This window comes from Frankia sp. AgPm24 (assembly GCF_023243055.1).
In the GTDB taxonomy this organism is placed as follows: Bacteria; Actinomycetota; Actinomycetes; order Frankiales; family Frankiaceae; genus Frankia; species Frankia umida.
This window is the reverse complement of sequence record NZ_JALKFW010000216.1, coordinates 1-57,671: the sequence shown is the minus strand read 5'-3', so window position 1 is coordinate 57,671 and position 57,671 is coordinate 1. Positions and strand designations below refer to the sequence as shown.

47 protein-coding genes and 2 pseudogenes (1 of these 49 running past the window's edge) are annotated in these 57,671 nt (G+C 71.2%); 24 read left to right on the top strand and 25 right to left on the bottom strand.

Annotated elements, in window-relative coordinates:
• A protein-coding gene (locus MXD61_RS28595) for a DUF6113 family protein (RefSeq protein WP_308222844.1) crosses the window boundary here: on the top strand, nt 1-150 show its final stretch. It extends 477 nt beyond the left edge of the window; only the last 150 of its 627 coding nucleotides appear in the window; its start codon lies beyond the left edge, outside the window; its stop codon occupies nt 148-150.
• 148 nt (nt 151-298) lie between these two features.
• Nucleotides 299-871 (top strand): flavin reductase family protein, encoded by a 573-nt coding sequence (locus MXD61_RS24830; protein WP_248815836.1) that lies wholly within the window; start codon nt 299-301, stop codon nt 869-871.
• Nucleotides 872-909: 38 nt separating this feature from the next.
• Here MXD61_RS24830 and MXD61_RS24825 read toward each other — a convergent pair whose 3' ends face one another.
• Nucleotides 910-1,935: a transglutaminase-like domain-containing protein gene (locus MXD61_RS24825; protein ID WP_248815830.1), complete on the bottom strand. Its 1,026-nt coding sequence runs from the start codon at nt 1,933-1,935 to the stop codon at nt 910-912.
• Nucleotides 1,936-2,427: 492 nt separating this feature from the next.
• On the opposite strand from MXD61_RS24825, the gene fdxA reads away from it, so the two are divergent.
• The 4 genes from fdxA (at nt 2,428) to dapE (ending at nt 6,803) form a co-directional block, all read left to right on the top strand.
• Nucleotides 2,428-2,751, top strand: a complete 324-nt coding sequence (gene fdxA, locus MXD61_RS24820) for a ferredoxin (protein WP_163548667.1) — start codon at nt 2,428-2,430, stop codon at nt 2,749-2,751.
• A 59-nt stretch (nt 2,752-2,810) separates the two neighbouring features.
• A complete protein-coding gene (gene dapC, locus MXD61_RS24815) occupies nt 2,811-4,616 on the top strand; it encodes a succinyldiaminopimelate transaminase (protein ID WP_248815829.1) in 1,806 nt (601 codons plus the stop codon).
• A gap of 84 nt (nt 4,617-4,700) precedes the next feature.
• Nucleotides 4,701-5,576, top strand: a complete 876-nt coding sequence (locus tag MXD61_RS24810; RefSeq protein WP_248815828.1) for a 2,3,4,5-tetrahydropyridine-2,6-dicarboxylate N-succinyltransferase — start codon at nt 4,701-4,703, stop codon at nt 5,574-5,576.
• Between the two features lie 141 nt (nt 5,577-5,717).
• Nucleotides 5,718-6,803: a succinyl-diaminopimelate desuccinylase gene (gene dapE / locus MXD61_RS24805; RefSeq protein WP_248815827.1), complete on the top strand. Its 1,086-nt coding sequence runs from the start codon at nt 5,718-5,720 to the stop codon at nt 6,801-6,803.
• A 28-nt stretch (nt 6,804-6,831) separates the two neighbouring features.
• Here dapE and MXD61_RS24800 read toward each other — a convergent pair whose 3' ends face one another.
• The 4 genes from MXD61_RS24800 to MXD61_RS24785 are packed head-to-tail and all read right to left on the bottom strand — an operon-like array spanning nt 6,832 to nt 12,534.
• Nucleotides 6,832-8,088, bottom strand: a complete 1,257-nt coding sequence (locus MXD61_RS24800) for a glycosyltransferase family 4 protein (protein ID WP_248815826.1) — start codon at nt 8,086-8,088, stop codon at nt 6,832-6,834.
• Between the two features lie 32 nt (nt 8,089-8,120).
• Entirely contained in the window at nt 8,121-9,497 is a 1,377-nt protein-coding gene (locus MXD61_RS24795) for a hypothetical protein (protein WP_248815825.1), read from the bottom strand.
• 32 nt (nt 9,498-9,529) lie between these two features.
• Nucleotides 9,530-10,576 (bottom strand): endonuclease/exonuclease/phosphatase family protein, encoded by a 1,047-nt coding sequence (locus MXD61_RS24790; protein ID WP_248815824.1) that lies wholly within the window; start codon nt 10,574-10,576, stop codon nt 9,530-9,532.
• 5 nt (nt 10,577-10,581) lie between these two features.
• Nucleotides 10,582-12,534, bottom strand: a complete 1,953-nt coding sequence (locus MXD61_RS24785; RefSeq protein ID WP_248815823.1) for a lipopolysaccharide biosynthesis protein — start codon at nt 12,532-12,534, stop codon at nt 10,582-10,584.
• 1,288 nt (nt 12,535-13,822) lie between these two features.
• Here MXD61_RS24785 and MXD61_RS24780 point away from each other — a divergent pair.
• The 6 genes from MXD61_RS24780 to MXD61_RS24755 all read left to right on the top strand — a co-directional run bounded on the left by MXD61_RS24780 (nt 13,823) and on the right by MXD61_RS24755 (nt 21,255).
• Entirely contained in the window at nt 13,823-14,716 is an 894-nt protein-coding gene (locus MXD61_RS24780) for a glycosyltransferase family 2 protein (protein WP_248815822.1), read from the top strand.
• Between the two features lie 112 nt (nt 14,717-14,828).
• Complete coding sequence (locus MXD61_RS24775) at nt 14,829-17,459, top strand: DUF2206 domain-containing protein (RefSeq protein WP_248815821.1); 2,631 nt, start codon at nt 14,829-14,831, stop codon at nt 17,457-17,459.
• 20 nt (nt 17,460-17,479) lie between these two features.
• Complete coding sequence (locus tag MXD61_RS24770) at nt 17,480-18,664, top strand: glycosyltransferase family 4 protein (protein ID WP_248815820.1); 1,185 nt, start codon at nt 17,480-17,482, stop codon at nt 18,662-18,664.
• Nucleotides 18,661-19,377: a polysaccharide deacetylase family protein gene (locus MXD61_RS24765; protein WP_248815819.1), complete on the top strand. Its 717-nt coding sequence runs from the start codon at nt 18,661-18,663 to the stop codon at nt 19,375-19,377. The genes MXD61_RS24770 and MXD61_RS24765 overlap by 4 nt, the downstream gene beginning before the upstream one ends.
• The gene (locus MXD61_RS24760) at nt 19,374-19,895 is read left to right on the top strand and encodes a hypothetical protein (protein WP_248815818.1); all 522 of its coding nucleotides are present in this window, start codon (nt 19,374-19,376) and stop codon (nt 19,893-19,895) included. Before MXD61_RS24765 ends, MXD61_RS24760 begins: the two co-directional genes overlap by 4 nt.
• 94 nt (nt 19,896-19,989) lie before the next feature.
• Nucleotides 19,990-21,255 carry a glycosyltransferase family 4 protein gene (locus MXD61_RS24755; RefSeq protein ID WP_248815817.1) on the top strand — a complete coding sequence of 422 codons (1,266 nt, stop codon included), beginning with the start codon at nt 19,990-19,992 and terminating at the stop codon, nt 21,253-21,255.
• Here the strand turns inward: MXD61_RS24755 and MXD61_RS24750 are convergent.
• The 14 genes and pseudogenes from MXD61_RS24750 to MXD61_RS24685 form a co-directional block, all read right to left on the bottom strand.
• On the bottom strand, nt 21,239-22,561 hold the full coding sequence (locus MXD61_RS24750) for a cellulase family glycosylhydrolase (RefSeq protein WP_248815816.1): 1,323 nt from the start codon (nt 22,559-22,561) through the stop codon (nt 21,239-21,241). The two genes, MXD61_RS24755 and MXD61_RS24750, sit on opposite strands and share 17 nt — an antisense overlap.
• A gap of 170 nt (nt 22,562-22,731) precedes the next feature.
• A complete protein-coding gene (locus MXD61_RS24745) occupies nt 22,732-24,147 on the bottom strand; it encodes a dihydrolipoamide acetyltransferase family protein (RefSeq protein WP_248815815.1) in 1,416 nt (471 codons plus the stop codon).
• A gap of 122 nt (nt 24,148-24,269) precedes the next feature.
• Nucleotides 24,270-25,298: pseudogene (locus MXD61_RS24740) on the bottom strand (alpha-ketoacid dehydrogenase subunit beta); the annotation flags it as partial.
• A complete protein-coding gene (locus MXD61_RS24735) occupies nt 25,295-26,473 on the bottom strand; it encodes a thiamine pyrophosphate-dependent enzyme (RefSeq protein ID WP_374629525.1) in 1,179 nt (392 codons plus the stop codon). The gene MXD61_RS24735 and the pseudogene MXD61_RS24740, both read right to left, overlap by 4 nt.
• Nucleotides 26,474-26,495: 22 nt before the next feature.
• Nucleotides 26,496-27,674, bottom strand: a complete 1,179-nt coding sequence (locus MXD61_RS24730) for a prephenate dehydrogenase/arogenate dehydrogenase family protein (protein ID WP_248815812.1) — start codon at nt 27,672-27,674, stop codon at nt 26,496-26,498.
• Between the two features lie 478 nt (nt 27,675-28,152).
• Nucleotides 28,153-28,302: pseudogene (locus tag MXD61_RS29030) on the bottom strand (DapH/DapD/GlmU-related protein); the annotation flags it as partial.
• Between the two features lie 437 nt (nt 28,303-28,739).
• Nucleotides 28,740-29,819, bottom strand: a complete 1,080-nt coding sequence (locus tag MXD61_RS24720) for a glycosyltransferase family 2 protein (protein WP_248815811.1) — start codon at nt 29,817-29,819, stop codon at nt 28,740-28,742.
• Between the two features lie 75 nt (nt 29,820-29,894).
• Nucleotides 29,895-31,451: a lipopolysaccharide biosynthesis protein gene (locus tag MXD61_RS24715; protein WP_248815810.1), complete on the bottom strand. Its 1,557-nt coding sequence runs from the start codon at nt 31,449-31,451 to the stop codon at nt 29,895-29,897.
• Nucleotides 31,448-32,542, bottom strand: a complete 1,095-nt coding sequence (locus tag MXD61_RS24710) for a glycosyltransferase family 4 protein (RefSeq protein ID WP_248815809.1) — start codon at nt 32,540-32,542, stop codon at nt 31,448-31,450. The genes MXD61_RS24715 and MXD61_RS24710 overlap by 4 nt, the downstream gene beginning before the upstream one ends.
• A 92-nt stretch (nt 32,543-32,634) precedes the next feature.
• The gene (locus tag MXD61_RS24705; protein WP_248815808.1) at nt 32,635-33,300 is read right to left on the bottom strand and encodes a hypothetical protein; all 666 of its coding nucleotides are present in this window, start codon (nt 33,298-33,300) and stop codon (nt 32,635-32,637) included.
• Nucleotides 33,301-33,361: 61 nt separating this feature from the next.
• Nucleotides 33,362-35,584, bottom strand: a complete 2,223-nt coding sequence (locus MXD61_RS24700) for a hypothetical protein (protein WP_248815807.1) — start codon at nt 35,582-35,584, stop codon at nt 33,362-33,364.
• A gap of 4 nt (nt 35,585-35,588) precedes the next feature.
• Nucleotides 35,589-36,809, bottom strand: coding sequence for a glycosyltransferase family 4 protein (locus MXD61_RS24695; RefSeq protein WP_248815806.1), 1,221 nt, complete (start codon nt 36,807-36,809; stop codon nt 35,589-35,591).
• Between the two features lie 27 nt (nt 36,810-36,836).
• On the bottom strand, nt 36,837-37,715 hold the full coding sequence (locus MXD61_RS24690) for a glycosyltransferase family 2 protein (RefSeq protein ID WP_248815835.1): 879 nt from the start codon (nt 37,713-37,715) through the stop codon (nt 36,837-36,839).
• 672 nt (nt 37,716-38,387) lie between these two features.
• Nucleotides 38,388-39,014 (bottom strand): DapH/DapD/GlmU-related protein, encoded by a 627-nt coding sequence (locus tag MXD61_RS24685; protein ID WP_248815805.1) that lies wholly within the window; start codon nt 39,012-39,014, stop codon nt 38,388-38,390.
• Between the two features lie 773 nt (nt 39,015-39,787).
• Here MXD61_RS24685 and MXD61_RS24680 point away from each other — a divergent pair.
• Nucleotides 39,788-41,245 (top strand): carboxylesterase/lipase family protein, encoded by a 1,458-nt coding sequence (locus MXD61_RS24680; protein ID WP_248815804.1) that lies wholly within the window; start codon nt 39,788-39,790, stop codon nt 41,243-41,245.
• A gap of 707 nt (nt 41,246-41,952) precedes the next feature.
• On the opposite strand, the gene MXD61_RS28590 is transcribed toward MXD61_RS24680, so the two are convergent.
• Nucleotides 41,953-42,279 (bottom strand): hypothetical protein, encoded by a 327-nt coding sequence (locus MXD61_RS28590; protein ID WP_308222843.1) that lies wholly within the window; start codon nt 42,277-42,279, stop codon nt 41,953-41,955.
• Between the two features lie 13 nt (nt 42,280-42,292).
• On the opposite strand from MXD61_RS28590, the gene MXD61_RS28585 reads away from it, so the two are divergent.
• The gene (locus MXD61_RS28585; protein WP_248815834.1) at nt 42,293-43,069 is read left to right on the top strand and encodes a family 16 glycosylhydrolase; all 777 of its coding nucleotides are present in this window, start codon (nt 42,293-42,295) and stop codon (nt 43,067-43,069) included.
• Nucleotides 43,070-43,119: 50 nt separating this feature from the next.
• On the opposite strand, the gene MXD61_RS24665 is transcribed toward MXD61_RS28585, so the two are convergent.
• Nucleotides 43,120-44,562 (bottom strand): 4-hydroxyphenylacetate 3-hydroxylase family protein, encoded by a 1,443-nt coding sequence (locus MXD61_RS24665; RefSeq protein WP_251080555.1) that lies wholly within the window; start codon nt 44,560-44,562, stop codon nt 43,120-43,122.
• 286 nt (nt 44,563-44,848) lie between these two features.
• Here MXD61_RS24665 and MXD61_RS24660 point away from each other — a divergent pair, with 286 nt between their 5' ends.
• From MXD61_RS24660 to MXD61_RS24640, 5 genes are all read left to right on the top strand, one after another.
• A complete protein-coding gene (locus tag MXD61_RS24660; RefSeq protein ID WP_248815802.1) occupies nt 44,849-45,571 on the top strand; it encodes a response regulator transcription factor in 723 nt (240 codons plus the stop codon).
• Complete coding sequence (locus MXD61_RS24655) at nt 45,568-47,079, top strand: HAMP domain-containing sensor histidine kinase (protein WP_248815801.1); 1,512 nt, start codon at nt 45,568-45,570, stop codon at nt 47,077-47,079. The genes MXD61_RS24660 and MXD61_RS24655 overlap by 4 nt, the downstream gene beginning before the upstream one ends.
• 94 nt (nt 47,080-47,173) lie before the next feature.
• Entirely contained in the window at nt 47,174-47,896 is a 723-nt protein-coding gene (locus MXD61_RS24650) for an O-methyltransferase (protein WP_248815800.1), read from the top strand.
• Between the two features lie 63 nt (nt 47,897-47,959).
• The gene (locus MXD61_RS24645) at nt 47,960-48,853 is read left to right on the top strand and encodes a TIGR00730 family Rossman fold protein (protein ID WP_248815799.1); all 894 of its coding nucleotides are present in this window, start codon (nt 47,960-47,962) and stop codon (nt 48,851-48,853) included.
• Nucleotides 48,850-49,452, top strand: a complete 603-nt coding sequence (locus tag MXD61_RS24640) for a TIGR00730 family Rossman fold protein (protein ID WP_248815798.1) — start codon at nt 48,850-48,852, stop codon at nt 49,450-49,452. The genes MXD61_RS24645 and MXD61_RS24640 overlap by 4 nt, the downstream gene beginning before the upstream one ends.
• A gap of 71 nt (nt 49,453-49,523) precedes the next feature.
• Here the strand turns inward: MXD61_RS24640 and folP are convergent, their stop codons facing one another.
• Complete coding sequence (gene folP, locus MXD61_RS24635) at nt 49,524-50,414, bottom strand: dihydropteroate synthase (RefSeq protein WP_248815797.1); 891 nt, start codon at nt 50,412-50,414, stop codon at nt 49,524-49,526.
• Nucleotides 50,415-50,444: 30 nt separating this feature from the next.
• Here folP and MXD61_RS24630 point away from each other — a divergent pair, with 30 nt between their 5' ends.
• From MXD61_RS24630 to MXD61_RS24620, 3 genes are all read left to right on the top strand, one after another.
• Nucleotides 50,445-51,089: a DivIVA domain-containing protein gene (locus tag MXD61_RS24630; protein ID WP_248815796.1), complete on the top strand. Its 645-nt coding sequence runs from the start codon at nt 50,445-50,447 to the stop codon at nt 51,087-51,089.
• Nucleotides 51,090-51,273: 184 nt separating this feature from the next.
• On the top strand, nt 51,274-51,441 hold the full coding sequence (locus MXD61_RS24625) for a DUF3117 domain-containing protein (protein WP_248815795.1): 168 nt from the start codon (nt 51,274-51,276) through the stop codon (nt 51,439-51,441).
• 158 nt (nt 51,442-51,599) lie between these two features.
• Nucleotides 51,600-53,408 carry a M17 family metallopeptidase gene (locus MXD61_RS24620; protein WP_248815794.1) on the top strand — a complete coding sequence of 603 codons (1,809 nt, stop codon included), beginning with the start codon at nt 51,600-51,602 and terminating at the stop codon, nt 53,406-53,408.
• On the opposite strand, the gene MXD61_RS24615 is transcribed toward MXD61_RS24620, so the two are convergent.
• From MXD61_RS24615 to MXD61_RS24605, 3 genes are all read right to left on the bottom strand, one after another.
• Entirely contained in the window at nt 53,376-53,786 is a 411-nt protein-coding gene (locus tag MXD61_RS24615) for a hypothetical protein (RefSeq protein ID WP_248815793.1), read from the bottom strand. The two genes, MXD61_RS24620 and MXD61_RS24615, sit on opposite strands and share 33 nt — an antisense overlap.
• Before the next feature lie 63 nt (nt 53,787-53,849).
• Complete coding sequence (locus MXD61_RS24610) at nt 53,850-55,445, bottom strand: hypothetical protein (RefSeq protein WP_248815792.1); 1,596 nt, start codon at nt 55,443-55,445, stop codon at nt 53,850-53,852.
• 164 nt (nt 55,446-55,609) lie between these two features.
• Nucleotides 55,610-56,272, bottom strand: coding sequence for an O-methyltransferase (locus tag MXD61_RS24605; RefSeq protein ID WP_248815791.1), 663 nt, complete (start codon nt 56,270-56,272; stop codon nt 55,610-55,612).
• 179 nt (nt 56,273-56,451) lie between these two features.
• Between MXD61_RS24605 and sigE the strand changes: the two genes are divergently transcribed.
• Nucleotides 56,452-57,261: an RNA polymerase sigma factor SigE gene (gene sigE / locus MXD61_RS24600; RefSeq protein WP_248815790.1), complete on the top strand. Its 810-nt coding sequence runs from the start codon at nt 56,452-56,454 to the stop codon at nt 57,259-57,261.
• A partial coding sequence (locus MXD61_RS24595; RefSeq protein WP_248815789.1) for an anti-sigma factor occupies nt 57,258-57,671 on the top strand: 414 nt, incomplete at its 3' end. The genes sigE and MXD61_RS24595, both read left to right, overlap by 4 nt.

Genomic DNA, 57,671 nt, shown 5'->3' with positions numbered 1-57,671 from the left:
CTGGCGAGCACGCGGCCCGAGGGTGATCTGATGCTGCGGGCCACTGCCAGCGCGTACGCGTTCCTGCTGCTGGGTGGGCTGTGCCCGGTGGTGGTGACGGTCCTCGGCCGGGCCCGGCGCGGCCTGACGGCGCTGCCGCCGCTCCGCTGAGGCCGGCCCCGACGGGGCGGCACGCCGCGGGGTGGCCAGCGGTGTTGTCGGCGGGTGGATGGGGCCGAAGTGTGCCGGGTTGTCACGGGTCCTGCCGTCCGGGCGATGGGAGTGGCTGGACGGCGGTAGCGTGGGTCGGGTGGGCAGTCTGCCGCAGGAGACCCGCAACGGTTCGTTCGCCGTCCAGGCGTCTCTGGAAGCGGGTGAGTTCCGTCGGGCGGTCGCGCGGTTCGCGACGGGGGTGACCGTCCTGACGACCCGAAGCGGCGAGCGCCATCTGGGTATGACGGCGAACTCGTTCGTCTCCGTCTCGCTGGAGCCGCTGCTGGTGCTGGCCAGTATCCGCCGGGACGCGCATTTTCACGCCCCGCTGCTGGCCGCCGGTGTCTGGGGGGTGTCGGTGCTCGCCGCGGACATGGCCGAGGTGTCCCGGCACTTCGCGCGACGCGCGGCCGACCGTGAGCGTGATCAGGGCGGTGGCGACAACGGGCTGGGTGGATGGGCGCACACCGTCGGCCCGCACACCGGGGTGGCGCTGCTCGAGGGCGCCCTGTCGGTCTTCGAATGCCGCACGGTCGCCACCCATCCCGGTGGTGACCACACGCTGGTGATCGGCGAGGTCGTCCACCTCGAACAGCGGCGCGACGATGCCGCGCCCCTGGTCTTCTACCAGGGCGGCTACCTCACCCCGGCCGCACCCGCCCCCCGCGACGCCACCTGAGCCGCGCCACGACCCCCACAGGGCGCGCGAACGGGCCGCTAGTTCAGGCGGGCACGCGCGGTGACGGCGGCCTGCCGGGCCGCGGCGGCGGCGGTCGGTTCGACCTCGGCGACAGTGTCGGCGAACGAGGTCAGGTCCCGCGCGCCGCCGAGGAAGTCACCGAGCCGGATGCGCAGTTCGCCGCGTTCCCGGCGCAGGCTGGCCGGATGGTGGGGGAGCAGCAGGGACAGTTCGACCGCCCACAGTCTGGTCCGGGGCGCGTCGGTGCGGGCCGCCAGCACGCGGATGTTGCCCAGGATGCGGGTGAGGACGTCGGCCGGGTCCATCGGGGCGAGATGTGACCGGTTGAACGCGGTGCCGGCGGCGCGGACCTTCGCCGCCGCGTCGTGGATGGTCAGCAGCCGTCCGGCGTCGAAGGGGTCGACGAGGACGAAGTCCTGCGGGGAACCGACCGCGACGACGACATGCCCGGGCAGACCCACCGGGTAGGCGGCGATGCCGAGGCGGTGGGCGACCTCGAGCCAGACCACCGACAGCAGGATCGGCAGCCCGCGGCGGCGGCGCAGCACGTCGGGCAGCAGCGAGGAACGCAGATCGTCGTAGTCGTCCGCGGAACCGGCGAACCCGGCATCCAGGCCGAGGGCCTCGTGTAACGCCTCGGCGGCGATCCGCGGCTCGAGCCACCCGAATCCGCCCGCCGAGCCCGCGCCGACGGGGCGTCCGTGGTCGACGCGGGGAAAGGGGCGGGCCGGGGTAGCCCGAGCGGTGAACAGCGGACGGGCCCGGGCGGCGAGCCGGTCCAACGCCGTCAGGGTGCTGGACGGATCGACCAGGCCGGCGGCGGCGTCGTTCGCTGCGGCGCCGGGCTCGGCAGCCGGCTCGGGGGCGGCTGCGGCGCCGGTCTCGGCCCTGGGCGCGGCGGCGGCACCGGCGGCGGTACCGGCACTGGCCTCGGCGTCGGCGTCGGCCTCGAGAGCGAGCAGATGGCAGGCCACGGCGAGGTCGAGGGGCTCACGGCGAACCACCTCGGCGAACTGGCCGCGGCTGTGACTGCGGCTGCTCACCGGCCCCGCGCCCCCTCGTCGGGCGCCGCGGGGGTGGCGGCGGGGGGAACCGACTGTGTCATGCCAGAAATTGTCGCCTCTGCGACCGGCAGGGTTCGGACGATGGTGCCAGAATTTGGCGGGTCCGTGTTCGTCCGAGTATCGCTGGCAGGCTCGCCCATCGGCGTTCCGGCCACGTCCCGTGACCGCCGCGTGGGGGGTCGGGCGGGGATAACGCGTGCCGCTACGAGGTCATCCTCGGTAATCTGAACAGCAGCACCTTCCGCCGTTTCGACCGTCAGTACGCGCGACGACCATGACCGAAGCGTCCCGAGAACATCACTGAGAGGTATGGGCCCGGGGATGCGCCGCCGGATCATGACTCGCGCGCCGATGTCGGCCCGAGTGATGCGGACGACATACACCACCAGCGCACGCCCTTGCTGTCGACACGGAACTGTCCATGTCGATACTAGGGACTCAGTCGCCCGTGAGCCCGAGGAGGAACATCCGGTGACCTACGTCATCGCGGAACCCTGTGTCGACGTCAAGGACAGGGCTTGCATCGAAGAGTGCCCGGTCGACTGCATCTACGAAGGCGGGCGGATGTTGTACATCCAGCCCGACGAGTGCGTCGACTGCGGGGCATGTGAGCCGGTCTGTCCGGTCGAGGCCATCTACTACGAGGACGACGTCCCCGACCAGTGGAAGGGGTTCACGGACACCAACGCGAACTTCTTCGAGGAGCTCGGGTCGCCCGGCGGCGCCTCGAAGGTCGGCGCGTTGAGCTTCGACCCGCCGGCCGTCGCCGCGCTGGCTCCCCAGGGCGAGTCCTGAGCGGCCCTGGGAGGTCGGGTAACACCTCGAGGGTCCTGAGATCACCGGCTCGTTCCCGCGTGCGGCTGCCCGACTTCCCCTGGGACCAGATCGCGTCCTTCAAGGAGAAGGCCAGCACACACCCGTACGGGCTGGTCGATCTTTCGGTCGGGACACCGGTCGACGCGACGCCGGCCGTCGTCCAACAGGCGCTGGCCGGCGCCGCGGATGCCCCCGGGTATCCGCAGACGGGGGGTACCCCGGATCTGCGGGAGGCCGCGGCGGGCTGGCTGGCCCGTCGGCTCGGCGTTCTCGTCGATCCGGGGGCGATCCTGCCCGTGCTCGGGACGAAGGAACTGGTCGCCCAGCTACCCGGTCAGCTCGGGCTCGAGCCCGGTGACCGGGTGTGGGTGCCCACGCCCGCGTACCCGACCTACGAGGTCGGGGCGTTGCTCGCCCGCTGCGAGCCGGTCCTGGGTCCCGCGGACGGGGTCACCCTCGTCTGGCTGAACTCACCGGGCAATCCGACCGGCCGGGTCCTCACGGTCGACGAGATGCGTGCCGTCGTGGGCTGGGCCCGCGAGCGGGGCGTGATCGTCGCCAGTGACGAGTGCTACATCGAGCTGGGCTGGGAGAGCCGGCCCGTCTCGGTGCTGCACCCGGACGTGTGTGGCGGATCACACGAGGGTCTGCTCGCGGTGCATTCACTGTCGAAACGATCCAATCTGGCGGGTTACCGGGCCGGTTTCGTCACCGGTGATCCGGAACTCGTCGACGGTCTGCTCGGGGTGCGCAAGCACGCCGGGTTCATGCTGCCGACCCCGGTGCAGGCGGCGATGGCGGCCGCCTACGCGGACGATCTGCATGTCGCCGACCAGCGAGCCCGGTACGCCAACCGGCGGGCGGTGCTCGCGGCGGCGCTGTCCGTGGCCGGTTTCACCATCGACCACAGCGAGGCCGGTCTCTACCTGTGGGCGACCCGCGGCGAGGACGCGTGGGCCACCCTGGACGCGCTGGCCGGCGTCGGCGTTCTGGTCGCTCCTGGCACGTTCTACGGCGAGGCCGGCCGCAACCATGTGCGGGTCGCGCTCACCGCGCCCGACTCGCAGGTCGCGACCGTGCCCGAGCGGATGGCGATGATCCCCCCGGTCGCGCATCCGCAGCCCGCGAACCCCCAGCCGGCCCAGGTGGCACCGGCCAACCCGGCGGCGGCCTACGGTCAGCAGCCGGCACGTCCGGCCGGACGACCCGCGGCGCCGCAGGGCTACCCGCCCGAAGGCCACGCACCCGAGGGGTACGCACCCGAGGGTTACGGTCCCGAAGGCTACGTCCGGGAGGGCTATGTGCCGGAGGGCTATCCGTCCGGGGGCTACGTGCCCGAGGGGTACGCCGAGCCGCCGAACCGGTACACCGAGGCGCAGAACCGCTATCCCGAGCCACCGGGTGCCTTCGCACCGTCCGCCAACGGCTACCGCGACCCGCGTGAGGGCTATGGCGGCCAGCGCGAGGGCCACACCGGCCAGCGTGAGGGCTATGGCGGCCAGGGTGAGGGTTACTCCGGCCAGCGGGAGGTGTACTCCGGTCCGCGTGGGGGTGGCGGCTATGCGCCGTCGCGGCCGGAATACGGCGGTGGGCACGACGAACGGTCCGGCTACCCGCCGCGCCCGGAACCCGACACCCACACCGGTGGTTATCCGATTCATCCCGGTGACCAGCAGGGCCGGCCTGGGGCGTACACCGGACGACGGGTACCGCCGCGCACCGGCCCCGGCGGATCCGCCGGTTACGAGGGCGAGGCGGATCACCGTTACGACGACGAGGCCCAGGGCCGCGACGGCGCTGGCGGCACCGACCGGCCGTGGAACGGCGAGCCCGACATCCGCTGAGCTGTCGGCCCTGGCCGGCGGCTGCGGCGTAATGTGCGACGGTCCCGCCGTCCGGGGCGGCGGGAACCTCGTAGGGTCAGGCCCGTGAGCACCTCCAACTCCTCTCCTGCCACCGCGGCCGGCTCCGCCTCGAGCGCCGCCTCCGTGATCGATCCCGTCATCGACGAGCTGTGGGAGCGCCGCGGTGACCTGACCCCCGACGACGCGGACGCGCGCAAGAGCGTCGTCGCCGCCGTCGACGCCATCGACGCCGGTGAGGCCCGGGTCGCGACCATCGCCGCCGACAACACCATCGTCGTCGACGAGCGGGCCAAGCGAGCGATCCTGCTGTCGTTCAAGGTCCTGGACATGGTCGAGTCCGCCGCCGGCGACTTCCACTACCACGACCGGATGCCGCTGAAGACCCGCTTCGACGGCGTGCGTGTGGTTCCCGGGGCAATCGTGCGCTGGGGGGCGCACATCGCGCCCGGCGCGATCCTGATGCCCAGCTACACCAACATCGGCGGGTTCGTCGGCGCCGGCACCCTGGTCGACACCTGGGCGACGGTCGGTTCCTGCGCGCAGGTCGGCGAGCGGGTGCACCTGTCCGGCGGGGTCGGCCTCGGCGGCGTGCTCGAACCGCCGAACGCCCTGCCGGTCGTCGTCGAGGACGACGCGTTCGTCGGCAGCCGCTGCATGGTCGTCGACGGCGCCCGGGTGCGTCGTGGGGCCAAGCTCGGCGCCGGGGCGATCCTCACCGCGTCCACCCACGTGTTCGACGCGACCAGCGGCGAGGAGTATCCGCGCGGCGAGATCCCCGAGCGCGCGGTCGCGGTGGGCTCGACCCGTATCCGCACCTTCCCCGCCGGCGACTTCGGGATGCCCTGCATCGTCGTGCTGCGCACCCTGGACGAGGGCGAGATCCACGACAAGCTGGCTCTCAACGAGATCCTGCGCGAACACGGCGTCGCCGGAGGCTGAGAGGGTCGCCGACGGCGAGCGTCGTCGGCGCCTGTCCGGGATGTCGTCCGCGGTCGTGGTGGACGACGGCTGGCCGAAAGGCTTCCGACGGTAGCCGAAGGTCGGATGGCCCGGACGCTGTCAGGCCGTAGGGTCGGCGGCATGGATCTGGACCTACGCGCGCCGGTCGGGGAACTCACCCGGTGCCTCGTCGACGTGCCGTCGGTCAGCGGCGACGAGGCGGCCCTCGCCGACGCCGTGCAGGCGGCCCTCGGCCGGATCGGTGGGCTGCGCGTCGAGCGGGACGGCGACGCCGTCGTCGCCCGCACATCGCTCGGCCTGCCCTCGCGGATCGTGCTCGCCGGTCATCTCGACACGGTGCCGATCGCCGACAACCTGCCGTCGCGGGTCGAGGGCGGTCGGCTCTACGGCTGCGGCACGTCCGACATGAAGGCCGGGCTGGCGATCGCCCTGCGCCTGGCGGCGACCCTGCCGCTGACCGAGCCGGGGGCGCTGCGCCACGACATCACCTGGATCTGCTACGACCATGAGGAGGTCGAGGCGGCGCGCAACGGGCTGCGCCGCCTCGCCGCACAGCACCGCGACTGGCTCGACGGTGACCTCGCGATCCTGATGGAGCCGACGTCCGGCGAGGTGGAGGCCGGCTGCCAGGGCACCCTGCGGGTCGTCGTGCGCCTGGGCGGCCGGCGCGCCCACTCGGCCCGCTCCTGGCTCGGGGACAACGCCATCCACAAGGCCGGCGCCCTGCTCCAACGGCTCGCCGCCTACGAGGCGCGCAGCGTCACCCTCGACGGCTGCACCTACCGGGAGGGCCTGTCGGCGGTGCGCGTCGACGGCGGTGTCGCCGGCAACGTCATTCCCGACGCGTGCACGGTCACGGTGAACTTCCGGTTCGCCCCCGACCGGACGCCCCAGGCCGCCGTCGAGCACGTCCGTGAGGTGCTGGCCGGATACGAGTGCGAGGTCACCGATCTCTCCGGTGGTGCCCCACCCGGCCTGGCCGCCGCCCCCGCCGCCGCCTTCGTCGCCGCCACCGGGCGCACACCCGTGGCCAAGTACGGCTGGACGGACGTCGCCCGCTTCGCCGAACTCGGCATTCCCGCCCTCAACTACGGTCCCGGCGACCCCAACCTCGCGCACACCCGCGAGGAGTACGTCGAGCTCGCCGCCATCGACGAGGGTGAACGCCTGCTGCACGGCTACCTCACCGGCGCGCTCACCGCCTGAGGCGGGCTGCCGGCTGCGGGGTGTCCGGTCAGCCGTCCGTGAGCAGGCGGCGCAGGGCGGCGACGTCGAGGTGGCCATCGTGGTCGGGGTGGACCTGGCGATAGAGCTCCAGCAGGACGGCGATGCGCCGGGTCCAGGAGAACGACTCGGCGCGTTCCCGGTTGCGGGCGCCGGCCTTGGCCCGCAGCTCCGGGTCGGCGGCCATCCGGTCGATCGCGGCGGCGAGCGCGTCCGCGTTCGGTGCGGCGAGGATGCCGGCGTCGCCGAAGGTGTCGCTGACCCCGGCGACATCGGTGGCGATGATCGGTAGTCCACCGGCCATCGCCTCCAGGACGACCAGGGGCAGACCACCCTCGATGTCCGAGGACAGGACGAACACGTCCGCCCAGCGATGCCACCGGGCGAGCGCGTCGCCGGTCTCGGGGCCCACCAGTCGGGCGTTGCGCAGACCGAGCTGGGTGACCTGGGCCTCGAGCGTCTCCCGGTCCTCGCCGTCACCGACGACGACGAGCTCGACGGGTGCCCGCACGGAGCCCAGGGCCTCGAGCAGCCGGGGCACGTTCTTCTGCCGGGTCAGCCGGCCGACGAACAGCAGCCGCAGCGGCCGGCCCGGCGTGCCGGCGATCGCGGTCGCCCCGGTCGCCCCGGTCGCCCCGGTTGGTTCGGGTGTTCTGGTTGGTTCGGGTGCCGCGTCCGGTTGGTCGGCGAAGAACTCGGGGGCCACCCCGTTGCTCATGACGAGGACCCGCTCGATCGGGATCGCGTACTCGCGGGCCATGTCGAGGGCGACCTTGTCGGACAGCGCGATCACGCAGGCCGCGCGCCGGATGGCCGGACGCAGCAGCAGAGCCTTGTACAGCGGGAGCAGAACGCCCATCCGACCGGACCTGTCCGCGTCGATGTGGAAGTGGGCCACATAGGGAAAGCGGCGCAGGGCGGCGGCGAGCAGCACGATCTCGGGCAGCAGCGCATGCCCCATGTGCAGGTGGACGACGTGGCGGTCGGAGACCGCCAGGATGCGCGGCAGGAAACCGGGTGCCAGCGGGGTGTGGGCGATCTCGACCCCACGCACCCGACGGACGCGCAGTCGACCGCGGCGCTCCCGGCGAGCCACCCCGGTCGCCCCGCAGTCCGAGGTGATCACCTGGACGTCGCAGGTCGCGGCGACGCCCTCCGCGACCGACCGCATGACGTTCTCCAGGCCGCCGAGATGCGGCGGGTAGAAGCCGCCCACCTGAACGACCGGCGGCCCGCCGCCTGACGTCGTCCCGGGTACTGCTGCCATCTCCGGCCACCTCTCCGACCCACTGGTCACCATCAGTAAGATTTCAGGTTCAGTGTGTCGTGGATGCCGGCGGCCCGCGCGTCCAGCAGCGCCAGCGGATCGTCGGTGAGCAGCCGCGCGATGCCGCGGACCGCGGCCGGGTCGAACCGGTTCGCGTCGAAGCTGATGGAGACGTTGACGGCCCCCGAGAGCCCGGTGAACGAGCAGGTGAGCCCGTCCGGACCGGAGGTCGTCACCATGCCCTGCAACCACATCCGCTCCGGTGTGACCAGCGGCTTGACGTGGGCGAGCAGCGGCAGGTCGCCGAGCGAGGTGACGGTCAGTTCGGCGCCCGCCGACAGGTCCGCCCGGGGTGCCCGGTGCGGGTGGTCCGCGCGGCCCGGGCGGTGCTGGGCCGGGACGACGCTGGTGACCAGGGCGGCGCCGATGGACGCCAGCGGACGGCCGCAGCTGATCGTACGCCGGACCTCCGTGGTGATCGACTGTGGTGAGGCGGAGTCCGCCGGGGTGAGGGTGACACAGCCCACGAAGTTGCCGACGATCGCGGCGCCGTCGGGCAGATAGCGGCGGGCGTCGAACAGCACGGTGAGCCCCGGGGCGCGGCGGGGCAGCGCGGACCGTTCCAGGGCGACGACCGCCGCCGCGTAGAGCACCCCGTTGGCGGACGCGGTCGGTGCGTTGCGGGCCCGCCACTGCCGTACCCGGTCGCTCAGATCGGTGTCCGACGTCGCGCAGACGCTGACCAGGCGGGATGCCGTGGCCGACCCCGCCCGCGGATCACCCGCGCGGTCGCGGCGATGGCGGTGGCCGTGGGGTGAGACGGTCGCACGTCGGCCGCGGCGGGAGGTCCGGTACTGGGCCAGCAGGTCACGGGTCGGCCCGACACCGGTACCGAAGGTCCTCCACAGGGCGCGCACCAGCGGGTAGCGCACCGGTGTCTCGATCAGCTCCGTGGGCAGCTCCTCGTCCTGGGCGCGGCGCAGCAGGCTCGTCCAGGTGGCCATGAACAGGCCGGCGTCGCCGACCGCGTGCGACATCTCGAGCATCGAGTACCGCTGACCCACCCAGAACCGAAACGGCAGATCCCCAAGACCCTCGGCGTGACGGTCGGCCATCCAGGCGCCGATCCGCTCCGGGTCCCGGGTCGGATCGCCGATGGTCGCCGGATCGTCGTCGAACTCACGGATCACGTCGAGCAGGTGCTGGCGCCGACCGCTGGGCGCGACGGTGAGCAGCCGCCCGTGCACCGGGTCCACCCGCCGCAGCAGACGGTTGCCCGGATCGAGCGCGGCCAGGTTCCAGACCACGCGGCGCACCGCGTCCACGGACGGCATCAGGACCGGGCCGAGGCCCATCATGGAGACCGTGCCGAGTTCAAGCCGATCGCGGGCGGGAAGTCGCGTGTGCATCTGCGCCCCTTTCTGACCCTGAGGTGGGCGAATCAGATCCGCAGATCGGCCGAGATCGGCAGATGATCGCTGCCGAACGGGCTGCCGCGGTGATAACGGGAGACGGTGATGTCGGAGGAGACCAGGATGTGGTCGATCCGGGTCGTCTCCTTCCACCAGGCGGTGGCGCTCCAGGTCGGTGACCAGCCACCGCCGGCCACATCGTGGGCGTCACGCAGTCCGCAGGCGAGCAGACGGCGAAACGGCCGATGGTCGCGGGTGGCGTTGAAGTCACCGGCGAACACCAGCGGTCGGCGCGCCTGACAGGCATCGGTGCGCAGGTCCGCGAGCTGCCGCGCCCAGCGCCGGGTGTAGGTCGCGCCCACGGGCGAGCGGGTGTGCACGACGACCAGCTCGACGTGCCGGCCGCCGCCGAGCGCGACGTCCATCCGGGCGAACGGGAAACCGGCCGAGTTCAGGTCCGGGCGGCCCGTCAACGGAAACCGGGAGAAGACCGCGTATCCGTAGGGCTCCAGGGATGGGCGTTCGACCACGTAGGGGAAGGCGCGCAGCTGCGCGAGTCCGTGCAGCCGCCCGGCGATCAGCGGCGTGTACTCCTCGAGCAGCAGCAGCCCCGGCCGTTCCCGGTCGAGCTGCCCGGCGATCCGCGCCACCTCGGTGTTCGCGCCGTTGACGTTGGCCGTCATCAGCCGCACGGATGCCGCCGTCGACGCGGAGCCGGCGCGCTGACCGGCCCCGACGAACTCGGGCACGGTCCAGGCCAGATGCGACGCGATGACCCCCACCATGGCGACCGCGACCGCACCCGTCGTGACGGCCCTCGCCGGACGGGTCGCCTCCACCGGCCCCCGCGTGTCCGACCCGCGCTGTCGGACGTATCGCAGCAGGGCCACGGCGGCCAGCGGGTAGGCCGGCAGGTACAGCAGCGGGGTGAACGCGTTGAACGCGGGAAACGGCCAGCCGATCAGGTCGTCCAGGTGGGTCAGTCGAGCGCCGGCGCACAGCAGCAGCAGGCCGGCCGCCCCCACCAGCACGGTGGTGACCAGACGGGGGCGGCTCCGGACCGCGTCGATCGTCATACCTCTTACTGAACGCGAGCATGTCCGGGCCGATGCGAGGGGGCCCGGGCAACGGGAACCGCGGCGGCGACCGCCTCGGAGACCGCGGCCGGAACCGACACGGAGGAGTGACGCCGGGCCCGCCCGGTCTGTCCGGCCCGCCCAGCCTGTCCTGCCCGCCCGGATGTCGCGGCGGGATCGACCGAGGCGGCCGAGTGTCGGCCCGAGCGGGCGCCGAACAGCACGCACACCGCGCCGAACAGCCCGGCGACGCCGCTACCGATCAGCCAGGACAGCGCGACCGCGGGCAGCCCCCGTGGCGCCAGGACGTAGGCCAGCCCGTCGATCAGCGCGGCGTACACCAGGTTCGTCACGATCAGCACGGTGAGCTGGCCCTGTAGCCGCAGCATCGCGTTCGCCCAGCTGTTCAGGCCGACGCAGACGGCGGCGAGCGCCAGTACCAGCAGGGTGCGTCCCGACTGGTGCGGGTAGTCGCTGCCGAACACGGTCAGTGCCGACGGGCCGGCGACGGCCATCACGATCGAGCTGGGCACCAAAAAGATCGCCAGCATCCGGGCCGAACGCCGACGCAGCGCGCCGAGGTCCGCGCCGTGCTGGGAACCCTCGGCCATCAGCGCGGTGGTGACCATGAACGCACCGGTGAACAGCAGGTTCGCGATCTGGAACGGGATGTAGAAGTAGCCGACGGCGGCCGACCCCAGCCGGTCCAGAATGATCAGTGGAACGACCAGGATGGGGATCAGGTCCAGCATCGCGGCGGCGTAGTTGGCGGCGGAGAAGCGCACCATCCCGCGCAGCGGACGCCCCTGGAACGAGACCCTGGGGTGATAGCCGCGCCGCCACATCAGCAGCAGGCTCACCAGCAGCGCGGCCGCGTTGGCCCCGCCGAACGAACCGAACACGCCGAACGCCCCCATACCCAGCAGCAGGAACGGCAGCACCATCTTCAGCAGACCGGTGGTGATGCCGTCCGTCCACATGGAGAAGTGGGCGTCGCGAAACGAGGTGAACGTCGCGCTGGTCATCAGGTTCAGCGAGGTCGCCGCGCACAGGGCGACGAACAGCGCCGACTGGACCGGATCGTCCCGGACGAACAGGAGCTCCCGGGCGAACCAGGGCAGCCCCAGCAGGTAGATGCTGGACACCGCCACGGCGACCAGCAGGACCAGGACGAACCCGACCCCGATCCGCCGTCGACGCAGATCGAGATCGGAGGTCGGCAGGAACCGCATGAACGACGTGTTCAGGCCGAGCATGCTGAGATAGCCGATCATGCCCGCCGCCGAGATCAGCGACGTGCCCTGACCGAGTTCCACCGGGGTGTAGATCCGGGCACAGACGATCCAGAACAGGAAGCCGAAACCGGCCGCCGCGAGGCTGCCGAGCATCAGCATCATCGAACTACGGGTCAGGTTGTCGGCGCCGCCCGGCGCCGCTACCGGCGCCGCTACCGGCTCCGGCCCGGCCGACCCGGTGGTGCCGGCCGAGCTGTCTGTGCCGGCCGCATGGTCCCTGCCAGCCGCGTGGTGTGTGCCGGGCGGTGCGTCCGGGCCGGTCGGAGCCGACCCGGGTGGCGGCATCCAGACGGGCAGCGGCAGGTCGGCTGGAGACCGGAAGCGGATGATCATGGTCTTGTCGGTCAGGCGAAGGGCCGAGGAAAGCGCCGATTCGACGCCCGGGCCACCATCCGCCTCGGTGGCCGCCACGCGGTGCCCCCGGGCTCGGGCCCGGTCCATCGGGACGTAGCGAATCCGCTGGGTGTCCTCGTTGCGAGCGGACGTGTGATCGTGCGCCGAGACATGGTCCTCAGCGGACGTGTGGTCGTGCGCCGAGGCGGGCCCGACGTCATCCGACAGTGCGCCCGACGACAGTGCGCCCGACCGCGTGCGCGACGGGTCGCGGGGTGCCGGTGGCCGGCGTAGGCGAGCGGTCATCTCCGGGTCGATGCCCTGTGTCATGGGCGTCCCCCGTCCGGCCTGAGCGCGTCGGGCACCACTGGTGGGTGGGCGAGCGGTCTGGTCACTTTCCGTCGTCCCCGTGATCCTGGCAGTGAATTCTCCCTGTGACTATGGTCTGCCGGGGAGATCTGCTCGGTCATGGCGATTGCTGCACGGCCGATACCGGGTCTGCTGGGCGGGATCGTTCTCCCGCGTGACGCCAGGGCCCGGGGACTCCGGCGTCGGCAGACGGTAGATCTCCGTGGAGCGGGGGATGTGGTGACCTGCGCGAACGGCGCTACCACTGGAACGGCGCTACCGGTGGAAGTGCGCTACCTCCACGAGTACCCCCCGACTCGCGATGCTGCGCTATCGAGAAAAGCCTAACAGATCATTCCTGACGCCGATCCGGACCAGTTCCACCGCGAATCTCATCACTGTCGCTCACGGTAGCCGTCCGGGCGCGTCGCGAATCAGTCCGCTAAATATTTGGCTAGCTATCCAATTTGTCGGGACGAGTGCTGATCATTTCGGCGTCCTTGCTCCCGTCGGTCATCCTCGTCGACATTGTCGATCAAATGAGATCAGCTGACTTGATTGCCATGGGGGTATTCCCACGGGCTACTCCGGTCGCGGGTCCGAGGTTGACGACTGGATTTGGTGACGGTCGTCATATCCATCCAATTCGATGCTTTGGGCTCCATTGTTGATCAGATTCTGCGCCGGGTAGTCGGTCGTTTTCTTTGGGTGACTCAAATATCCGAGGCTGCGACTCTGAGTTAAAAAATGAGAGCTCTTTGTGTCGATGATCGACTGATGTTATCTCTGCGCATCCATGACAGTGCTCTGGGTAGCGTCAGTGGACGCACGGAACAACAAGGCAGCAACTGTCCAGGCACTCTCATCGAACAACTGGCCTGGCGGTGGCGGCGCCCGGAAGTTGGTCGCCGGCTCCACCTTCTACCCACCCTGGCCTCGGTGTTAGCATCGCTACGGCGCCCTGATGGGGCAGCTTGGGGGAGGCAGAATGATCCAACGCTGGCTGGGCGAGTCCTGTGCCAACGTGTGTGAGGTCAACTGGAGTTGACTCAGGGCAGCTGTGAAGTCGAGACTTCTCGGCTCGCCCGGATCTCTGCCTGATTTTTTGACTGAGGCAAACGCCACCGCTGCGCCGCGCCTCGATATCCATGGATGTCACGGCCGCCTGCCGCTGACCTCGAGGTCGATTCATCGACCCAGTTCATCAATCGACGGAACTGCGCTGGCGCCTGGGTTCATCCAGGCGGGCAGCCGTCTCCCGGGGGGGAATATGCCCACTCTTTCCATCGTCATTCCCGCGCTCAACGAGGCCGAGAACCTGCCGCGCGTCGCCGCCGGTATCCCACGGGCCGCTCTGGCCGAGATCGGCTGGGAGACCGAGGTCATCCTGGTCGACAACGCCTCCACCGACGGCACCGGCCAGATCGCCCGTGATCTCGGCATGACCGTGGTGTACCAGCCGAACCGCGGCTACGGAAACGCCTACCTGGCGGGCATCCCCGCCGCCCGCGGCTCGGTCATCGCGACCGGTGACGCCGACTGCACCTACCCGTTCGAGGACCTCCCACGCCTTCTCGGCCGGCTGGTCACGGACGAGCTGGACTTCCTGAACACCGACCGGCTCAGCCAGCTGCGCCAGGGCGCCATGTCGCCGCACCACATCGGGGCCAACCTGGTGTTCACCGGGGTGACCAAGGTGCTGTTCCGGTCGCCGTTCCGCGACTCGCAGTCCGGTATGTGGCTGTTCACCCGGGACTTCTGGGACAAGGCCGGGGTGCGGTCGCCGGGGATGGCGTTCTCCCAGGAGATCAAGATGGCCGCGCACGTCGGCGGCTTCCGGGTCGCCGAGGTTCCGATCGAGTACCGCGTCCGTGGCGGCGAGAAGAAGCTGAACTCGCTGTCGGACGGCATGCGCAACATGTCCCACCTGTTCGTCCACCGGGCGAAGGTCGCCAAGGGCCAGCGGCGCGCCCGCCAGCTCGAGACCGGCGTCACCGGCCTGCGGTCGTACTCGGTGCGGGTGCCCTTCCCGCGGCGCAGCCGCCAGGAGGCCCAGCATCTGAGCGTGGTCGCCCGCACCGGTGGGCCCGCCGCGCCGGTGTTCGCGGACGCGTCCCGGTCGGAGGCGGTGCAGGAGCTCGACCGACAGTCTGCGACTGGCTGAGGTGACGGGACTGGTGAAGCCGGCCACGGTCGCGACTTCGCGTCCGGCAGGCTCAGCGGGTCCCGGTAACACAGCGGGCCCCAACAACACAGTGGGTGCGGGTGCGGCGGGAATGGCCGGTCTCGCGGGTACGGCGGGTACGGCGGGTACGGCGGGCCGATGGACTCGGCCCGCCGGGGGGTGGCTGCGCACCGAGACGGTGATCGTGGTGCTCGTCGCGGTGCTGGCGGCCGTGATCGCGTTCAGCGGCACCACGCCCTGGCCGGTGGCTCTCGCCGGGCTGGCCGCGATCCTGCTGATCCCGGGCGATCTGCTCCTGCGCGGACTCGGCCTGGCCGTGTTCGACGGCTGGCTTCGGCTGTACCTGGCCACCTGTGCCGGGTTGCTGCTGGCCACGCTGCTGGGCCTGCTGCTGAACACGGTGCTGCCGGTGGTCGGGGTGGCTCATCCGCTGGCACCGAGCCGGGTCCTGCCGGCGCTGGTGCTGCTGACGGTGGGCATGTACTGCCTGGTCGCGCGGCGGACCGGATGGCGGCTGCCCGAACTGTCCGAACTGTGGGCGCTGCCCGCCGTGCAGCGGCTGCGCCGGGTTCGCCCGGGTGGCGTGCGCGGCGGTCCCGGTCGGCGTGGGGGCGACGCCTCGACGGTGTTCCGGTTCGCCGTGCCGACCGCGCTGCCCGTCGTCGCGGCCCTGGGCGCGATCTCGCTGGACAACGGTGGGCCGAACGGCCCGACCGTCCTGATGCTGCTCGCCACCGTCCTGCTGTTCGTGTTTCTCGCGGTCCGCGCGAACGGGCTGTCCAGCAGTTACTGCCTGTACGCGGTGTTCTGCGTGGGTCTCGCCTTCGAGCTGATGACCAGCCTGCGCGGCTGGTACGCGACCGGGCACGACATCCAGCGGGAGTACTACGTCTTCCAGGTCACGCTCGGGAACTGGCGCTGGAACATCGCCGACTTCCGTGACCCGTACAACGCCTGCCTGAGCATCACGGTGCTGCCGACCATGCTCAAGGGGCTGTTGAACGTCCCCGCGGCATCGATCTTCAAGATCTACTACCAGTTCCTGTTCGCGTTGATGCCGGTGGCGGCCTGCCTGCTGGGCCGCAGGCTCGCGGACAACCGGGTGGGCGTCCTCGCCGCCGCGTACTTCGTCGCCTTCCCGACCTTCTTCTCCGACATGTCGATGCTCAACCGCCAGGAGATCGCCTTCCTGTTCCAGGGCGGCATGATCCTGCTGCTGGTGCATCGTCCGGGCGCCGCCCGACACCGGCGGGCCCTGTTTCTGGTCCTTGGCCTCGGCACGGTGCTCAGCCACTACTCGACCACGTTCCTGATGCTCGGGCAGTTCCTGCTCGCCTGGGTCTTCCTGGTGCTGTGGCGGCGGTTGGGTCGCCGGTTCGGTGAACGGGCGTGCCTGGACGCGGGGTCCGGCTGGCGTTCGACGCTGGCCCGGGCACGTGGCCGGCGGACGGGGACGCGGGGACGTCCGGTGGCGGGCACGAGTGGCCCGGCGAACGCGGCCGCCGGTGGCGGAGTCGAGCCGGCGACGGTGCGTCTGACCAGGATCGACCACGGCGCTCCCAGCGCCGCGGCTGTGAGTGGACGTGGCTGGCGGCGGGTGTTCTCCGGCTGGGAGGACAGCAGGATCCTCACGCTGTCCGCCGTCGTGCTGCTGGCGGTGTTGACCGTCTTCTGGACGGGCCCGGCGACGCACACCGCGAACAACATGACCGAGGTCGTGCGGCAGGCCGCCCAGTCGCTGGTGCACGGCGGGGACAGCGAACGCTCGTCGGACACCCGCTCGAGCATCGTCTCGGGCGGCGCGGTCGACCCGCAGGTCCAGGTCGATCAGTTCGCCCGCTACGCCTACGACAACCGGCTGCCGAACGTCACCTATTTCCCGCGTGACGTCGTCGACCGGTACCCGCTGCGCTACGCCGAGGACGAGTTCACCCCGCCGACGACGATCGGGCGCGCACTGTCCTCGGTGGGTCTTGACCCGCGGGCCCTCAACGGGGCGCTGCGTGGCGGCTCGGCGGTCGTGCTGCAACTGCTCGTGCTGCTCGGGGTGATCGCGCTGGTGCTGCGCTGGCCGATCTGGATGCGGGTGAGCCGTGAATACGCGGCCCTGTGCGCGGCCTCGCTGATCTACCTGTGTGTGCTGGTGGTGGTGCCGAGTCTGTCGGCCGAATACGGCCTGCTCCGAGCCTTCCAGCAGAGCCTGATCGTGTTGGCGCTGCCGGCGGTGCTCGGCCCGATGGTCGCCACCGGCTTCCTGCGCCGGGGACCCCGACTGGTCGCCGCCGCCGCACTGCCCGTGGTGTTCCTGATCTCCAGCACCGGGCTGTTGGCCGCGACCACCGGCTCGTACATCCCCCAGCTGCACCTGGCCAACGACGGGGACTACTACGAGAGCTTCTACCCACACGACGCCGATGTCTCGGCGCTGAAGTGGATGGCCCGCCAGGAGGCTCTCGCCAACGGCACACCGCCACCAGCATCCGGCAGTTCGGCCGAGACGCTGGCCGTGCTCGGGCAGTTCCAGCTGCCGGCGAAGAACCGGGCGGCACCGGCGCTGGTCCCGGTCAACGGCTACGTCTATCTCGACTATGCGAACCTGGCGAAGGCGCGGGCCATCGGAATGCTCGACAGCACCGCCGTCCGCTACCGCTATCCCATTGCCTTTCTCGATTCGAACAAGAATCTTGTCTATGACGCGGGCGAGGCGGCGGTCTACCGGTGATCCCCCTTGAAAGGAAATCCGTGAGGAAGCTGTTCGGCTCGCGTCGTCCACTGTTCGGTGACAGTGAGACGCAACGGATCGTTTTTGTCTACGACGCCGTGTACCCCTGGGTCAAAGGTGGTGCGGAGCGCCGTTACCACGCACTCGCGAAGGAGCTCGCCGCCCGCGGGCACGACGTGCACTGGTACGGCATGCAGTACTGGTCCGGCCCGTCCACCACGCGTATCGACGGCATCGCGTTCCACGGTGTCTGCAAGGCACGACCGCTCTACACCGAATCCGGGCGCCGGTCGATCTCGCAGGCGCTGATCTTCGGTGTCTCCTGCCTGCGCATGATTCTTTCCGGCGGGTTGTCCGGGGCCCAGATCGTCGACTGCTGTGGGTTCCCGTTCTTCTCGCTGTTCAGCGTCTGGCTGGTCACCCGGCTGCGTGGCCAGTCGATGGTGGTCACCTGCCACGAGGTGTGGGGCGACCAGTACTGGACCGAGTACCTGGGTGCCGCGGGACGCGTCGGCGCCCTCGTCGAGCGGACCGCGTTGCGCCTGCCCAGGCAGATCATCGCCGTCTCCGCGGACACCCGCGACCGGCTGTCCGCGGAGATCGGGGTGTCCGCCGACGTCACGGTGGTACCCAACGGGGTGGATCTCGCGGTGATCGACCGGATCGTCGCCGCCGAGCAGCTGACGGACGTGCTCTACGTCGGCCGGCTCTGCGACTTCAAGAACGTCGACCTGCTGCTGGAATCGCTCGCCGTCCTCGTGCGGACGCGTCCCGACGTGCGCTGCGACATCGTCGGCGACGGCCCGGACCGGGAGCGGCTGGAATTCCGCGCGGCTGAACTGGGCCTCGCCGACAACGTTCGTTTCTGGGGTTTTCTGACCGAGGCCGACGAGGTGTACGCCCGGATGAAGGCGGCCACCGTCCTGGTGCTGCCCTCCACCCGGGAGGGTTTCGGAATGGTCGTTCTCGAGGCCAATGCGGCCGGTCTTCCGGTGGTGGTCGCGGACTATCCCGCCAATGCGGCGAAAAGTCTGATAACCGGACGCAACGGGGTCGTGTCCAAGCCGGACCCCGAAGCGTTCGCCGAGGCACTCGGCGATTTTCTCGGCGACGCCGCCGGGCGGTTTCACGACGACTGCCGGTCGGTCGCTCTCGACCACGACTGGGCCGGACTCACCACGCGTTGGAAGGCGGCGCTCGCATGACCGGACTGACCGTGACGACCAGCTGGGACGACGGCCATCGACACGACACCCTGGTGGCCGACATGCTGCGCCAGCACGGGCTGGCCGGCACGTTCTACATCGCCCCTGACAACGTGGAGATCGCCCCGGCGGACCGGCTGTCCGCGACCGCCGTGCGGGATCTTTCCGCCGATTTCGAGATCGGTTCGCACACCCTGTCCCATCCGGTGCTGACCCGGGTGCCGCGCCCGCGTGCCCAGCGGGAGATCACCGATTCGAAGAAGGTCATCGAGGACCTCGTCGGAAAACCGGTCACCACCTTCTGCTATCCGCGTGGGATGTACGCCCCGGAACACGTCGACATGGTCGCCCGGGCCGGCTACACCTACGCCCGCACGGTACGGACCCTGGCGACGGGCATCGCGGACAACCCGCTGGAGGCGCCGACCTCGCTGGAGACGGGGCGTTTCGCCCGCCAGCGGATGGTCGTCGACGTCGTCCGGGCGGCCCGCGTGGTGGGTTCCACCTCGCTGGTGCGTAGCGGGCGCTGGGACGACATCGCGATCGCGCTGTTCGACCGTTGCCGGGCGACCGGCGGCGTCTACCACCTGTGGGGCCATTCCTGGGTCGTGTCGGACCGCGCCGAGTGGGCGAGACTCGACCGCGTGCTGGCACACATCGGCGGCCGTCCCGAGGTCACCTACGCCGTCAACGGCGCGCTGGGCCGCGGATGACCTCGGCCCAGACCACCCCGATCCCGCGGCCGGGTTCCCGGCCGGGCCCACAGTCGCGGAACCCGGGGTCGGGGACCCGGTACCTGGGGGCCGGGCTGGTCGTCGTGTTCGTCGTGTCCGCGCTGGTGCTGTGGGCTGCCGGGGTGCTGTCGCTGCCGGGGGCGGCCCAGGTCTCGCAACGCCAGTCCGAGACCACGGCGCAGCTGTACTTCGACAGCCCCGCCGGCCTGCCGACCGCCTACCGCCCCGGGGCCCCGCTCGCCTTCACCTGGACCCTGGGCAACCAGACGGACTCCGGCCGCGGCTACCCGTTCACGGTCACCGCCGAGCGCGGTGGGGCGAGCACCGTGCTCGAGCGGGGCGTGCTCACCCTCGCCGCCGGTCAGCACGCGGCCCACACCTCGACGGTCGCCCTGCCCGCGGGTGGTCCCACGCTGATCGTCGTGCGGATCGACGGCATGGCCAACCGGATCTTCTTCCATACCGCCGAGCGGGCCGCGGCCGAAGCCGCTCACTGATCGCCGGCCCGTCCCGCTCCGGCCGGTCCTGTTCCGTGTCGTCCTGTTCCGTGTCGTCCTGTCACGTCCGCCGGAGCTCGAAGGAGTGTTCCCCGTGAAGATCCTGCATGTCACCAAGCGTTATCCGAACGCGACCGGTGGGGACGCCTTCGTGGTCAGCGGGCTGGAACGCGAGCAGCGGGCCGCCGGCCATGACGTCGTCATCCTGACCTCCCGCAACGCCGAGATCAGCGACGCCCCGCATGTGATCAAGTTCGGGGCGGCGCTGACCGCCCAGGAGATCGACGTCCTCAACGCCCGTCGGGTGCTGACGATGGCGGCGCTCGCGGTGCGCGCCCCCGCCCTGCTGCGCCGCGTCCGGCCGGACGTCATCCACGTGCACACCGTCGACCTCGGGGTCGCGCTCAGCCTGGCCGCGCGGATGCTGCGGATACCGACCGTGATCACGCTGCATGGGACGACGGTGGGCAAGGCGACGGCGCCGAAGGCCAAGCGGCTACTCGAAAGCGCCCTGCTGGTCGCGGGCCGGTACCGGCGGGTCATCTCGATGGACCCGTCCTCGTTCCCGGCCCTGCGGTCGCTGCGTCTGGGGCGCCGGCTGGCCTACGTGCCCAACGGGATCGACGTGACGGACCTCGCGGTCCACGAGGAACCGACTCCGGTGGCCGCTGCGGCTGCGGCTGCGGCCAGGACGGTGCTGTTCGTGGGACGGCTGGAGCCGATCAAGGGGCTTGTCTACCTGCTGTCCGCGTTCGCCACGGTCGTGCGCCAGGTTCCCGACGCCCGACTGGAACTGGTGGGCGACGGTGCGCAGCGCGAGGACCTGGCGGCGCTGGCCCAGGAGCTCGGCATCGCCGAATCGGTGCACTTCGTGGGCCGCCGGGACCGGGCGCAGCTCTCCCGCGGCTACCGGGAGGCGGCGGTGTTCGTGCTGCCGTCCCTGCACGAGGGTTTCCCGCTGGTGCTGCTCGAGGCCTGGGCGTATGGTGCGCCTGTGGTGACCACTCGGGTCGGCGCGATGGCGGATGTCTGCGTGTCCGGTGTCGACTCGCTCGTCGTGTCGCCCGCGGACGTCGGCGAGCTGGCGACGGCGATCAGTCAGGTGCTGCGCGACCCGGGGGTGGCCGAGAAGATCGCAGCCGGTGGTCAGGCCCGGATGGCGGCGGAGGGCGAGTTCACCCCGTCCGCCGTCGCCGCGGGGGTGGCGCAGGTCTACGAGCTGGCCCTCGCCGAGCGCCGGCCCGCCTGGGCCGGTGCGGACGGCACCGGGGGCGGGGCCGGCACGGTCCAGCGCAGCCGGCCTGGTCCAGTGGAGCCAGCGCGGGCCAGCGGGGCCAGCGGGGTCAGCGGGCGGCGGTGAACCCCGACTTCAGGACGTCGTAGGCCGGTTTGGTCGCACCATCCGAGCGGATGACACCGTAATGGTGCTCGGCGTCGTTCGGGTTCGTCCCGAGATCGTTGAAGTTGTACCAGAAGAAGCCGCGGATCCAGGAGGTGCGCGCGACCAGGTCGAGCGCGTTCGCCGCGGACTCGCGCTGGAAGTCCTCGTCGACGTGGTCGGGATGTTCGGCGTACCGGCGGTTGGCCAGGGTCGCCTGCGCCCCCGGTCCGCTGGTGGGCGCACCGAACTCGGTGATCCACACCGGCTTGGCCGAGTCGCCGTGGGCGACCATCGTCGCCCGCAGCAGCGTCATCTGCGACCATCCGCTCCACAGCTGGGCGATGTCCGAGGGCAGCGCGGGGAACGCGTAGGGATGCATCGCGACGCCGTCGAACGCGCTGGCGCCGGCCACGTCGTACACCCGCCGCAGGAACTCCTCCGGCGCGACCTGGCCGGCGCCGGTCTGGGCCGGCCCGAGGCCACCGACGAGAACCTGCGCGGTGGGGTCACCGGCGTGGATCGCGGCGCTGGTCTGGCGCAGCAGCGTGGCATAGGCGTTCGGATCCGGGTTCGGCGCCCAGCCGACCGCCAGGTTCGGCTCGTTCCAGATCTCCCACACCTTCACTCCGAGCGGGGAGTAGCGGGCCACCGCGGCGGCCGCGAACCGGGTGAAGTCGGCGACCTGAGCCGGCGGGCAGTCGATGTTGGTGCAGCCGCTCACCCGAGCCCAGGCGGGTGCCGCGTCGAGGATCGGCAGCAGCCCGAGGCCATGGTCGCGAGCCGTCTGAACCACCCGGTCGAAGGTGTCCCAGCTCCAGTTCTGCGGCCCCTGCGGCTGGACGGTCAACCAGGCCGCGTCGAAGCGGACCCAGGTCGCGCCGGTCGCGGCGATCGCGGCCAGCCGGGCGTCCAACGCCGCCGGGCTGAGGTCGCTGACATCACCGGCGGAGAAACCGTAGACGCGCCTGCCGGCGGTGGTCGACGAGGTCGCGGCGGGCGCGGCGGCCGCGGTGGTGCCCGTCGCGGCCGGTGACCCGGTGCTGGTCGGCGCGGACGCCGAACCCGTGGGCACGCTCGGTGTCTGTCCGGCCGCCGCGGGTGTGGGTGCACCCGCGGCGGGGCCCCCGGGCGCCGCGGAGGCGCCGCCGCTGATCGCCATCGGGTCGCTGACCGGCCGCTTGGGATCGGCGGTGCCGACCGGAACCGGGCTGCTGCTTCCGGACGCGGTCTGCGCGCCGTTCATGCACGCGCTCAGGGCCGCCAGAACCGCCGCGACAATCGTCATGCACAGCGTCGAGCGGCCGAAGTGGCGCCGCGGGGTCCGTTTGCCGCACATTCTGTTTGTCCATCGCATCAGGCCTCGAGAATACGGTGCGACCTCGCTGAGCTGGCCCGGCGGGGCGAAACGCCACAAACAGGGGGTGCGGAGAACGACCGGATGGTTTCTTTCCGTCCCTACAGTTCGCCCAGCATGGTCAGGGGCGCCTCGATGCAACCCGCGAGGAAGGCGAGGAATCCCGCGACGGGGGTGCCGTCACAGGCCCGGTGATCGAAGGTCATCGTCAACTGCATGATCTTCCGGGGCAGGATCTCCCCGTCGACGACCCAGGGGCGATCGGCGATCCGTCCGATCGCCAGTTGGGCCGCCTCGGGATGGTTGATGATCGGGACGGCCCCGTCGCTGCCCAGCGCGCCGTGGTTGTTGACGGTGAAGGTGCCACCGGTCAGGTCCGCCACCCCCAGGCCGGGTTCGCGGGCCTGGTCGGTGAGCCGGCGGATCTCGCTGGTGAGCCGGACCGCGTTCGCGGCCTGCGCGTCGTGGACGACCCCGACCGTCAGACTGTCCTCGACGGCGATCGCGAAGCCGAGGTGCACCCGGGCAAACCGGATGATCTCGCCGGCCTCGGTGTCGACGTGCGCGTTCAACGCGGGGTAGCGGGCCAGTCCGGCGACGCAGAAGCGTCCGATCAGGCCCAGCACACTCACCGTCCGATCGGGCTGGGCGCTGTTCATGGCCGCCCGCGCGGCGAGCAGCGCGGTGGCGTCGACATCCCGCCAGGCGGTCGCTTCGGGGATCTCCTGGCGACTGCGCGACATCCGCGCCGCGATCACCCGACGTCGCCCCTGCAACGGGATGCGCACGACGTCCGCGTCCGCGGTGGGCGGCTCGACCTGGCGCGCCCGGGTGGATGGCGCTGGTTCCACGGGGTGCGCGGGTTCGGCCGCGGGTGCCTGCGGGCCGCGGGCGGCCAGGTCACGCTGCCACAGCGCACGGTCGACGTCGGCCCGCAGGATGATCCCACCCAGGCCGGTGGCCGAGACCGCGGCGAGGTCGAGCGCGGCCGTGCGGGCGAGGCGCCGGACGAGCGGTGAGATCACCCGAGGCGGGCCCGCCGCGTCGCGCACCTCGCCACCCGCGCCGTTGTGCGCGCCCGGGACGAGACCGATGCCCAGCGTCAGAGCCGGGGACGGTGCCTGGGTCGGGGACGGTGCCTGGGTCGGGGACGGTGCCTGGGTCGGGGGCGGGGCCGAGGTGGGGGAGCCGGTGATGGTCGGCTCGTCCTCGATCGGGCCGAAGCCGATCAGGGGACGGGTCGCCAGCGGTCGCACCGTCAACAACGGCGATCCGACCGGCAGTTCGTCTCCGGCCGCGCCATGTCGGATGTGGACCCGACCGGCGTAGGGGCTGGGGATCTCCACGCAGGCCTTGGCCGACTCCACCTCGACGATCGGCTGGTCGACGCCGATCACATCACCCTCCTGGACCAGCCAGCGGACCACCGTCGCCTCGGTGAGGCCCTCGCCCAGGTCGGGGAGATGGAACACGAGTGGTGCTCCGTCGGTGGCCGCGGCCGCGGCCGCACCGCTCATCGCGCGGTCACCGCCGCATCGGTCGCGGGACGGGCGTGGGGCAGCTCCGCCGCCGGGCGCTGGGCGGCCAGCGGCGGAGCGACGGCGACCGCGGGCGCCGCGGGCGCCGTGGTGGGTGGCGCCGCGGTGAGCCACCGGGTGTCGGGGGTGTCCTCCCACTGCAACCGGTCGAACGCCGCGAGGACGCGGGTCACATCGGGCAGGTGGTGACGTTCCAGGCGCGGTGCCGGGTACGGGACGTCGAAGCCGGTCACCCGCAGCACGGGCGCGGCCAGGGAGTGGAAGCAACGTTCCTGCACCCGGGCCACGATCTCCGCGCCGACCCCGGCGAAGCCCTGGGCCTCGTGCACGACCACGCAACGTCCGGTTCTGCGCACGCTCGCCATCACCGTCTCGTCGTCGAAGGGAACCAGGGAGCGCAGGTCGATGACCTCCACCGACCAGCCCCGTTCGACCGCGGCCGTCGCGGCTGTCATGGCCAGGGGCACGGTCGGTCCGTAGGCCACGAGGGTGACGTCCCGGCCGGGTCGACGGATCACGGCGCGTCCGATGGGCTCGGTGCGCACCGGCAGGCTGATCGTCTCCCGCGACCAGTACAGCCGCTTGGGCTCGAAGAAGATCACCGGGTCGGGGTCCTCGATGGCCGCGCGCAGCATCGAGTACATGTCCCCGACGGTCGAGGGGGTGAGCACCTTCAGCCCGGCGGTGTGGGCGTAGTACGCCTCGCTGGAATCGGAGTGGTGCTCCACGGCACCGATACCGCCGCCGTACGGAATGCGGATCACCATGGGCAGTCGGATGGCTCCGGCAGTGCGGTTGCCCATCTTCGCCACGTGACTGACGATCTGCTCGAGGGCGGGGTAGGCGAACGCGTCGAACTGCAGCTCGACCACCGGGCGCAGCCCGTACATCGCCATCCCGAGGGCGAATCCGACGATGCCGGCCTCCGCGAGCGGGGTGTCGACGCACCGATCCGGGCCGAACCGGGCCGCCAGACCGTCGGTGACCCGGAACACGCCGCCGAGCGCGCCGATGTCCTCACCGAGCAGCAGGACCCGGGGGTCTGCGGCCAGGGCGTCCCGAAGGGCCTGGTTGAGCGCCTGCGCGGCGGTGGGACCGGTCTGCCGTGGGCCGGTTTCGGAGGTGCTCATCGGCTGGTACCTCTCCCGCTGGTGACGCCCGCCGCCGGTTGCGTGGTGACGTCCAGCCGTGCGAACGCGGCCTGCTCCGCCTCGTGGCGCTGCTCGGCGAGCGTGGCCGGGGGCTGCGCGTAGACGTGGGTGAACAGATCCGCGGGGCCGCCGGCGGCCGGCTCGCCGACGCCGGCGCGCACACCGGTGGCGAGCTCCTCCGCCTGCGCGCTGATCGCGTCGTCGTCGTGGTCGTCGAGCAGCCCCGCCGTGCGCAGGTAGGTCCGAAGCCGCACGAGCGGGTCCCGCGTGCGCCAGCGGGCCGTCTCGGCCGGATCCCGGTAGCGGCTCGGGTCGTCGGCGGTGGTGTGCGCGGCCAGCCGGTAGGTGTGCGCCTCCACCAGCATCGGCCCGTCCCCGCCGCGGGCCCGTTCGACGGCGACCCGCAGCACGGCGAGCACGGCCGCCACGTCGTTGCCGTCGACCTGCTCGGCGCGCACGCCGTAACCCACACCCTTGTAGGCCAGTGCGGGGGCCGCGCTCTGGCGGGCCAGCGGAACGCTGATGGCGTAGCGGTTGTTCTGGACGAGCAGGACGACCGGAGCCCGGAAGACCGCGGCGAAGTTGAGCGCCTCGTGGAAGTCGCCCTCGCTGGTCGCGCCGTCACCGACCAACGCCAGGGCCACGGTCGGCTTGTGGTCGCGGGCGGCGGCCGCGGCCAGTCCCACCGCGTGGAGCGCCTGGGTGGCCAGCGGTGTCGTCATCGGCGCGCACCGATGGTCGTAGGGGTCGTACCCGCAGTGGACGCGGCCGCGTACGGGGGCGAGCACGTCGATCGGGTCGATGCCACGGGTCAGCAGCGCGGTGCTGTCCCGGTAGGTCGGAAACAGCCAGTCGGTGCTCGCCAGCGCCTGGGCGGCACCGACCTGGCAGGCCTCCTGCCCCTCCGAGGAGGGGAAGGCGGCGATGCGTCCCTGCAGGGCGAGTACGCACGCCTGCCGGTCGAAACGACGGCCGATCACCATCGCCCGGTAGGCGGCGAGCAGGTCCGCGGCTGGTGGCAGCGGGTAGTCGGGGTGTGCGTCCACCCGCTGGCCGTTCTCGTCGAGCAGGCGCACCGGCGCCGGGTGTGGCAGCAGCCGGTGCACCGTACTTCCATGCTCGGCCTGGGTGTGTTCGTCAGGGTGAGCGGGGATGCCGCCGTCCTGGGTCACGCGGTCAGGGATCATTGCGCCCTCCGGTCCGCACGCGTCCGCCTGTCAGGGTGTCACCGGGCTGGCGGTGACCCTGTGTGGGCGTACTGAGATCGGTGTTGACTGCTTCGGGGACGACCACGCTGTCGGCGCCCAGGGGCCGGGCCGTCGGCTGGACGGGGATGGGCACCCCCGCCGCGGTGCTCTCGGGTCCGGGGGGTTCCGCCTGCACCGGGAGCAGCCCGGTGCCGGTGGCCCGCAGGCCCTGGCCGGGCCGGGCGGACTCGAGCCGGTGCCGGCCGGTGTTTCCGAGCCGGAACAACGACTCCACGACCGGATGACCGATGGCGCTGGCCGGTGCGTCCCCGAGCGCGTCACACACCTTGACCAGGTCGGCGACGACCTCGGTGAGCAGGCCCGCGATCGGTGAGGCGTTCGCCGCGACGATGTCGGTCCACAGGTCGGCGTTGGCGCCCGCGATCCGGGTGAAGTCCATCAGCCCGGGACCGGCGAGCTTGACGACATCCTCGGAGACCAGCGCGAGCCGGGCCGCGACGGCGCTCGCGATGACGTGCGGAAGGTGGCTCAGTAAGCCCAGCGCGAGGTCGTGGGTCTGTGGGTCGAGCTGGACGATGCTCGCGCCACAGCCGACGGCCACCAGCCGGGCGTGTTCGCGGGCCAGCGTGCTGGTGGTGGGCAGCGGAGTGAGCACCCACGGCTGCCCGCGGAAGATGTCGCCGGCCGCGGCCTCCGGGCCGCTGCGTTCACCGCCGGCGACCGGATGCGCCCCGCACATGGACGTCAGGTCGGCGCCGAGACGCCGGGCGTCATCCAGCGGCTGGACCTTCACCGAGGCGGTGTCGCTGAACGTCGCGTTCGGCAGCAGGCGCTGCCAGGCGAGCAGCACCTGCCCGATCTGGCGGGGTGGCACGGCCAGCACGACGTGGTCGACCCGCGGACTCGCGGTGGTGCCCCGCGGGTCGGTGCCCGGTTCGTCGGGCGACCAGGGACGGCCCGCGCCGCGCCGGGCCGCCGTCTCCACCCGCTGGGTGTTGTGATCCGCGAGCAGGACGTCGGCGCCGCGTCGACGCAGCGCCAGACCTATCGAGGTACCGATCAGACCGGCGCCGACGACAAGGACGCGGAACCGGGCGAGCTCACACGCGGCATGTACCCCGGTGGGCCGCCCTTCCGGCGTCACCACATGCCCCCGGGTCTGAGTGGACGGCTGGAGAGGAGTGAAAACATGGCTCGCGCATCCCCCCGGGACTACTGGCAAGCAGATTCCCTGCCGCATCGGACGCGGCAGGCCATGACCGTGTTGGCGCGTGCTGGTGCCATCCTTTTTGACGCATCCGGCCGAATGATATCCAGCCGGATGTCATGTCGTTCTGCGGATGACTCGCGATCGGCTGCGGAGATTTTCGCTGCGGAGTCTTTTGCTACGGAGCTTTTTGATATCGAGCTTTTTGCTGTCGATGATCACCCCCGTCGGAGAGTGATCATGACGCCAGTTTCAGTGTAGCAGTCGGTGGATGGCCGGGTCGGTGGTTCGGGCGTAATTATTCGGCGACCTGAAAGGAAGGAGCAGGCGTCGGTACGGTAGCCGGGAAGGTGGCCACCGGACGCGCTGGTTCCGGTTCCGGCGGTATCTCCGGCGTCTTCGGGGTCTCCGGGATCTCCTTGATTATCTTTGCTGGTATGCCGCCGACGATGGTGTACGCCGGCACATCCCGGGTGACCACGGAGTTCGCTGCTATCACCGCCCCGTCGCCGATCGTCACACCCTGCAGGATGGTGGCTTTGGTGCCAACCCAGACGTTTCGTCCGATTTTAATCGGTTTGGAGACGAAGCCCCGGGTGATGAAGGGCCTTTCGTCCCGCGCTGGAATGTGATTCTCGTCGTGGATGGTGACCATTGCGCCGAAGCGCGTGTAGTCGCCGATGATGATCTTCTCGTGGGCGACAAGATGGCAGCCTCGATTGAAGAAGACGCCGTCGCCGATCTCCAGCGTGCCGATAATGTGGACTCTTTCGTCCCGGGTGAAACGAACCCCGGAGCCTATCCGGACGGTGGCCGACGCCTCCACCCGGAACTCCGAACCCGGGCCGAGGTAGAACAGTCCGGTGCGCAGGTTACGAAAGCGCAGGCGCAGGTACAGCCAGCGCAGGAGGCCGGCGATGTTGCGCGCGTTCAGCGCCGGTCGCTGGCCGGCTCCGGTGACATCCCGGCGCCGGCCCGGAATGCGGTCGAGATCGTTGTCGAAGGTCATCGCGGCGCCTCCGTGTGGTCGTCTGTGGTCGTCCCGGTCGGAAGGATCGTCCCGGTCGGAAGGGTCGCCGTGGCCCGTCCCGTGTCGGCAGGTGTCTCCGGCCGCCGCGGTGCCGGAATCCGCTGCCGGTCGCCGCGATGCCCGCGAGCACCGCGCATCCGGGCCGCGGTGAACTGCCCGGCGAGCATTCCGACCGAGGTGGCCGTGACCCCGGTGAGAATGCTTGTCGACCGGGCCAGTCCGGCCAGGTCGCCGGTGAGGGCACCGCGCAGTTCGCGGCCGGCGCCGCGAGGCAGTGTGCGCAGGACGTAGGCCCGTTCGCTGGAGGTCGCGTCGCCCGAGCCGAGCAGGGCAGCGAGCTCGGCCTTGCCCCGCCCCTCGTGCCAGCAGCGTCGCAGGAAGAAGCGCATCGTCGCGCGGTCCGCCGGCACCTGGTGGCCGACCATCGCCCGCGGCACGTGAAGCCAGTGACCGTCGGGGTGCGCGTGCCGGACGCGCAGGCAGAACTCGGTGTCCTCGGGCCGGGACCGTTCACCGAGCTTGCCGAAGCCGCCCCGGAAACCGCCGACGGCGAGAAAACGATCCCGGCGCAGGGCCATGTTCAGCCCCCACACGTTGCGCACCGGTCCGGGAACCTCGGGCATTCCGCGGTAGCTCGCCCCCACCACCCAGCCGAACTCGGCGGGAAACCACCGGGGGGCCGGGCCGGGCCAGATCGGTCGCACGCCGCCGCCCGTGCCCAGCACCGCGGGGTCGTCCAACGGCGCGCACAGGGTTGCCAGCCAGTGCGGGTCGGCCACCGCGTCGTCGTCGAGAAAGGCGATGATCGCACCGCTGGCGGCCGCGACACCGGCGTTGCGGGTCGCGGACGCGCCGCGCTGATCCCGGTTGGCCACCACCCGCACCCGCGGGAAGGCCGCGGCGGCGCGATCCTGAAGGCGTTGGTTGTGATCGATCGCGAGGATGAGTTCGACTGGCGGTGAACTCTGGCCCTGGACGGATTCAACGGCCGCCACCAGGGCGTCCCAGCGCCGTTCGGAATGCGCTGGGATCACCACGGAAACGGTGGTGTCCATGTGAGGGACCCTTTCTGGTCTGCTGTTCGGGCGGAACCGGCTCGGCGGTCGGATGGTCGGATGGTCGGCGGCGGGTCAGGGGGACAGCGGGGCCTGGCGGGCGGTGGGCCTGGGGCGGCGCAGCGATCTGAGCAGTACCGGGATCAGCGCAAGAGCCTGCAGTGTGACCGCGGCCGTCCACCCGGCCGCCAGACCGTTCAGTCCGTAGAAGGCACCGGCGGTCGCCGCGCAGCCGAGTTCGGCCGCGGTGCCGCAGGCGACGAAGATCGCCGCCCGTCGAATCCGGCCGTCGGTGCGGCACAGGGCGACGAAATGGTCCTTCGCCACCAGCGGAATGCCGGCCAGCGCCATCAGCAGGAACGGTGTGTAGGCCCGATCGGCGTATTCACGGCCGAACAGCGACAGGAGTGGATGCGCGACGACCGCCGCGGCGACGTAGAGCCCGGCACTGACGGCGATGCCCAGCGGCAACGTCACCCGGGCACGTTCCACGGCCCGGGCGATATCTCCCTGAGCTCCGGCGTAGAGCGCGATGGCCAGGGCGTAGGGCGGCATGAACAGGAAGGCGGCGGCGAGCCGGGCGCTGGAGAAGTAGGCCGTGTGTTCGGCGGAGACGGTCAGCGCGGCCAGCACCGGCAGCAGGAGGGTAGGTGCCTGCAACGCCAGATTGACCACGTGGTGCCCGAACGCCGACCGGGAATGCCCGCGTAGTTCCCGCAGCCCCCACCGCCAGCCGGCACCGGTCGGCCCGGACGCCTGGGTGTGCCTCCCCGGCGGCACCAGTCCCAGGACACACACCGGCAGCGAGATCACCATGGCCAGAACCCAGACGCCGTACAGGGAGAATCCGGAGGTCACCCCGAGCGCGACCAGGCCGAGCACAAGGCCGACCTTGGCCGCGGCGGTGATCAGGTTCCGGGTGAACTGCAGCCCGCCCCGACCTCGGATCAGTACGGCCTGGTCGAACACACTGGTGACTGCGGTGAGCCCCACCCCGATCACGAAGACCAGCATGGTCAACGGGTTGTCGGCCAACGGCCGCATGGCCTCGCTGGTCCACCGGGCGGCCACCGCCCACAGCAGGCCGATGACGCCGGCGGTGATCGCGACGACCAGCAGGGCGGCCCGCATCAGCCAGAGCTGACCGGACCGGTCGTGGCGGGGCACCTCGATGATGAGCAACGTGCCCATGCCGAGCATGCCGAGCACACCGAGCACGGCCATCGCCGAGGTCGTGGCCGAGGCGACTCCGACCTGCGCGGCGGGGTAGGAACGCGCCGCCGTGGCCCAGAAGCCGGCGCCGAGCACCGAGGTGACGATCTGCGTGCCGATCACGGAGGTGGCGATGGCGAGGATCACCCGGATGCTCGACCGCTGCCGATGGCGGGCACCGCTGGCGCCGCCGTCGACCCCGGCCCCCTTCGCCGGTCCGGCCCGGTCCACCGAGGCGGACGTCTGCGCGGGTTCGGCCAGTGGGCCGGCCAGGGCGTCGACCAGCAGGTCGGGGGACGGTCCGGTCGCGGGCGGGGCGGCGATGGGTGGTGCGGCCACCGTGGTGGCCGTCAACGTGCTGCGCCCAGGCTCGTCCACGTCGGAACGAGCTGACCGCTGGGACGGGACGTTGACCGTCATGGCGCCGGTACGTCCAGGTAGAGCCCGCGCAACGACCGCGCGCAGTCATCCCAGCTGGGCAGTGCGAGCTTCGGCGGGGGAACGGGATGGGTCAGCTCGCGGTGCAGCGCGCCCGCCACCGCCCACGCGTCATCGGGGGCGGCCACCGTCCGGGCCAGACCGCGTTCGGCCAGTTCGCTGAGTCCGGACGTGGCGCTGACCAGCACCGGCCGTCCGGTGGCGACCGCTTCCATCACCGCGACGGGATGGGCCTCGTAGTCGCTGAGCAGCGCCACCGCCCGGGCATCGCGCAGGACCGCGCTCATGTCCTCGCGGTCGGTGGGCGGGATGAACCGGAAGGCGACGCGGTCGCCGAGACCGAGTTCGGCCGCCTGCCGGCGAAGCTGCGCCTCGTAGGGGCCGCGTCCGATCAGAACCAGCCGGGCCTGGGGCTCCCGGCGCAACAACTCGGGCATCGCGGCGATCAGCCGGTGCTGGCCCTTGTACCGCTCGAAGCGGCCCACCGACACGACCACGCGGTTGTCCGGGATCGGCGCCGCGGTGGAGAACGTCTCCACGCCGTTCTGGATGACGCTGACCCGCGACGGATCGGGATGGCAGAGCCGGGTGAACATCTCGGCTTCGAACCTCGCCACGCAGACGAGGTGATGTGCCCGGCGGACCAGAGGCCCCAGCGCACGCCACTGCGACGCCCGCAGGCTGTGCCGGGCCCGGGAGGAATGCCCGCCGGTGTGTGGCGTGAGGATGTACGGCACACCCGCGCGGACCGCGGCGGACATGGCGAGGACGGGAACCGCCGTGTGCGCGCCCTGCACGTGCACGAGGTCGGGGCGGCGTGCCTTCATCTCGGCGACGAGTCGCGGCGCGACGAGGTAGTCCCGTTCCCGGGGAAAGGCGGGCACCCGGGTGACCGCGACACCGGCGATCGTCTCGGTTCGGAGATGGGCCTGGCGCTGGTCGGTGGTGAGCACCTCGACGCGCAGATCGGGCAGTTCGTTCAGTCGCCGGGCTGTTTCGAAGACATGGGTCTCGATGCCTCCGATGTCCGGAAAGAACCTCGGTGTCACCATGAGGATCTTCCTGACCTGCATGCTTCCTCCTGCGCCGCCGGGTCGGGCTGGCGATGTGATGGGCTGGGCCACGCCGCGCGCTGTCGTGCCATCGGATGTCATACGGTCGGATGTCACGGGAGAGTCACCGTCCGTATGACGGCTTCGTCGCGTATCAGGTTCACCGTCGCGCCACTGGCCGTCGCCGCCTCGGGGATGGTGATCCGCAGCGCGGAACCCAGCCGGGGCAACTGGGCCGAGCGCCAGCTCTGCCGTCCGCCGCGCAGGACCGCGAGGTACATCACCGAACCCGTGTCGCCGGCCCGGGTCACGGTCACCTCGGACGCACCGTCGTGCGCGCCGATGGCCAGTTCCACGTCGGGACGATCGGCGTGATGCGTGGCCCTCTCGGAGACGACCAGCCCGGTGACGACCAGGGCAAGCGTGACCACCAGGCTGGTCGCCGCCAGTCGACGGTGGCGCCCGGCGGCGACCAGCCGGGCCAGCCGCGTCGCCCGCAGCAAAGCCTGTCGCCGTCCGCAGGTGGCCACACATCCCGCGCTCAACCCGATGCAGACGAGGTAGAAGGCCCACGGCCGGTTGGCGATGCCGACGGCGCCCAGCAGCAGCGCGACCAGTAACAGCAGCGACATCACCGCCAGCATCAGCCGCAGGACGGCGACGCGGGACACCGCCGGTTCGCCGGAGCCCGCGGGCTGGGTGACCAGACTGACAGCGAGGGTCAGCCCGGCGATCACGACGACACCGGCGATCAGGTGGGCGAGGGCGACCATGGTCATGGGCGCGCCCCGGTGGCCAGGCCCGGGTGGCCACCGCCGCGGCCTGGGCGGGAGAGCCGGGTCATCGCTGGACCGTCGCCGTGGTGGGGGTCGCGATCGACGGTTTCCCGCGCCACAGACCGACGACGGAGTAGATCCGGATCGGTCCGTTGTCGTAGACGCGGACGGAACCGGGTACCCGGTCGTACTTGGCCAGCGCCTCATGGGTGATCCGGGTGCCCGGCTCGGCCTCGCCCGGGGCGACGTAGACGCCGATGCGGGGCAGCGACTTCGCCAGCCGCTGGTCGACCACCAGGTAGTCGACCTTGTTGCGGGCAAGGATGCTCTGCTCGTAGCGGCCGAAGTGCGGCCCGAAGTACAGCGGTCCGACGTTCGTCCCGCCGGACAGGCCCGAGGTCACCCACACACCGCCGCGTGCGGCGAACACGGCGCCGTTGACCCGGTCGCAGGCGAGGACGGAACCGGCGGGCAGGTTGCCGCGGGCCCACCGGGCCGCCTGGAGCGCGAAGCGGTCAACCGAACGGGCGTCCGCGGAGACCAGGTAGGGGCCGGTCGAGCGCTGCCAGTCCGGGGAGCCGAGCACGATCCCACCGAGGAACGGCAGCATCGCGGCCAGGGTCACCACGACGGTCGTGCGCTTCGCCGGATGCGCCGACATGAACCTGGCGCCCAGCATGCCGACCACCAGGGCCAGGCCGATGAAGATGAAGGTCGAGAACCGGGTGGTGAACTCGGCTGTCTTCGGTGAGACCCGGCCGACGAGAATGCACGGATAGGACAGGCCCAGGGCGAACAGAATCCGGAACATGTACCGGTCGCTGGCCTGGTGGCGCCAGCGGGGAAACCAGCGCAGCAGGGGCAGGATCGCACCCAGCCACAGCAACGACCACAGGATGATCGCACCGCGTTCCCACTGCGGCGTGACGGGCCCGCCGTTGCCGCTGAACAGCTTGCGGCTGGAGTTGCTCCCGCCCACGACCCCGGCGAGCTGGCCGAACGCGTCCTCGAAGATCGGCGCGAGGTACTCGCCGATCATCGGACCGCTCCACACCGACCACAGCACCATGGCGCCGAGGCCCGGCAGGAAAAGCCAGGTCGCCCAGCCGGCCCGGGCCGGGTCGTGGGAGAAGCGCCGCACGCTGAGCGCCCAGAGCGCCAGTATCCCGACGGCCAGCCAGCTGGTCAGATGGTGGGATGTCGCCAGCGCGGCCAGACCCAGGACCGGAGCCACCAACACGGCCGTGGGCGGCCGAACCGACTTCGGCCGACCTGCCGAAGTGACATCCCCCGGGCCTTCGTCCGCCGGTATCCCGCCCGGGGCGGTCCCGTCCGCGGTGCTTTCGTCCACGGTGGTGGCGTCGGTCGTGGTGGCGTCGGTCCAGGTTTCCTGGGCGAGGCTTTCGGGTGGTGCGGCTGCCTTTGTCGGTGCGGCTGCCTTTGTCGGTGCGGCTGTCCGTGTCGGTGCGGGGGGCGGTGACGGGGTCCGGGTCGCCACCGCCAGGGCGAGAACGGCGAACATGAGGCCGATCGCCAGGCTCTGATAGGAGAACTGGGAGTTGAACAGGTAGTACTGCGGGCTGGCGCAGTAGACGACGACGCCGACACCCGCGGCGTAGGCGGATCCGCTGAGCCGTTCCACCAGCACGAACAGCGCCCAGATGGTGAGCATCCGGGCGAACAGGATCACGACCGCGCCGGAGAGCGTCAACGACAGCCCGGTGAGCTGCGCGACGGCGTCGGTGAGCAGTTCGAGACCGGGATAGCGCGCGCTGGCCGGAAGCAGCGGGTTATGGCTGAACAGCACGCCTGAACGCATCAGGTCGGTGGCGGTCCGAATGTGCAGCAGCTCGTCGAACTGGTCGAAACCCCGGATCTCGGCCACGGTGCGGCACAGCGTGAGGCCGACGCCGAGCGCGAGCGCGTCGCGCAACCGGTCCCGGGCGTCGCATCGGGGATTGAACAGCCGCCCGCCGGCCACCAGATAGATCAGGGCGATCCCCAGCCACACCAGCTCGATGCTGCGGCTCTCCGACCCGTCCCGACCGGCGGCGATCCCCAGACCGTTGAGGAGCACGCCAAGGCCGACCACCGGGAGCACCAGCGCCTTGTGGAACCGCTCGAACCGGGAGAACCGCGGCCGGGCCGGCGTGAGTTCCACGGCCACCGTCGGCTCCCCAGCCGAGGCAGCCATGACCGACGCTCCCGTGGTGGTGGTGGTGGTGGACTGGACGGTCACCGCACCGTCCAGTGACGTGGGCGCGGTCGCCATGGCATCAGTCGCCATCGCATCAGCGGCCATGAACGAGATGGGTGTACACCTGCTCGATGCGTGGCAGCACAGTGCTGGCCAGGTACCGGTGGACCCGGGTGCGCCCGGCGGTGCCCAGTTCGTCGCGGTAGCCGCGATCCTTGCTGAGTCGCTCCAGCGCGTCGGCCAACCCGGTGGCGTCGCCCGGCGCGACCACCAGACCCTCGCGATCCTGGCGGACCATGTCCGCGATGCCGCCCAGGGGTGTGGTCACCACCGCTCGTCCGGCCGCCATGGCTTCGAGGACGACGGTCGGGCAGGGGTCGGGCCAGATCGACGGGGCGACCGCGAAGGCCGCGTGGGCGAACGCCTGGACCACACGCGGGTGATCCCAGGCCTCGGCGATCGTCGCCCCCTCGGGCAGCTCCCGGGGAGTGGAGGTGGTTCGACGGCCGACCATCAGCAACGGCAGGCGTGGCAGCGGCAGCCGCTGGTAGGCGGCGAGCAGAACGTCGACGCCCTTCTCGGCGCTGAGATCTCCGACGAACAGGATGTAGCCCTCGGAGACCAGACCCTCCGGTGGCGAGCTGGCACCGGCCATCTTCGTCAGCAGGTCGTCCGGAACGAAGTTGGGGATCACCTCGTAGGGCACGCCGAGGTCGTCGAGCCGGTTGTGGCGGGCCACCGCACGGCTGACGGCGATGATCCGGTCGACATGGTGGCGGCGCAGCCGCTGACCGGCGAGGTTGGCCGTGTAGGTGGCCGTCCCGACCACGGTGCCGTAGTGGACCCGGCAGCAGGACAGGCAACGGGCCGGCGCGGGTCCGGAACAGACCTCCACGTCCGCCCGCATGTACCGCTTCGTCGCGCAGGCGTGGCTGTAGTCGTGCAGGGTCAGGACGACGGGCACGTTCGCGCTGCGCCGGGACGGCAGCACGCTGTTGACGATCCAGTTGTGGGCATGCACGACGTCCGGCTGCTCCTCGCGGATCAGCCGGCGCAACGCCACCGTCATGCGCGGATCCGGTGCGGGCGGCGCGTAGGTGCGGTCCGGCTCGCTGTAGAGCATGGGCAGGCTGGCTGTCGCCGGCTGCACCGTGCGGACCCGAATCCCCTCGCGCAGCTGCTCGCCGCCGGCCGGGCCCTGGGTGATGACCACGACGTCGTGGTGGTCGTGCAGGTAGTGGGCGAGGTTGCGCACGTGCCGCTCCTCGCCTCCGATGACCGGCGGATAGAACTGCGCCAGCAGAGCGATTTTCATGATTCTCCCGCGGTAGCCGAGGGCCCGTCAGGCGCCTTCCCGCAGGTAGGTCGGCTCCTCGGGCGTTCGCGTCTCAGGAACCCGTCGCTGGTGGACGACGGAGGCCGCAGCGGCGAAATGCGGGCGGCGGGCCGGTGCGCGGCCCGGTGAGGCGGGGTTACGGCGCAGGCGACCCCATTCGGCGAGGATCGTGCGCAGAACGCGCAGGCCGTCGGAGAACGCGTTCAGGTTGCTGACGCCGTGCAGCCGATCGTGTTCGTAGCTGGGTACCTCGACGACGCGCAGGCCGGAGTGCGCGATGCGGATGTTGACCAGCGTCTCGACCTCGAACCCGTCGCCCCAGCGGCGCGGGCCGGGCTCACCGGATTCCAGTGCCAGCGCCGGCAGGCAGCGCCGCCAGAAGGCGTTGTAGCCGTAGCAGAGGTCGGTGTAGCGGCAGTTGAACAGGACGTTGACGAAGCCGCTGAGCAGCCGGTTGCCGAGCTTGCGCAGCAGGGTCAGGTCGCTGCTGCCCCCACCGACCAGGGAGCGCGATCCTTTGGCGAAGTCCGCGCCGGCGACCAGCGCGCCGACGAACGCCGGGATCTCGGCCGGGTCGGCGGAGCCGTCCGCGTCCACCATGACGATGATGTCTCCGGTCGCCGCGGCGAATCCGCAGGCGAGAGCGTTGCCTTTACCTCGTCTGGTCTGGTGGACGATGACGACATCCCGGTGCAGCGAGCGGGCCGTTTCGACGGTGTCGTCGACGGAACGGCCGTCCACGATGATCACCTCGACGCCGGCCGGCAGTCTGGCGAACACATGCTGCAGGTTACGGGCCTCGTTCAGAGTTGGTATGACGACACTGATGGACGGGTTTGCGGGCAGGCCGAGCACATCTCCCCCTGAGGTACCGAGCTGCCGCATGAGGGCAGGCATGACAAAGCTTTTCCCTGCTCAGAACAGTTTCGGCGAGTCCATGTCCGGGTGTGGCGAGAAAACAGACTGGGCTCCACCCGACGCCGGTGACCGACCGCGTGGCCGACGTTGGTGGTACTGGCCCGCGTTAGTTCTGGGAACCGGCCCGCGGTATGTTGCCCGATCCGGCCTGGAAGGCTCCTGCCGGTGTCGTCAGGCTACCTCATCGGGCGTGCCGAAGGGCTGGTTTTCGATCTCTTCTCCTGGTTGTAATGAATGTTTTTCCGAGTCGTCGTTGTTTCGGTCTTTCGGTGTCAGTTGGCATGCCGGAGCGACACCTGGGATATCGGCCGGAACCGGGCCGGTGTCAGGGCATGGCGGTGTTCCTACCTGTGGGCGGTGCGGGAACCGCTCGGTGGCCGCGCCGGAGGTCTCCCGGTGGCAACCCCGTCGATTCCACGATTCGCCGATTTCTGAGACAACCGTCGGCCGGCTGGAACTCGCCCGCCGGCTCGGCGGCGCGACCGGGGAGGACCGAGGCCACCCGGTCGGCGTCCGCTGGCGCAGCCATCGGCGGCACGGGACCGGCGCGTGGCCGTGGGTGTACGGGCTCACGGAAAAGGTGATCGACCAGCTGGTGGGCGCGACCGGTGGGCAGAACGGTGCCACCCGGAAATCACACTAGGCCGGGGTGGCCTCCTGAAGAGCATCGGTCGTGGAAACGGTGCCAACAACGGTGTTCGTCTTTACCGTGGCCTGGGCCGGGACATTCTCCTGGACGGGGCTGGCCTGAAGGGAACGGATCTTCTTGGCCGGCACGCCGGCGTAGAGACCAAAGTCCTCACAGTCCCTGGTGACGACGGAACCACCTGCAACCACAGTATGATCGCCGATCGTCACGCCGGGCATCACGACCGCCCGTGCGCCGACCCAGCTGTGCGCGCCGACGCGGATAGGACCCTTCTCGAACACCTCTCGCTGGACCCCCATCGGGCCGATGGGGTGCCCCGAGGTGAGGAAGGTGGCCTGCGGGCCGACAATCGTGTGGTCGCCGATGTGCACCTCGGCCGAGTTGTCGATGAAGACGCCCCAGCCCAGGCCCACGTGCCGACCCAGATGCGCCCGATGGCCGAGCACACAACGCGGGAATATCTCGGCGCTCTGCGTCTTCACGCCCCCCAGGCGATAGAGCAGGTAGCGAATCGGGCGTGGCGTCAGTACTGATCCACCGAGAACGTTGACGATGAATCCCTGGGCGAGTATGCCCAGCTCCAGCCAGACCTGATAGCACAGGCGGCGTACTTTCATTCGAGCCCCCTCTAACCGTCTTTGACGGCCCCGCCAGGATGCTATCGCAGCCGGGTGGACCCATCCAGCGGATCTCACTTCCCGGCCAGAACGCGGTCAGAGCATGGTGTCTCTGTCGCCACCCGCGTGATCCCACCCGGCAGCGCACCGCCGGCATCGGATCGCACCGGTCGATGCTCTGCTCCGACGCCCGGGATCCGAAAGTCGCTGTATCGCGTCAACCGAGGTGGGGGCGCTGCGGACAATGACGTGGCGGGCACGGCCCGGGTACTGGGGTGCCATCCCTGGCGGGTGATGGATGCGTCCCGAAGGAGCAACCGAGGTGGCGACGCGTTACCCGGAACCGAGCGCTGACCTGCGGGTGTGAGGTAGGACACGGTGCGGCGAATGCTCCGGCGGACTGAATCGGAGGGGCGGCGGACCCGAGGATTATCGGCTTCGTGACGGCGGGACGCCCGGTGTTCGCCGCCGGCCCGCTCCGCGGTCGGCGCGCTGTTCGTGGAGCTTGCGACATAAGCAGGGTTACCAGTCTCTTCCCCGAGGTCAAGATGAATATTCCATGGTTGTGGCCGCGCACTCGCCGGTTGCGGCTGTAATGTCGCTGCCGCACACCACTCGCCACGCATATCGCATTTGGGGGGTATATGTCCGTCTTGAGGAGGTGGATCACCGTCGGGCTGGGTTTTTGCGTCGCGGTAACCGCCGTCGGCTGTTCGGGCGGCGGTGGGCGGGGCTCGTCGGGTTCGGGCCACGCCCCGTCCGGGCGGGAGACGGTGGCCACCGCGCAGGGCCCGGTGACCGGGCAGCGGGCAGCGGGCGGTGGCACGTCCTTTCTCGGGGTTCCCTACGCGGCATCGCCGGTGGGTCGGTTGCGCTGGCAGCCACCGCGACCGGCACCGTCGCGGGCGGGTGTGCTGGCGGCGACCAGGGCCGGCCATGCCTGCCCGCAGCCGGACCTCGCCAACACCAGCGAGGACTGCCTGGTGCTGAACATCTACGTCCCACCCGGCGCGCGGGCGGACGCCTCCCACCTGCCGGTTCTGGTCTGGCTGTACGGGGGCGGCTTTCTGACCGGCCAGGGGACGGACGTGGACGGTGCGCGGCTGGCCGAACAGGGCCGGCTCATCGTCGTCGCGCCGAACTACCGACTGGGCGCGCTCGGTTTCCTGTCCCTGTCGACGATGACCGAGTCCACCGCGGGGCCCGGCCCGGGCGACTTCGGGCTGCTCGACCAGCAGGCCGCCCTGGGCTGGGTGCGCGCCAACATCGCCGGGTTCGGCGGTGATCCTGCGCGGGTGACCCTGAGCGGGCAGTCGGCCGGCGGCGCGAGTGTGTGCGCCAATCTCGTGTCACCCAGCGCCGAGGGGCTGTTCCAGCGTGCGGTCGCGCAGAGCGGCTGCGCCCAGCGGCTGCGCACCCGCGCCGAGTCGGACGCGCAGGGCGCCACGTTGGCCGCCGCCGTGGGATGCGCGCGGCCCGCGACCCAGCTGGAGTGCCTGCGGGGGACACCGGCGGACCAGCTGGTCGCGGCCGCGAACACCCGTCGTTCCCGACTCTCCTGGGAACCGGCCGTGGGTGGCACCACGCTGCCGACGCCGATCCTCGCCGGTCTCGCCCGGCTGACCAGGCGGGTGCCCGTCCTGGTCGGCACCAATCGGGACGAGGGTGGCGTCTTCGTGGTCCCAAGCTATGACTCCACCAGTAAGCCGCTCTCCGAAGCCGGCTACCAGGCGGCGCTGACCACGCAGTTCGGCGCGGCGGCCACCACCGTGGCCACGGCGTACGCCGCTGGGCCCGGAGTCTCCCCGGGGCTCGCGTTGGCCCGGGCGATCGGCGACAGCCGGTTCAGCTGCCGTGGTCTGAGCGCGGCCGACCTGCTGGCTCGGGCCGTCCCCACCTACGCGTACGAGTTCGTCGACACGGACGCGCCGGGGCGCCTGAGCGCCACCGCGCCCTTCCCCCTGGGGGCATATCACGGTGCGGAGATCCAGTACGTCCTTCCTCGGGCGGATTCCGCGCTCACCGGCGAGCATGCCGCCCTGTCCAAGGTGATGATCAGATATTGGGCGGCGTTCGCCGCGGATGGCGATCCGAACACCGCGGGCGCGGCGTCCTGGCCCACCTATGTCAGCGGTTCGGGGCGCTTCCAGTCGCTGGACCCAGCGGGTGTCCGCACGACCACGAGTTTCGCCGCGGACCACCACTGTGATTTCTGGAAGCAGGTGGCCTGAATCGAGGTGGCCTGCGGTTTCCGAAGGTCGGGCCGGCTTGCCTGGCAGCAGTCAGGTGACCTCGTCGGCTGGCGTGGTCCGGGTTTCCGCTCACCCGGGCCATCCGGACGGGGCATCCGCGTGGAAGCGACCAGGAAAAAATTACATTCAGGTATCCAGCATTGAACTATGGATGATAAACGCGGCGCGATGGATCGTCATGTCGGGAGTTCCCGCTGTTACTCTCAGAACCGGGGGGGACCGGTCGACGATCAGTGAATCCGTCCTTGTACGGGGGTCCCCATGGTCAGGCATCGGCGCGTCAGGCGCCGCTCACTTCGAAGCCCGCTCCTAGCGTTCACCACCGTTCTGGCCCTTCTCGGCGCCGGATTTTTTGTGCTGTTTCGACCCGATGCTGACCGGCCCGATCGCCTGGTCGCCTCGGACGCGTTCTCCTGCGTGACCGACGACGACGGCGTCTGCTGGGTACCGCACCAACTCGGCTCGCTTCCCGCCACCGCCACCGCCGAGGTGGAGACCGGTGGGGCGGCACCGGCGTCCGCGTCAGGCGGACCATCCGGTTCGACGTCGACGGTGGCGGATACCACCAGGCCAGAGCCGCTGTTCGCCGCACCGGCGCAGCTGCAGCTCGGGCGGATCAAGCTGTTGTTCCTGGCTCCGGACGGGCGACCCTACCGGTACGGGCGCCTGCACGGCCGATATTTCGTCTACCGAAAGTGCCCTGCCGCACTCGGAGCGTGGTGTCGGCCGGGGGTACGGCCGCCGGCGAGCGGGGTGACGCCGACGCCGTCGCCGGCACAGCCGATCCCGCCGGGGCCCTCGAGGTCAGGGGGACCGGTACCGGTGAAGCCAGGCGGTGGTACCGGCTCACCGCCGGTCTCCCCGGCTCCGACAGCGCCACGGCCGATACCCAGCGTGGGCTCGGGCGGGCGGCCGACGCCACCCTCGCCGTTGCCAACCCCGGCGACGCCAGCGCCACCGACGCCGGTGGGTCCGCCCACGGTGGTGGGGCCGACGACACGCCCCTCGGCCACTCCCACCAGGCCGGTGCCGGTTCCGACGCGGCCCGTCGAACCCGTCCCCGGGGGTGGCGCGAACCCGCGGTTCGCCGACGAGTTCGATGGACTGGCGGGGGCCGCTCCCGATTCGGCCGTGTGGTCACCCACGGTCGGCGATCGATGGGGAGCGAACGAGGTCCAGTGCTACACGGCGAGCCCGAACAACATCCGGCTGGACGGCTCGGGGCATCTGCTGCTGTCCGCGAACCGCGAGCCTTCCTGCAAGGGGCGGTCGTACTCGTCCGGGCGGGTCGAGACACGTGGGAAACAGACCTGGAAGTACGGGTACTTCGAGGTCCGGGCGAAGCTGCCCACCGGCGCTGGAATGTTTCCGGCCATCTGGATGCTCGGCCCCAACGGAGTCACCGAGTGGCCCCGGTCCGGCGAGACCGATATAGTCGAGATCATCTCTAGTAAGCCCGGCACGATTCACACGAACGTCCATGGGGTCGATGCCGAGGGTGCGCACTGGGAAGCCGGCTGGAGCGGTACCGGGCGAAGTCTCGACTACGCCGGAGCGGTCAGCGACACCTTCCACACCTATGGTCTGGACTGGACGGCGACCGGCCTGCGGTTCTACTTCGACGACAAGCTGATTCGCACGTTGTCGCGAGGTGATGTTCCGGTCTGGCTGTGGGATCAGCCCTTCTACATGATTCTGAACGCGGCGGTCGGCAGCTACGGCGGCTCACCTGACGCGGGGGCCTTCCCGCAGACCATGACGGTCGACTACGTGCGGGTCTACTCGTCGAAGCCGACAGCCTGACCCGGGCTGATCCGGCCTGGCCGGCGCCGCCGCGGATGTGCGGTTGGGATCTAACGTTCGGTTGCCTCAAGAACGGAACCCAGCAGCGGGAAGGTCGAGGAACGTGCGGCCATCTTCTGGGCGAGGGTGAGGAAACGGCCCGAGGAGCCGAGGTAGAACCGCTCGTACAGTTCCGCGCGACCGCCGAAGCTGCTGCCGACGAAATCCCAGGCGAGTCGGAACAGCGCGATCCGGTCCTTCGCCGGCAGGCCGTTGGCGCCCTGGTAGTAAAGGTCGATCAGGGGGCGCAGTTCGGCGTTGTCGAGTTCGGACCAGGCCGGTGTCGCCAACAGGCTGTGGCTGCCCAGGACTTTGATGATCTCGTTGACGCGGGGGAACCACCTGGGCAGGGTCGGGCGCAGGGCGGCGAACGGCGGTTCGGCTGGAAGCCAGGTGCCCGAGCCCCATTCGTGGGCGCCGGCCTCGGCGGCCAGCAGTGCCGACCGGGTGAGTTCCAGATAGGTCCAGATCTCGCCGAGCATCTCGGTGGTCGCCGGGGACGAGTTGTTGACGGCCGCCGCCATCCGGGTCGCGAGTTCCCAGGCGAACTGAAGTTTGGTGACCGCCCGTATCGTCGTCTGCTGCATGATGTTCGGGGTCCACCCCGACCGCTGCATGACGCGGTTGTACAGGTCGACGTTGCCGTCCAGGAAAACGCGTTCGCGGGGTACCTCGACGTCGTCGAAGATGACGACGGCGTCCTGCTCGTCGAACCGGCTGGACAGCGGCTGGTCCGCCGGGCACGGCGAGGAGTAGCTGTCGCGGCACAGCAGTCGCAGCCCCGGTGTCGACATTGGTATGGCGAAGATGACCGCGTATTTCTCGTCGCCCTCGGCCAGCGGGTAGCCGGGGTAGACGAACATCTCGTCCGCGAACGGGGCGAGGGTCGCCAGCGCCCGCGCGCCGCGCACGAGGATGCCCCTGGAGGTGTCGGCCACCTTGTGGACGACGATGTCCCCGCCACCGGCGGCGGTCTCCGGCTGGGATCGGTCCACGGTGGGATTGACGATGGCGTGGGTGAGCGCCCAGTCGTTCAGCATGGCCTCGCGCTGGTAGGCAACGAGGTTGGCGGTGCCCTCCTCGTTGCCGTCCCGACCCCAGACGTCCGGCCGGCCGGCGAAACCGGCGAGGGTGACGTTGACATAGTCGGGGCTGCGCCCCATGAGACCGAGCGTGCGTTCGGCTATGCAGGCCAGCGCATCGTGCCGGGTTTCCAGATCGGCGGCCGACCGCGGAATGAGATGGGTGACGGGAACCTGCTCGCCGGAAACCGGATCCAGGCGCAGGAGCTTTTCCGGATGATCGAACTGAAGGTCGTAAAGGCGGGCCAGTGTGGTGGCCGCACCAGCGGTTCGCGGGTCGTTCGCGACGTCTTTGATGCGCTCCCCACCGAGCCACACCTCACGATCGTCAGTAAGCCCGTCAAGATAGTCTTTTCCGGATCGTGCGCCCATCTCCCCGTGTCCCCCCGGACCTGGTTGGTGGCCTGATGTCGTACCAGTGACCCTGGAATCAATGTGCCGGGACCGCGGACCGCGCAGTGGCATGCCTGTTGCTTCGCAAGAGTAGCGGAGTTCGACCCCCCTTGAGGTGTCGATGGGATTTTGGTGGGAAAAGTGAAAGAGGCGAAAAGGGACATACGAGGGCAAAGATGTTTGCCGATCGATATTGCTGCCAGAATTGCTGCCAGAAATTCGGGATGTCCCGGGTCGGCTGGGGTCGAACACATAACGTTGCCCCATGGTGCGGTCGGCGGCGGCGCGCGTTCTGGTGGTCGAGGACGACGTGTCCCTGGGGCGTCTGCTGACGAGAAGTCTGCGTCGTGCCGGTTACACCGCGATCCTCGTGGCTGATGGCGCGTCCGCCCTCGAACAGGCGGCGTCGACGGACCCGCCCGATCTCGTGTTGCTGGATCTCGGCCTGCCGGATCTGGACGGTAACGACGTCTGCCGGCGCATGCGCGGTCTGACCGACAGCCCGGTCATCGTCATCACGGCCCGCGCCGAGGAGGCGGACCGTGTCCGCGCCCTCGACCTCGGTGCCGACGACTATCTGGTCAAGCCGTTCGGGCTGGCCGAACTGCTGGCGCGGATACGGGCGGTGCGTCGTCGGGCGGTCCGGGCCACGGCGGCCGCGGCCAGCGGGAACGAGATCCTGCGCCACGGCCCGATCGCGGTGGACCTGCGCAGTCGGCAGGTTCATCTGAACGGACATCCGGTCGCGCTGACGGCCAAGGAGTTCGACCTGCTGGCGTGCCTCGCCCACGATCCTGGTCGGGCGCTGCGTCGGGAGGAGATCCTGGCCGCGGTGTGGGGCGAGTGGTTCGGTTCCTCGCGAGCCCTCGACGTCCATGTCGGGGCGTTGCGGCGCAAGCTCGGCCCCGGGCGGTACATCGAGACCGTGTACGGCGTCGGGTTCCGCCTGGTCGACCCCACGACCGCGCCCACCGGCGGCCACCGGTGAGCCGGCGCATCTTCGCCGCGTTCCTGGCACTGACCATGGTGACCCTGATCGGACTGTGCATCCCGCTGGGATTTCGGATCGCCGCCCACGACCGGCGGATCTTCTGCCTGCGCATCATGGCCGACACCGACGTGTACGCGGGCCAGGTGGAGGGAGCGCTCCGGCGGACACCCGCGTCCGATCCCGGCGCCGGGTCGTTGTCCACGGCCCTGCTTCCGCATCCGATGCGGGACACCACCGGGGGCCGCACCGGCGCGCCGGACACGGTGGAGCTCTACGACCGGACCGGGCGGCTGGTCGCCGGAAGCGGGCGACCGACCGAGGTGTCGGTGCTGGAGCTGCGCGAGGTCGTCCGGGACGAGCAGCGGCTGCGCTACCCCATCTCGGTCTCCGGCGGCCGGTTCGTCGCCGCGGCGCCGGTGCGCGGCGCCGCCGGGGTGCTTGGCGTCGTGGTCGTCGGACGGTCGGACGCACCGCTGCGGGCCGAGACCCGTTCGCGTTGGGCGATGATCGCCATCGGTGGAGGTGTCGTCGCGCTCGGTGCGCTGGTCGCCGCGTTGGCCCTGACCCGCTGGGTGGCGCGTCCCCTGCGCCGGGTGGAGCAGGCGGTGCAGGCGCTGGGCCAGGGTCGGCTGGCGACCCGGGCGCGGACGGTGCGAGGCCCGAGTGAGGTGCGGGCCCTCGCCGGGGCCTTCGACGAGATGGCGGCGCGGATCGAGTCGCTCGTCCACGGGCAGCGCACCTTGCTGGGAGACGTCTCCCATCAGCTGCGCACACCGCTGGCCGCCATGCGTCTGCGGCTGGAACTGCTGGCGCAGGACGTGGACGGACCCGTGGCCGGCGAGGTGAACGGTGTCCTCACCGAGGTGGCCCGGCTGGCCCGGCTGGTGGATGGCCTGCTCGCCGTCGCGCGGGCCGAGCATGCCCCGGCCGCGCTCGACCTGGTCGACGTCGCGTCCGTGATCGAGGACCGCGTGGTCGCGTGGCTGCCGGCGGCGGCCGACGCCGGGGTCGAACTCAGCTGCGAGCTGCACCCATCGCAGGCGCCGGACGTCGGCGCGGGTCTGCTGGCGTTGGCGGCCCCCGGCCATCTCGAGCAGATCCTCGACAACCTGGTCTGCAACGCGCTTGCCGCCAGCCCACGAGGTGGATCGGTGGTGGTCGGTGGCCGGTCGGTCCAGCCCGCCACGGTGCGCGTCACCGTGGCCGATGACGGGCCGGGCATGTCGGAGAGAGAGCGGGAACACGCCCTCATCCGCTACCGCACCGCCGGTGCGGCCCGAGATCCCGCGTCCGCCGAGGTCCGGCGCGCGGATCGGGGTGGGTCCGGGCTCGGCCTGACCATCGTGGCCACCCTGGTCGCGGCCGATGGTGGACGGGTGCGCCTGGCACGGAGCGCCTCCGGCGGGCTGCTGGCGGTGGTGGAACTGGCGGCCGGGCGGGAACAGGCCGTGGGTACGCCCGTCCCGGACGCCTCGAAACCCGCCATGATCTTTACGGGTTCCTGACGTTCTCCTGCCTGTTGAGCGTGGGCGAACACCGTTGCCAGCCGCATACCGTGGCGCTCGCCGGATTAATCCTGAGCGGGTGGAGGCGGTTTCGGTGACTGATGTGAATTCCTGGCTGCGGCGGTTGTACATCAGGGCGCTCACCATCCGGGTGATGCGGAACAAGTCCAGGTTCGTCGCGCGGCGGGTCCGGGAGTACTCGATCCAGTCGTCCTCGGCGCCGGATTCCGTGCTCGTCGAGCTGGCCCGAGAGACCGAGGCCCTCGGCCCGGCGGCGGGCATGCTCGTGCCGCATGCCCAGGGCACCCTGCTGACCACGCTGGTCGCCAGCGCGCGTCCGACGCGGGCGATCGAGGTCGGCACCTTCACGGGATACTCGTCGCTGTGCATCGCACGTGGCCTGTCCGACAGCGGCCAGTTGTTGTGTCTCGACATCAGTGAGCGGTGGACCTCGATCGCCGAGAAGTACTGGGCGCGCGCGGGTGTGGGTCACCGGATCGAGCTGCGGCTTGGTCCCGCGGCCGAGACGATTTCCGCACTTCCGGCGGAGCCGACCTTTGATTTCGCTTTCATCGACGCGGACAAGGTCTCCTATCAGGAGTATCTCGATCTGCTGCTGCCACGAATGCGGCTGGACGGTCTGCTGGTCGTCGACAACGTCCTGCTCCACGGGAAGGCGGCCCGCGGTCGAGCGCGGGGGGCGGAGCCGGCGGCCATGCGGCGGTTCAACGCCCGACTGGCGGCGGACCACCGGCTCCAGACGGTGATGCTGCCCTTCGCCGACGGCCTCACGCTCGTCCGCGTCCGCGCCCACTGACCACCGGCCCGGACGGCCCACCCGCCGCCGCGTTCCCACCTCTGGTTGGCCTATGGTGCCGGGGTGACAGGGTCTGGGAGTCCGACCGCCGGCGCGGAGTTTTCGGGTGGGCGGGAGCGGCGGTATCCGCCGCCGGAGCAGATCCGGGGGGCGGTGGTGGCGCGGCGGGGTCAGGTCGAACGGTCGACCACTGACCAGCGGCTGCTCGACACCCGCAGCCCGTCCGGATTCGTACACGCCGATCCGTGGCGGGTGCTGCGCATCCAGAGCGAGTTCGTCGAGGGGTTCGGGCTGCTGGCGGAGCTGCCGCGGGCGGTGACGGTCTTCGGGTCGGCGCGCATCCGCCCGGACGATCCGGTCTACGAGGTCGGCCAGCGGCTCGGGTCGGCTCTCGCCCGAGCCGGCTTCGCCGTCATCACCGGCGGTGGCCCGGGGGTGATGGAGGCGGTGAACCGCGGCGCGCAGGAGGCCGGTGGGCTCTCGGTGGGGCTCGGCATCGAACTGCCCTACGAGCAGCGGCTCAACGACTGGGTGGACCTCGGCGTCAGCTTCCGCTACTTCTTCGTCCGTAAGACGATGTTCGTCAAGTACTCGGAGGCGTTCGTCATCCTGCCGGGCGGGCTTGGCACCCTCGACGAGCTGTTCGAGGCCCTCACCCTCGTCCAGACCGGCAAGGTCACCAGGTTCCCGGTGGTCCTGCTCGGCTCCGCCTACTGGTCGGGCCTGCTCGACTGGCTGCGTTCGACGGTGCTCGCCGCGGGGCTGATCAAGGAGGCGGACCTGCACATGATGGCGGTGACCGACGATGTGGACGAGGCGGTGCGGATCGTCGTGGCCGGCACCTCCGGGGCGGGCCACGGCGCCGCCACCGCACCAGCCACGGAGCCAGCCACCGCACCAGCGGCGGAGCCAGCCACGGAACCGGCGGCGGAGCCAGAGGAGCATGGACGGCCGTGAACGTGTGTGTGTACTGCGCGTCGTCGACACGGATCGACCCGGTCCATGTGGAGCTCGCGGCCGAGGTGGGAACGCGGATCGCGCGGCGCGGTCACACACTGGTCTCCGGTGGGGGATCGGTGTCGTGCATGGGGGCGGTGGCGCGAGCCGCCCGGGCCGGCGGGGCGCGCACGATCGGCATCATTCCGACGGTGCTGGACGCGATGGAGGTCACCGACACCGACTCCGACGAGCTGATCGTCACCGCTACGATGCGCGAACGCAAGGGCCTGATGGACGACCGCGCCGACGGTTTCCTCGCGCTGCCCGGAGGCCTCGGCACGCTGGAGGAACTCCTGGAGATCTGGGTGGCGCGGGTGCTGGGCCTGCATGCCAAACCGGTCGTCGTGCTCGACCCGACGGGTGTCCTCGCGCCCCTGCGCGTTCTCGTCGACTCGCTGGTCGCCGGGGGCTTCGTCCGTCCGGCCGCGCGTGACACGGTGCACTGGGCCGGCGACGTCGACGAGGCGCTCGACCTGCTGGAAGCCGGCGCGAGCGGGAGTACGACGGCCGTCGCTCCGCCGTCGCCCACCGCCGCCGAGATCGTCGAAGGCGAGTAGAACGGACACGACCGGTAGAACGGACACGACCGGCCGGGCGGGATGACCGGCTGGTTCGGCCGGGCGACTGGTCAGACGACGCCGCGACGGGCGACGGCGAGGTCGGTGTCGCCGCGGATCGCCGAGACCATCCGCAGGGCGCGCACCGTCGCCGCGACCTGGTGGGCGCGAAAGACCCGGGCGCCGAGCCAGGCGCTGACCGCGGTGGCGGCGAGGGTGCCCTCGAGTCGCCCGTCGACGCCGGTGTCGAGGGTCTCGCCGACGAAGTCCTTGTTCGACATGGCGACGAGGACCGGCCAGCCGGTGGCGGTCATCTCGGGCAGGCGGCGGGTCGCCTCGAGGGAATGGCGGCTGTTCTTGCCGAAGTCGTGACCGGGGTCCACGAGGATCGCATCGGGGCGGACCCCCAGGGCCACCGCACGTTCGGCGAGTCCCACCGTGGTCGTGACGATGTCGGCGACCACGTCGTCATAGGTCATCCGGTGCGGGCGGGTCCGTGGCGGCAGATGTCCGGCGTGGGTGCACACGAGGCCGATGTCATGGGTGGCGGCGACCGCGGCGAGGTCCGGGTCGACCCCACCCCACGCGTCGTTGAGCAGGTCGGCGCCCTCGCCTGCGACCACGCGGCCGACCTCGGCCCGCCAGGTGTCGACGCTGATCACCACGTCGGCGTGCCGGGCCCGGATCGCCGCGACGAAGCCGCCGATCCGACGCAGCTCCTCGGCGGCGTCCACCTCCTCGCCGGGGGCGGCCTTCACCCCGCCGACATCGATGATCCCCGCGCCGTCGGCGACGGCCCGGTCGACGGCGGCGAGTGCCTCGGCCTCGCCGTAGGTCGCCCCGCGATCGAAGAAGGAGTCGGGCGTTCGGTTCACGATCGCCATGACGACAAGCTCGGCCGGTGCGAACACCCGCCGCCCCAGCCGCAACGGCCGCTGGCCCCGAACCACTTCGCCATCCATCCGGCCAGCCTGCCAGATCGGGCAGATCAGGTGGGGTGGACGCGGCTGGCCGACGGGCGTCGTGGCACGATCGACAGTGTGGTGCTCGCCGTCGAGATCGTCATTGTCATCGCGGTCGTGTTCACCGTGGCCGCTCTGGCCGTCGGGCGATTCGACCGGATGGATCCCGCCGCGCCCGACAGTTCCTCGGTCGGGTTGCCCGCGGGTGGTGCCGTCACGGCCACCGATGTCGCGCACACCCGGTTCGCGGTGGCGTTGCGTGGCTACCACATGGCCGAGGTGGATGCCGTCCTGCTGCGTCTGGCCGAGGAGCTGGCCTGGCGCGATGACGAGATCGCCCGCCGTGACGAGGAGCTCGTCCGCCTCGCGTCGTTCGCCCGGATCGGCGCGACCCGGGACGCGCCACGGTCGGCCGCCGCGCCGGTCGACACTCCGGGCGTCCACACTCCGGGCGTCCACACTCCGGGCGTCCACACTCCGATCGTCGATGCTCCGAGCGCCGACGACGCCCTCGGTGGTGACGGCATCACGGGTACCCCCGACACGGGTTCCTCTCCCAGCCCCGCCGCCCCCTTGGGCGCCCTTGGCACCCGCGGCACCCGTACCGCCCACGGTCCGGCTGGTGTCGTGGAGGAGACACAGGACGATCCGTCTCCCTCTGGAGTCGAGAGATAGCAGAGTGTTGATATGGGTGTTGTGATCGTGGTTGGTCGCTCGGTACTCGACACCGGATGCCCACCTTCTGCGGTCGACACCGGTGACCGTTGTGATTGCGCGGGGAGACGTGTTTCGGTTTGCGGTCGGGTCTACGGGATAATCGACGTCAGACGCAGGTCCGACGGCAGGAAGAGGTGCACCGATGGCGGCCATGAAGCCGCGGACGGGTGACGGTCCGCTCGAGGTGACCAAGGAGGGGCGCGGCATCGTGATGCGTGTCCCACTGGAGGGGGGCGGTCGGCTCGTTGTGGAACTCACCGCCGATGAGGCAGGTGCGTTGGGGGAAGCGCTCAAGACCGTGATCAGCTAGCGCACGACGCCGCGTCACGCGGTGGCGAGGGGAGTCCGGTGTCAGGGAGGGTCCGTCCCATGACGGGGCACATCGCATGACGGGGCACATCGCATGACGGCACGCCGCACGACGGGCACGCCGCATGAGAGGGCACGTCAGATGACCGGGCACGTCGGATGATCGGGTCGGCGTCGGTCACGTCGAAGCCGGCGGCGCCGGAGGCAGGGCCGTCGGCCTCGCCGGTCGGCGAGTTCACCGCGCCGCTTCCCACTGTCGTGCTGCGCTCCGGGCCGGTCGGTGCCGCCGGTGCCACGGGTGGCGATGACGCCGGTGATGGCGTCGTTGGCGCTGTCGCCGTCGTCCTGGCCGCCGGGGCGGACGGGCCGCGCTTCGATGATGCCATCGGACAGGCCGTGGGCGATCTCGGGATTCGGCTGGACGCGCTGATCGAGTCCGAGTCGCTGCGCGCGGACGCGGGGTCGGTCCTGATCGTGCCGCTGACCGTCCCGCCCGGGGAGTCGGCCGAGGGCACCGCCCAGCCGCGGCGCCTGCTCGTCGTGGGTGTGGGTGCGGGTCGTGCGGCTGACTGGCGCGCGGTGGGCGCCGCTCTGGCCCGTCGGTCGGGCTCCGTGGCTCGCCTCGCCCTGGTCGCGGGCTCCGAACTGACCTCCGACGGGCTGCGCCCGCTCGCCGAAGGGGTGGCGCTCGGCGCCTATCGCGTCGCCGGCCTGCTCGACCGGGCCGCCGCCCGCACCGACCCGCCCGCGACTGTGGACGACCCGCCCGCGGCCGAGACGGACGCGGGCGCGGCGCTGGGCTCCGGGTCACCGAACGGCGCGGGGGAGACGAGCGGCGCGGGGGCCGGCGGCGGTGGGGGACTGCGTGAGGTCGTCGTGCTCAGCGCCGGCCTCACGGACGACCCCGAAGCCCAGGAGGCGCTGCGAGCCGCGCGGGCGGTGGCGACATCGGTGTGGATCGCCCGGGATCTGGTGAACACGCCGAGTCTGGTGAAATCGCCCCAATGGCTGGCCGAGCGGGCCGTGCGGATCGCCGTCGCCGCGGGTCTCACCGCGCACGTGCTCGGGCCGGCGGAACTCGCCGAGCAGGGCTTCGGTGGCCTCAGCGCGGTGGGGCGGGGCTCGCCGCGCCCGCCGTATCTCGTCCGCATCGAGTACGACGGTCCAGCCGGGGCGGCCGCCGGGGGTTCGCCGGGCGCCGACGGCGTGACACCGGGGCATCGGGTCCTCGTCGGCAAGGGCATCACCTTCGACTCCGGTGGGCTCTCACTCAAACCGGCCGTCTCGATGATCCCGATGAAGACCGACATGGCCGGGGCCGCGGCGGTCCTCGGCGCGATGACCGCGCTGCCAGCGCTCGGCGTCCAGGGCCGGGTCACCGGTCTGCTCTGCCTGGCCGAGAACATGATCGGCGCGCAGGCGATGCGTCCCGGTGACGTCATCTCCTGCTGGGGCGGGACGACCGTCGAGGTGCTCAACACCGACGCCGAGGGCCGGCTGGTGATCGCGGACGGGCTCGCCTACGCGGCCGGTGAACTCGGCGCGGACGTCCTGGTCGATCTGGCGACGCTCACCGGCGCGATCTCCGTGGCGCTCGGTCGGCGCACCGCCGGGCTGTTCAGCTCCGACGACGCGCTCGCGGCCGCCCTGTCCGCCGCCGCGGAGACCGTCGGTGAGCAGGTGTGGCGTCTGCCGCTGACCGACGAGTACCGGCCCGCGCTCGACTCGACGGTGGCGGATCTGACGAACATGGGCCGGGCCCTCGACGTGGGCGCCGGATCGATCGTCGCCGCGCTCTTCCTGCGTGAGTTCGTCGGCGGCGTCCCCTGGGCCCATCTGGACATCGCCGGCGCCGCCCGCGCCGATGCCGACGACGGCGAGATCAGCCGCGGCGGCACCGGTTGGGGAGTCCGTACCCTGCTCGCCTGGCTCACCTCACCCCTGGTCAGGCCCGCGCCGGCCGGCTGAGCCGGTGCTCCTGCCCGCCGGCGGCGCGGCGGGCAGGGCTGCGAGCTGGGTGCGGACCCAGCGCAGGCTGTCGTACTCGGACATCACGGCCGGCCAGCCGGCCAGGCCGGCCTCGATCGTGTCCCGGTCGGCGACCGCGAGGATCTCCACTCGTAGGGCGCTGACGTCCGCCTGGTCGACGTCGAGCTGGTCGAGGTAACGCGCGAGGATGCCGCCGGGATGGGGCTCGCGCACGGCGTAGATCTCGCCGGTGTCCGCGACCCAGCTCAGCCGGTAGGTGCTGTGGCTGTCCTCATGGTCCGTCCAGCCGTCGCCGAACGGGACCTCCACCGAGGACTGCCGCCGGGGGTCCGCCCGGTAGAACGTGCGAATGTCCATGCTGCCATCCTCTCCCGCGCCGCCGGCCGGGTAACCGGGCGGTCGGTCGCCCGGTTAGCCTGATCAGCCGACAGGCAGCCGTGCCAGGGCCGTCTCGTAACCCTTGGCCTGTGTGTCGGTCAGCGCCAGGGACACCCGCAGGACGATGTCCGCCCACCGATACACATGTTCGGTCACCAGATCATGCTCAGCGGTGACGGTGAGCAGCGCTCGGGCGCGTCGCTCGGCGGCGGCCGCGTCCGAGAAGACCTCGATCGCCCCGCCGCGCTCGATCGCGCCCGCGGGGGCGCCCTGGACCTCGTTCGAGCCGACCCGCGGATCGCGGAAGGCCACCCGGCTGGTGTAGCCGCCGGTCGTACCCAGCAGGTGATCGGGATCGGTGGCGGCCGTGTAGATGGCGGTGGTGCGCAGCGGCAGCCCCGCCGTCCGCAACCTGAGCGCGACCTGCTCGGCCGTCAGCCCGCTGGCGGCCTCACCGGCGGCCGCACCGCCCGTGGGTGAGGCCGGGCTGCCCACGCCCGCGGCGGGAGCGCTCACGACCGTGGTCGGGGTGTCCGCGGGGAGGACACCCGGATCGGCCGGAGCCCCGGAGTGCTGGCGGTGGGACGGTCCGACCAGCCGGTTCAACACGTACCCGGCAGTGCCGGCGACCAGCGCCACGACCAGCACGATCACGACATACGGCAGGAGGCTTTCCCGGTCATCGGCCGCCGGGCCAGCCGCGCCCGCACGCGTACCCGGGGTGCCGTGTGCGCCATGCCCGCCAGGAGTGTCGTGCCCACCGACGCCGCCTCTGCTGCCGGCGGTGCCGCGACTGCCGGTGCCCCTGCTGCCGGTGGCGCCGCGACTGCCGGTGGCGGGGGCGCCACCGGTCGCGGTCAGTGGTGTGCGAGGACGGTAGGGGGCGGCGCCGCTCGGATGGGCCGGTCCGCCGGGCTGCCACGACGGCTGCGGGCCGGTCGGTGCGTCGTGATCGTCCGAGTAGTCGTCGTCGTGGCGCGAGGCGTCGGGGTACCGGTCGTCGAGGTGGTCGTCCTCGAGGTACTGGCCGTACCGGCCGGTGTCGTCGTACCGGTGGTCGTCGGCGTAGCCGCGGTGGCGCTCGGCCGGGCGGCGGTCGGTGGGGCGGTGGGTGCCGGGGTAGCTCGCCGCGTCCGCGGCCGGCGACCAGTCGCCGCCGGGACGGGCACGCCCACGGGTGGCGCCGGCTCCGTTCGCGGGCACCCGGTCCGGACGGTCGGGATGGTGCGGACGGTCGTAGTCGTCCCGGTGGGCACCCGCGGAGCCTTCCCAGCGGTCCGGACCGGACCGCTGATCACGACCGGGCCGTGGTTCCTGACCGGGCCGCGCGTCGCCGTCGGCGCCGCCCCAGGACGGGCGGGGCGCGCCACTGCGAGCGGGCTCACCGCGCGGACGGGGTTCGGCGGGGTAGGCGGGGGGATACTCCTCCGGGTAGCTGTCAGGCAGCCGGCCATGGACGTGTCGATCATCGAAACGGTCGTGATCGGAGGGCCCGGCAGCGGTCTGGGAGTGACGGCCGTCACGTGAGCGAGGGGCACTCTGGTGGTGGGGATAGGTGTGGGCCGCGGTGTTGGCGCCATGGCCGGCGTACCCGCCGAAATCCTCGTAGCGCCGGTCTTCCCGCGCGGCCGGTGCCATCCACTCCCCATTGCGTCGAAATGTCCCGCTGGACGGGCACACTACGCGCTTGTGCCGGCATCCCCCCGGGCCAGGCGCTTCCCTAGATGATCGGATGCGTCGCCGTCGTGCGCCAGCGGATTGCCCGGTGGCCGGCCTGTGATGCGGCGCCGACGGCGCGGCGGTTAGCTCAGCGGGGAGGACTTCGCGACCACCGCGATGAGCAGGCCACCGCCGGTGGTCAGCATCATCTGGGTGAGCCGGATGTCGTCGCGTACGGCAGTGGCGAGCTCGCGCACGGCTATGGCGTCCACGGTGCGCACGGCGGGGTCGGCGGCCTGACCGTCAGCCAGTACCCCGGCGAACACCACGATGCCACCGGGGCGCAGCAGACGCAGGGCCTGGGTGAGGTACTCGCTGCCCTCGCGCCGGTCGGCGTCGCAGAAGACGAGGTCGTAGGCGCCGTCGGTCAGCCGGGGCAGCACATCGAGGGCGCGGCCGGTGATCAGTCGCGAGCGACCCGGTGCCATCCCGGCGTCGGCGTAGGTGCGGCGGGCCAACCGAAGATGCTCGGCCTCGACGTCGATCGTGGTCAGTGTTCCGTCCGGACGCATGCCGCGCAGCAGCCAGGTGCCGGACACACCGGTACCGGTGCCGATCTCCACGACGGCGCGGGCACCGGCCGCGGCGGCCAGGAAACGCAGCACCGCTCCGGCGCCCGGGCTGACGGGAACGATCCCGACCTCCTCGGCACGGGAGCGGGCAGCACGAAGGATGGGGTCTTCCAGCAGGAAGCCCTCGGCGTAGGCGGCGGCCGAACCCAGCGCGCCGATATCTGTCTGGGGCATGACATCCGCAGCCTACGGGAACGGGAGAGCACAGATGCGCGTTCATCTGATCGACGCGCATCGTGTCGAGGATCGTGGGTCGACCACCGAGGGGAGATACAACGGTGTCCGCAGCGGGATTCGCCGCTCCATGGCCGGGCCGTCGGGTACGTTCGACGCGAACCGACCGAGAGGCGGCCGTGGCTGCGCAGGACTCCGGGGCGGCCAGTGACGCCACCGGCGCCACCGCCGCCACAGCAGAAGCCTGGGTTCCCCCGTCCTGGGAAGATGTCGTCCGTGAGCATGGCAACCGGGTCTACCGGCTGGCCTATCGCCTGACCGGCAACGCCCACGACGCGGAGGACCTCACGCAGGACGTCTTCGTCCGCGTGTTCCGGTCGCTGGCCGACTACACCCCCGGCACCTTCGAGGGCTGGCTGCACCGCATCACGACGAACCTCTTCCTGGACCGGATGCGTCGCCAGCAGAAGATCCGCTTCGACGCCCTCCCGGAGGACACCGAGCGTCTGGCCGGTCGTGAGGCGAGCCCCGAGGCCGTCTACGCCGAGGCGCACCTCGACGCGGATGTCGAGGCGGCCCTCGCCGCGCTGCCACCCGACTTCCGGGCGGCCGTCGTGCTCTGCGACATCGAGCAGTTGTCCTACGAGGAGATCGCGCAGACCCTCGGGGTGAAGCTCGGCACCGTGCGCAGCCGGATCTCGCGCGGGCGGGCGATGCTGCGGGCGGCCCTCGCCGATCGTGCCCCCCGGGCCGGCGAGGATGTTCTGCTCGCCACGGCGCAGGGAGACACTTCCTCGCAGGACGCCGCCACGTTCACGGTCACTCGGGCTGACGACGCCCGCTCGGGCGTCGGGCTGGAAACCGACCGGTACGGCGCGGATGCGGCCGCGCGGCGCGACCGTGATGATGGTCGCGCGCGGATCGGGCGGCGGCGTGCCGCCGTCCCCGCCGGTGGCAAGGGTGGTGCTCCGGCGGAGCGCCGCGCGTGACCGAGCACCTCGGCGACCGTGTCTCGCCACTCATCGATCACGAGCTTGACCACGACGCCCGGGACCGAGCGCTCGCCCACCTCGCCGGCTGCGATCCCTGCCAGCGCGAGGTCATCCGGATGCGCGCGCTGAAGGCGCGGCTGGTGACACTGCGCGACCCCGCCATGTCGGATGCCTTCGTGGCGCGGCTGCGTGGTCTCGGCGCGGTTCCACCCGCGGCGCCCGTCGACCCGCCGTCGAGCAGGCCGGTCGCGGCAGGCCAGTCGGGCGTCGGGACGGGCACCGAGACGACCAGGGTCGCGCGCGTCGCCCCGCCCCGGCGCCCAGGCGCTTATACACATCTCCGAGCCCACGAGCCTAGCGCTCATCGCGGGTGGCGGAGTCTGCGGGGAAAAAAAAAAAGGGGGGGG

Coding starts and splice junctions, on each gene's coding strand:
- MXD61_RS24760 (WP_248815818.1), top strand. CDS start 19,374: ATGACCTCGGCCCAGACCACCCCGATCCCGCGGCCGGGTTCCCGGCCG.
- MXD61_RS24695 (WP_248815806.1), bottom strand. CDS start 36,809: ATGAAAATCGCTCTGCTGGCGCAGTTCTATCCGCCGGTCATCGGAGGC.
- MXD61_RS24625 (WP_248815795.1), top strand. CDS start 51,274: ATGGCGGCCATGAAGCCGCGGACGGGTGACGGTCCGCTCGAGGTGACC.
- MXD61_RS24720 (WP_248815811.1), bottom strand. CDS start 29,819: ATGGACACCACCGTTTCCGTGGTGATCCCAGCGCATTCCGAACGGCGC.
- MXD61_RS24705 (WP_248815808.1), bottom strand. CDS start 33,300: ATGACCATGGTCGCCCTCGCCCACCTGATCGCCGGTGTCGTCGTGATC.
- MXD61_RS24710 (WP_248815809.1), bottom strand. CDS start 32,542: ATGCAGGTCAGGAAGATCCTCATGGTGACACCGAGGTTCTTTCCGGAC.
- MXD61_RS24800 (WP_248815826.1), bottom strand. CDS start 8,088: ATGGCAGCAGTACCCGGGACGACGTCAGGCGGCGGGCCGCCGGTCGTT.
- MXD61_RS24715 (WP_248815810.1), bottom strand. CDS start 31,451: ATGACGGTCAACGTCCCGTCCCAGCGGTCAGCTCGTTCCGACGTGGAC.
- MXD61_RS24615 (WP_248815793.1), bottom strand. CDS start 53,786: ATGGACATTCGCACGTTCTACCGGGCGGACCCCCGGCGGCAGTCCTCG.
- MXD61_RS24700 (WP_248815807.1), bottom strand. CDS start 35,584: ATGGCGACTGATGCCATGGCGACCGCGCCCACGTCACTGGACGGTGCG.
- MXD61_RS24795 (WP_248815825.1), bottom strand. CDS start 9,497: ATGCACACGCGACTTCCCGCCCGCGATCGGCTTGAACTCGGCACGGTC.
- MXD61_RS24685 (WP_248815805.1), bottom strand. CDS start 39,014: ATGAAAGTACGCCGCCTGTGCTATCAGGTCTGGCTGGAGCTGGGCATA.
- MXD61_RS24750 (WP_248815816.1), bottom strand. CDS start 22,561: ATGACGATTGTCGCGGCGGTTCTGGCGGCCCTGAGCGCGTGCATGAAC.
- MXD61_RS24745 (WP_248815815.1), bottom strand. CDS start 24,147: ATGAGCGGTGCGGCCGCGGCCGCGGCCACCGACGGAGCACCACTCGTG.
- MXD61_RS24780 (WP_248815822.1), top strand. CDS start 13,823: ATGCCCACTCTTTCCATCGTCATTCCCGCGCTCAACGAGGCCGAGAAC.
- MXD61_RS24790 (WP_248815824.1), bottom strand. CDS start 10,576: ATGACGATCGACGCGGTCCGGAGCCGCCCCCGTCTGGTCACCACCGTG.
- dapE (WP_248815827.1), top strand. CDS start 5,718: ATGGATCTGGACCTACGCGCGCCGGTCGGGGAACTCACCCGGTGCCTC.
- MXD61_RS24660 (WP_248815802.1), top strand. CDS start 44,849: ATGGTGCGGTCGGCGGCGGCGCGCGTTCTGGTGGTCGAGGACGACGTG.
- MXD61_RS24775 (WP_248815821.1), top strand. CDS start 14,829: ATGGCCGGTCTCGCGGGTACGGCGGGTACGGCGGGTACGGCGGGCCGA.
- MXD61_RS24610 (WP_248815792.1), bottom strand. CDS start 55,445: ATGGCACCGGCCGCGCGGGAAGACCGGCGCTACGAGGATTTCGGCGGG.
- MXD61_RS24665 (WP_251080555.1), bottom strand. CDS start 44,562: ATGGGCGCACGATCCGGAAAAGACTATCTTGACGGGCTTACTGACGAT.
- MXD61_RS24605 (WP_248815791.1), bottom strand. CDS start 56,272: ATGCCCCAGACAGATATCGGCGCGCTGGGTTCGGCCGCCGCCTACGCC.
- MXD61_RS24620 (WP_248815794.1), top strand. CDS start 51,600: ATGATCGGGTCGGCGTCGGTCACGTCGAAGCCGGCGGCGCCGGAGGCA.
- MXD61_RS24690 (WP_248815835.1), bottom strand. CDS start 37,715: ATGCGGCAGCTCGGTACCTCAGGGGGAGATGTGCTCGGCCTGCCCGCA.
- MXD61_RS24765 (WP_248815819.1), top strand. CDS start 18,661: ATGACCGGACTGACCGTGACGACCAGCTGGGACGACGGCCATCGACAC.
- MXD61_RS24785 (WP_248815823.1), bottom strand. CDS start 12,534: ATGACACAGGGCATCGACCCGGAGATGACCGCTCGCCTACGCCGGCCA.
- folP (WP_248815797.1), bottom strand. CDS start 50,414: ATGGATGGCGAAGTGGTTCGGGGCCAGCGGCCGTTGCGGCTGGGGCGG.